The organism is Mesorhizobium waimense (genome assembly GCF_003601975.1).
Classification (GTDB): Bacteria; Pseudomonadota; Alphaproteobacteria; order Rhizobiales; family Rhizobiaceae; genus Mesorhizobium; species Mesorhizobium waimense.
This window is the reverse complement of record NZ_QZWZ01000014.1, coordinates 1-56577: the sequence shown is the minus strand read 5'-3', so window position 1 is coordinate 56577 and position 56577 is coordinate 1. Positions and strand designations below refer to the sequence as shown.

The 56577-nt window shown below is 64.2% G+C and carries 53 protein-coding genes and 4 pseudogenes (1 of these 57 only partly in view); 22 read left to right on the top strand and 35 right to left on the bottom strand.

What is annotated here, in order from left to right; all coding sequences use genetic code 11:
• The 6 genes from D3227_RS18825 to hutI all read right to left on the bottom strand — a co-directional run.
• Nucleotides 1-4801, bottom strand: partial view of a glycoside hydrolase family 94 protein gene (locus D3227_RS18825; RefSeq protein ID WP_120015803.1) — the 5' portion only. The gene continues 3758 nt to the left of window position 1, outside the view; the window shows 4801 of its 8559 coding nt (coding positions 1-4801); it begins with the start codon at nt 4799-4801; the stop codon falls past the left edge of the window.
• Nucleotides 4802-5059: 258 nt separating this feature from the next.
• Nucleotides 5060-5647: a HutD/Ves family protein gene (locus D3227_RS18820; protein ID WP_120015801.1), complete on the bottom strand. Its 588-nt coding sequence runs from the start codon at nt 5645-5647 to the stop codon at nt 5060-5062.
• 86 nt (nt 5648-5733) lie between these two features.
• Nucleotides 5734-7407: a urocanate hydratase gene (gene hutU, locus D3227_RS18815; protein WP_208646392.1), complete on the bottom strand. Its 1674-nt coding sequence runs from the start codon at nt 7405-7407 to the stop codon at nt 5734-5736.
• 25 nt (nt 7408-7432) lie between these two features.
• Nucleotides 7433-8248, bottom strand: a complete 816-nt coding sequence (hutG, locus tag D3227_RS18810) for an N-formylglutamate deformylase (protein ID WP_120015799.1) — start codon at nt 8246-8248, stop codon at nt 7433-7435.
• Complete coding sequence (gene hutH / locus D3227_RS18805) at nt 8245-9786, bottom strand: histidine ammonia-lyase (RefSeq protein WP_120015796.1); 1542 nt, start codon at nt 9784-9786, stop codon at nt 8245-8247. The genes hutG and hutH overlap by 4 nt, the downstream gene beginning before the upstream one ends.
• A complete protein-coding gene (gene hutI, locus D3227_RS18800; protein WP_120015922.1) occupies nt 9783-11018 on the bottom strand; it encodes an imidazolonepropionase in 1236 nt (411 codons plus the stop codon). The genes hutH and hutI overlap by 4 nt, the downstream gene beginning before the upstream one ends.
• Nucleotides 11019-11114: 96 nt before the next feature.
• Here hutI and D3227_RS18795 point away from each other — a divergent pair, with 96 nt between their 5' ends.
• On the top strand, nt 11115-12467 hold the full coding sequence (locus D3227_RS18795; protein WP_120015921.1) for a formimidoylglutamate deiminase: 1353 nt from the start codon (nt 11115-11117) through the stop codon (nt 12465-12467).
• The gene (gene hutC / locus D3227_RS18790; protein ID WP_120015794.1) at nt 12464-13204 is read left to right on the top strand and encodes a histidine utilization transcriptional repressor HutC; all 741 of its coding nucleotides are present in this window, start codon (nt 12464-12466) and stop codon (nt 13202-13204) included. The genes D3227_RS18795 and hutC overlap by 4 nt, the downstream gene beginning before the upstream one ends.
• 86 nt (nt 13205-13290) lie before the next feature.
• Here hutC and D3227_RS18785 read toward each other — a convergent pair whose 3' ends face one another.
• Nucleotides 13291-13635: a RidA family protein gene (locus D3227_RS18785; RefSeq protein ID WP_120015792.1), complete on the bottom strand. Its 345-nt coding sequence runs from the start codon at nt 13633-13635 to the stop codon at nt 13291-13293.
• Nucleotides 13636-13868: 233 nt separating this feature from the next.
• On the opposite strand from D3227_RS18785, the gene aztA reads away from it, so the two are divergent.
• From aztA to D3227_RS18765, 4 genes are all read left to right on the top strand, one after another.
• The gene (gene aztA / locus D3227_RS18780) at nt 13869-14684 is read left to right on the top strand and encodes a zinc ABC transporter ATP-binding protein AztA (protein WP_120015920.1); all 816 of its coding nucleotides are present in this window, start codon (nt 13869-13871) and stop codon (nt 14682-14684) included.
• A complete protein-coding gene (gene aztB, locus D3227_RS18775; RefSeq protein ID WP_120015790.1) occupies nt 14684-15559 on the top strand; it encodes a zinc ABC transporter permease AztB in 876 nt (291 codons plus the stop codon). Before aztA ends, aztB begins: the two co-directional genes overlap by 1 nt.
• 33 nt (nt 15560-15592) lie before the next feature.
• The gene (aztC, locus tag D3227_RS18770) at nt 15593-16534 is read left to right on the top strand and encodes a zinc ABC transporter substrate-binding protein AztC (RefSeq protein WP_120015788.1); all 942 of its coding nucleotides are present in this window, start codon (nt 15593-15595) and stop codon (nt 16532-16534) included.
• 120 nt (nt 16535-16654) lie between these two features.
• Complete coding sequence (locus D3227_RS18765; RefSeq protein ID WP_120015787.1) at nt 16655-16993, top strand: protein tyrosine phosphatase family protein; 339 nt, start codon at nt 16655-16657, stop codon at nt 16991-16993.
• On the opposite strand, the gene D3227_RS18760 is transcribed toward D3227_RS18765, so the two are convergent.
• Nucleotides 16990-17457 (bottom strand): Lrp/AsnC family transcriptional regulator, encoded by a 468-nt coding sequence (locus D3227_RS18760; RefSeq protein WP_120015785.1) that lies wholly within the window; start codon nt 17455-17457, stop codon nt 16990-16992. The two genes, D3227_RS18765 and D3227_RS18760, sit on opposite strands and share 4 nt — an antisense overlap.
• 151 nt (nt 17458-17608) lie before the next feature.
• On the opposite strand from D3227_RS18760, the gene hppD reads away from it, so the two are divergent.
• The 3 genes from hppD to D3227_RS18745 all read left to right on the top strand — a co-directional run bounded on the left by hppD (nt 17609) and on the right by D3227_RS18745 (nt 19386).
• A complete protein-coding gene (hppD, locus tag D3227_RS18755; protein WP_120015783.1) occupies nt 17609-18724 on the top strand; it encodes a 4-hydroxyphenylpyruvate dioxygenase in 1116 nt (371 codons plus the stop codon).
• A 63-nt stretch (nt 18725-18787) separates the two neighbouring features.
• Entirely contained in the window at nt 18788-19015 is a 228-nt protein-coding gene (locus D3227_RS18750; RefSeq protein ID WP_120015919.1) for a type II toxin-antitoxin system Phd/YefM family antitoxin, read from the top strand.
• Nucleotides 19012-19386: a type II toxin-antitoxin system VapC family toxin gene (locus D3227_RS18745; protein ID WP_120015781.1), complete on the top strand. Its 375-nt coding sequence runs from the start codon at nt 19012-19014 to the stop codon at nt 19384-19386. Before D3227_RS18750 ends, D3227_RS18745 begins: the two co-directional genes overlap by 4 nt.
• Here D3227_RS18745 and D3227_RS18740 read toward each other — a convergent pair.
• The 5 genes from D3227_RS18740 to hmgA all read right to left on the bottom strand — a co-directional run bounded on the left by D3227_RS18740 (nt 19365) and on the right by hmgA (nt 24008).
• Entirely contained in the window at nt 19365-19925 is a 561-nt protein-coding gene (locus D3227_RS18740) for a DinB family protein (protein WP_120015779.1), read from the bottom strand. The genes D3227_RS18745 and D3227_RS18740 overlap by 22 nt on opposite strands.
• Nucleotides 19926-19929: 4 nt before the next feature.
• Nucleotides 19930-20241 carry a hypothetical protein gene (locus D3227_RS18735; protein ID WP_245451792.1) on the bottom strand — a complete coding sequence of 104 codons (312 nt, stop codon included), beginning with the start codon at nt 20239-20241 and terminating at the stop codon, nt 19930-19932.
• Nucleotides 20242-20785: 544 nt separating this feature from the next.
• The gene (locus D3227_RS18730; protein WP_120015775.1) at nt 20786-21799 is read right to left on the bottom strand and encodes a fumarylacetoacetate hydrolase family protein; all 1014 of its coding nucleotides are present in this window, start codon (nt 21797-21799) and stop codon (nt 20786-20788) included.
• A complete protein-coding gene (locus D3227_RS18725; protein ID WP_120015773.1) occupies nt 21796-22698 on the bottom strand; it encodes an MBL fold metallo-hydrolase in 903 nt (300 codons plus the stop codon). Before D3227_RS18725 ends, D3227_RS18730 begins: the two co-directional genes overlap by 4 nt.
• Nucleotides 22695-24008, bottom strand: a complete 1314-nt coding sequence (hmgA, locus tag D3227_RS18720) for a homogentisate 1,2-dioxygenase (RefSeq protein WP_120015918.1) — start codon at nt 24006-24008, stop codon at nt 22695-22697. Before hmgA ends, D3227_RS18725 begins: the two co-directional genes overlap by 4 nt.
• A 148-nt stretch (nt 24009-24156) precedes the next feature.
• On the opposite strand from hmgA, the gene D3227_RS18715 reads away from it, so the two are divergent.
• Nucleotides 24157-24594 (top strand): MarR family winged helix-turn-helix transcriptional regulator, encoded by a 438-nt coding sequence (locus D3227_RS18715; RefSeq protein ID WP_120015771.1) that lies wholly within the window; start codon nt 24157-24159, stop codon nt 24592-24594.
• A 31-nt stretch (nt 24595-24625) separates the two neighbouring features.
• On the opposite strand, the gene D3227_RS18710 is transcribed toward D3227_RS18715, so the two are convergent.
• The 3 genes from D3227_RS18710 to D3227_RS18695 form a co-directional block, all read right to left on the bottom strand.
• Nucleotides 24626-24814: a hypothetical protein gene (locus D3227_RS18710; protein WP_147377629.1), complete on the bottom strand. Its 189-nt coding sequence runs from the start codon at nt 24812-24814 to the stop codon at nt 24626-24628.
• 460 nt (nt 24815-25274) lie between these two features.
• Nucleotides 25275-26309, bottom strand: coding sequence for an L-threonine 3-dehydrogenase (gene tdh, locus D3227_RS18700; protein ID WP_096456834.1), 1035 nt, complete (start codon nt 26307-26309; stop codon nt 25275-25277).
• A gap of 45 nt (nt 26310-26354) precedes the next feature.
• Entirely contained in the window at nt 26355-27542 is a 1188-nt protein-coding gene (locus tag D3227_RS18695) for a glycine C-acetyltransferase (protein ID WP_120015917.1), read from the bottom strand.
• A gap of 299 nt (nt 27543-27841) precedes the next feature.
• On the opposite strand from D3227_RS18695, the gene D3227_RS18690 reads away from it, so the two are divergent.
• Nucleotides 27842-29911 carry a putative bifunctional diguanylate cyclase/phosphodiesterase gene (locus D3227_RS18690; protein ID WP_120015766.1) on the top strand — a complete coding sequence of 690 codons (2070 nt, stop codon included), beginning with the start codon at nt 27842-27844 and terminating at the stop codon, nt 29909-29911.
• A 134-nt stretch (nt 29912-30045) separates the two neighbouring features.
• Here the strand turns inward: D3227_RS18690 and D3227_RS18685 are convergent, their stop codons facing one another.
• Nucleotides 30046-30483 carry a MarR family winged helix-turn-helix transcriptional regulator gene (locus D3227_RS18685; RefSeq protein WP_120015764.1) on the bottom strand — a complete coding sequence of 146 codons (438 nt, stop codon included), beginning with the start codon at nt 30481-30483 and terminating at the stop codon, nt 30046-30048.
• A 113-nt stretch (nt 30484-30596) separates the two neighbouring features.
• Here D3227_RS18685 and D3227_RS18680 point away from each other — a divergent pair, with 113 nt between their 5' ends.
• Nucleotides 30597-31004, top strand: a complete 408-nt coding sequence (locus D3227_RS18680; protein WP_120015762.1) for a hypothetical protein — start codon at nt 30597-30599, stop codon at nt 31002-31004.
• A gap of 142 nt (nt 31005-31146) precedes the next feature.
• Here D3227_RS18680 and D3227_RS18675 read toward each other — a convergent pair.
• Nucleotides 31147-31606, bottom strand: a pseudogene (locus D3227_RS18675) (N-methylproline demethylase); the annotation flags it as partial.
• Nucleotides 31607-31778: 172 nt separating this feature from the next.
• Here D3227_RS18675 and queF point away from each other — a divergent pair.
• Nucleotides 31779-32240: a preQ(1) synthase gene (gene queF / locus D3227_RS18670; protein ID WP_120015760.1), complete on the top strand. Its 462-nt coding sequence runs from the start codon at nt 31779-31781 to the stop codon at nt 32238-32240.
• Here the strand turns inward: queF and D3227_RS41650 are convergent.
• The 5 genes and pseudogenes from D3227_RS41650 to D3227_RS43760 form a co-directional block, all read right to left on the bottom strand.
• On the bottom strand, nt 32222-32362 hold the full coding sequence (locus D3227_RS41650) for a hypothetical protein (RefSeq protein ID WP_167480751.1): 141 nt from the start codon (nt 32360-32362) through the stop codon (nt 32222-32224). The two genes, queF and D3227_RS41650, sit on opposite strands and share 19 nt — an antisense overlap.
• Nucleotides 32363-32369: 7 nt before the next feature.
• Nucleotides 32370-32945, bottom strand: a complete 576-nt coding sequence (locus D3227_RS18665; RefSeq protein WP_120015758.1) for a YqhG/Tai3 family protein — start codon at nt 32943-32945, stop codon at nt 32370-32372.
• 390 nt (nt 32946-33335) lie between these two features.
• Complete coding sequence (locus tag D3227_RS18655) at nt 33336-33815, bottom strand: DUF3828 domain-containing protein (RefSeq protein WP_120015754.1); 480 nt, start codon at nt 33813-33815, stop codon at nt 33336-33338.
• 203 nt (nt 33816-34018) lie between these two features.
• Nucleotides 34019-34762 carry a trimethylamine methyltransferase family protein gene (locus D3227_RS18650; protein WP_281034917.1) on the bottom strand — a complete coding sequence of 248 codons (744 nt, stop codon included), beginning with the start codon at nt 34760-34762 and terminating at the stop codon, nt 34019-34021.
• A gap of 55 nt (nt 34763-34817) precedes the next feature.
• Nucleotides 34818-35042: pseudogene (locus D3227_RS43760) on the bottom strand (trimethylamine methyltransferase family protein); the annotation flags it as partial.
• A 94-nt stretch (nt 35043-35136) separates the two neighbouring features.
• On the opposite strand from D3227_RS43760, the gene mutL reads away from it, so the two are divergent.
• Nucleotides 35137-36999 carry a DNA mismatch repair endonuclease MutL gene (gene mutL, locus D3227_RS18645; RefSeq protein ID WP_120015752.1) on the top strand — a complete coding sequence of 621 codons (1863 nt, stop codon included), beginning with the start codon at nt 35137-35139 and terminating at the stop codon, nt 36997-36999.
• Nucleotides 37000-37098: 99 nt separating this feature from the next.
• The gene (locus D3227_RS18640) at nt 37099-37620 is read left to right on the top strand and encodes a P-loop NTPase family protein (RefSeq protein WP_120015750.1); all 522 of its coding nucleotides are present in this window, start codon (nt 37099-37101) and stop codon (nt 37618-37620) included.
• A 27-nt stretch (nt 37621-37647) separates the two neighbouring features.
• Here D3227_RS18640 and D3227_RS18635 read toward each other — a convergent pair whose 3' ends face one another.
• Nucleotides 37648-38541, bottom strand: a complete 894-nt coding sequence (locus D3227_RS18635) for a DMT family transporter (RefSeq protein WP_120015916.1) — start codon at nt 38539-38541, stop codon at nt 37648-37650.
• 90 nt (nt 38542-38631) lie between these two features.
• Here D3227_RS18635 and D3227_RS18630 point away from each other — a divergent pair, with 90 nt between their 5' ends.
• A complete protein-coding gene (locus D3227_RS18630) occupies nt 38632-39558 on the top strand; it encodes a LysR substrate-binding domain-containing protein (protein ID WP_120015748.1) in 927 nt (308 codons plus the stop codon).
• Here D3227_RS18630 and D3227_RS18625 read toward each other — a convergent pair.
• Entirely contained in the window at nt 39555-40151 is a 597-nt protein-coding gene (locus tag D3227_RS18625; protein WP_147377628.1) for a hypothetical protein, read from the bottom strand. The genes D3227_RS18630 and D3227_RS18625 overlap by 4 nt on opposite strands.
• A gap of 9 nt (nt 40152-40160) precedes the next feature.
• Nucleotides 40161-40794, bottom strand: a pseudogene (locus D3227_RS18615) (integrase core domain-containing protein); the annotation flags it as partial.
• Between the two features lie 92 nt (nt 40795-40886).
• On the opposite strand from D3227_RS18615, the gene D3227_RS18610 reads away from it, so the two are divergent.
• Together D3227_RS18610 and D3227_RS18600 are read left to right on the top strand one after the other, a co-directional pair.
• Nucleotides 40887-41927 carry an IS110 family RNA-guided transposase gene (locus D3227_RS18610; RefSeq protein ID WP_120015915.1) on the top strand — a complete coding sequence of 347 codons (1041 nt, stop codon included), beginning with the start codon at nt 40887-40889 and terminating at the stop codon, nt 41925-41927.
• Nucleotides 41928-42504: 577 nt separating this feature from the next.
• Nucleotides 42505-42738: a DUF2093 domain-containing protein gene (locus D3227_RS18600; protein ID WP_120015742.1), complete on the top strand. Its 234-nt coding sequence runs from the start codon at nt 42505-42507 to the stop codon at nt 42736-42738.
• Here the strand turns inward: D3227_RS18600 and lpxK are convergent, their stop codons facing one another.
• The 8 genes and pseudogenes from lpxK to D3227_RS18560 all read right to left on the bottom strand — a co-directional run bounded on the left by lpxK (nt 42739) and on the right by D3227_RS18560 (nt 51195).
• On the bottom strand, nt 42739-43767 hold the full coding sequence (lpxK, locus tag D3227_RS18595) for a tetraacyldisaccharide 4'-kinase (protein ID WP_120015740.1): 1029 nt from the start codon (nt 43765-43767) through the stop codon (nt 42739-42741).
• A gap of 1 nt (nt 43768) precedes the next feature.
• Nucleotides 43769-45085, bottom strand: a complete 1317-nt coding sequence (waaA, locus tag D3227_RS18590) for a lipid IV(A) 3-deoxy-D-manno-octulosonic acid transferase (RefSeq protein WP_120015738.1) — start codon at nt 45083-45085, stop codon at nt 43769-43771.
• Nucleotides 45082-45873 (bottom strand): lysophospholipid acyltransferase family protein, encoded by a 792-nt coding sequence (locus tag D3227_RS18585; RefSeq protein ID WP_120015736.1) that lies wholly within the window; start codon nt 45871-45873, stop codon nt 45082-45084. Before D3227_RS18585 ends, waaA begins: the two co-directional genes overlap by 4 nt.
• A gap of 5 nt (nt 45874-45878) precedes the next feature.
• Nucleotides 45879-46124, bottom strand: coding sequence for a DUF4170 domain-containing protein (locus tag D3227_RS18580; RefSeq protein WP_064992210.1), 246 nt, complete (start codon nt 46122-46124; stop codon nt 45879-45881).
• A gap of 73 nt (nt 46125-46197) precedes the next feature.
• A complete protein-coding gene (locus tag D3227_RS18575; RefSeq protein ID WP_120015734.1) occupies nt 46198-47004 on the bottom strand; it encodes a 3'(2'),5'-bisphosphate nucleotidase CysQ in 807 nt (268 codons plus the stop codon).
• Entirely contained in the window at nt 46991-48322 is a 1332-nt protein-coding gene (locus tag D3227_RS18570) for a TldD/PmbA family protein (protein WP_120015732.1), read from the bottom strand. The genes D3227_RS18575 and D3227_RS18570 overlap by 14 nt, the downstream gene beginning before the upstream one ends.
• Nucleotides 48323-48514: 192 nt before the next feature.
• A pseudogene (locus D3227_RS18565) lies at nt 48515-49751 on the bottom strand (NAD(P)/FAD-dependent oxidoreductase).
• 10 nt (nt 49752-49761) lie between these two features.
• Nucleotides 49762-51195 carry an aminotransferase-like domain-containing protein gene (locus D3227_RS18560; RefSeq protein ID WP_245451791.1) on the bottom strand — a complete coding sequence of 478 codons (1434 nt, stop codon included), beginning with the start codon at nt 51193-51195 and terminating at the stop codon, nt 49762-49764.
• A 263-nt stretch (nt 51196-51458) separates the two neighbouring features.
• Here D3227_RS18560 and D3227_RS18555 point away from each other — a divergent pair, with 263 nt between their 5' ends.
• The 4 genes from D3227_RS18555 to D3227_RS18540 are packed head-to-tail and all read left to right on the top strand — an operon-like array spanning nt 51459 to nt 55802.
• Nucleotides 51459-52625, top strand: coding sequence for an ABC transporter ATP-binding protein (locus tag D3227_RS18555; RefSeq protein WP_120015730.1), 1167 nt, complete (start codon nt 51459-51461; stop codon nt 52623-52625).
• A gap of 6 nt (nt 52626-52631) precedes the next feature.
• On the top strand, nt 52632-53684 hold the full coding sequence (locus D3227_RS18550; protein WP_120015728.1) for an ABC transporter substrate-binding protein: 1053 nt from the start codon (nt 52632-52634) through the stop codon (nt 53682-53684).
• A gap of 6 nt (nt 53685-53690) precedes the next feature.
• Entirely contained in the window at nt 53691-54971 is a 1281-nt protein-coding gene (locus D3227_RS18545; protein ID WP_120015726.1) for an ABC transporter permease, read from the top strand.
• A 12-nt stretch (nt 54972-54983) separates the two neighbouring features.
• Nucleotides 54984-55802 carry an ABC transporter permease gene (locus D3227_RS18540; RefSeq protein WP_120015724.1) on the top strand — a complete coding sequence of 273 codons (819 nt, stop codon included), beginning with the start codon at nt 54984-54986 and terminating at the stop codon, nt 55800-55802.
• Nucleotides 55803-55904: 102 nt separating this feature from the next.
• Here the strand turns inward: D3227_RS18540 and D3227_RS18535 are convergent, their stop codons facing one another.
• Nucleotides 55905-56336 carry a YybH family protein gene (locus tag D3227_RS18535; protein ID WP_120015722.1) on the bottom strand — a complete coding sequence of 144 codons (432 nt, stop codon included), beginning with the start codon at nt 56334-56336 and terminating at the stop codon, nt 55905-55907.
• Between the last annotated feature and the right edge of the window lie 241 nt (nt 56337-56577).

Here is a 56577-nt window from a genome sequence, read left to right as displayed (position 1 = left end):
GGTCCTCGGTCGGGTCCGGCTGCCAGCGGGTGACGGCAAGCTCGCCAAAGCGGCTGTAGCCCGAGCCAGTGGCGGTGACCATTACCGAATAGCGGCCGTTGGACATCACGTTGGTCGAGCGCAGCGCGCGCGCCGGATCGAGGATGATGCGTGTGTCCGGGCTCTCGGTCTCGGTCTCGTCCTTCGAGCGCTCGTCGGCCTCCGTCCTGACGGTGGCGGTCGGGATGTCGCGCGGCGCCCTCTCCTGCAGCAGGAGTTCGGCCGACTCGATCACCGGGTCGCTGTGGAAGCGGTCGCGCAGCCGGCCTTCGAAGATGGCGTCGGCGACGGCGGCGATCGACATGCCCGAATGGTGAGCCATGTAGTTCAGCACGACGGCGTGGTCGGCGCCTTCAGGCACGCGCTGCGGCGTGAAATCGACAGCGTCGTAAAAGCCATGCCGGCCAAGCGCGCCGATGGCCTTCAGCCTGGCCAGGTTCTGCACGGATTCGCGCGGTGTGAACTGCGCCGCCAGGATCGTCGCGTAAGGCGCGATCACCGTGTTCTGGCCGAGGCCGCGCTTCAGGCCGAGCCCGGGCACGCCGAAATTGGTGTACTGGTAGGTCAGCTCGCGGTCGCGCGCGTTGTAGGCCGCTTCCGAAATCCCCCACGGCACATTCTTCGAGCGAGCGTAATGGATCTGGCGCTTGATGATCAGCTTGCTAGTCTGGTTGAGGATCGAGCCTTGCGGTTCCTTCATCACCAGCGGCGGCATCAGATACTCGAACATCGAGCCCGACCAGGACATCAGTGCGCCCTGGAAACCGATCTCGACGATCGGCCGGCCAAGCCGGAACCAGTGCTCGGTCGGCAGGTCGCCCTTGGCGATGGCGAACAGGCTGGTCAGCCGCGCCTCGGAGGCGAGAAGGTCGTAGCAGCTTTCGTCGAGCTGGTGTTCCTCGACCCGGTAGCCGATCGACAGGAGCTTGCGCTCCTGCCGCATCAGGAAGGAGAAATCCATCTCGAAGGCGTAGCGGCGCGTGCGCTCGCGCAGCGCCAGGAGCCTGGCGCGCAAGGTTTCGACGGCATTCTCGTCATTATGCGAGTCATGAACGTGGGCCTCGCAAGTGGCCTCCAGCCTCGCCGCCCAATCGGCGATCACGTCGCTGCGCGGCGACGCGGCCTCCGTGTGGATGGCAACGGCAAGCTTGCGGATCTCGCCGGCGAGCACGGCAAGGTTGATGGTGCGGATCGACGCCATCTCGGGCTGTGCCTTGATGGTCATCACCGCGCGCCGCATGCCGTCGAGGCGGTCGGCCAGCCGCTGGCGCAGCGGCCTGAGTTGGCGGCGGTCGTCGGGCAATTCCTCGAGGCTCTCGTCGAGGATGGTCACCGTGTCCAGAATGCCTTCGAAATCGCCCTGCAGATGCACGGAAGGCGCTTCCGCCCATTCGGCGCAGGCGGCAGCCACCGCCACCAGATGTCCGGCGAGGTTGCCGCTGTCGACGGCCGAGATGTAAAGCGGATAGAGCGGCTTCAGCGTCGTGGTGTCGTACCAGTTGTAGAGATGGCCGCGATCGCGCGGCATGCTCTCGATGGTGGCCATCGTCGCATCGATGCGGGTGATGGCGTCGGACAGGCTGATCCAGCCGAAATCGCGCGCCGAAACCACCGACAGCAGGTAGACGCCGATATTGGTCGGCGAGGTGCGCGGCGCCACCACCGGCGCCGGGCTCTCCTGGAAATTGTCGGGCGGCAGATTGTGGTGCTCGGCGGTGACGAAGGTCTCGAAATAATGCCAAGTGCGCCGCGCCACCGTGCGCAGCGTATGGATGTCGGCAGCCGAGATGCGCAGCCGGTCCTCGGTCTCGGCCGAGCGGCTGATCCAGCAGGCCACCGCCGGCGAGCCGATCCAGAAAATCGCGAAGAAGAAGGCGACGAAGGCGCCGGTGGAATCGGCGAGCACTGGAATGGCGAGGCCGACGACGCCGATGATCACGGCGCCATACATCATGCCGTAATAGGCGCCGAGATCGCTGCCGCCGCTCTTGTGCGCCTGCGATGCGGTGCGCCATTCGAGCAGGTTATGCCGGCTGACGAACAAGCGGTAGACCGTACGCACGATCGCGTCGCCCATCATCCAGGCATTATGCGCCATCAACAGGATCTTGAGCGCCACCAGGGCCGTGCCGAAGACGGTGTCGCGCGCCAGCGCCGAGAAATGGCCGCGCGGCGTCTGGTCGCCGCTCTTCGGCAGGATGCCGTTGACGATGTCGAAGGTCGGCGCCATGAACAGGCTGAGGATCAACAGCGCCTGCCATTGCGCGGCCTGCGTGAAGGGCAGCAGCGTCCAGCCGGCGACCGCCGCCATCACCCAGAAGATCGGCGTCAGCGAGCGGCGCAGATTGTCGACCATCTTCCAGCGCGACAGCGCCGGCACGCCGGAGCGCGGATTGAAGATGAAGCTGAGTAACTGCCAGTCGCCACGCGCCCAGCGGTGATGGCGGGAAGCATCGACCGAATAGCGGGTCGGATAGTCCTCGACCAGTTCGACATCGGTGACAAGAGCCGAGCGCGCCAGCGCGCCTTCGAGCAGGTCATGGCTGAGGATGGTGTTCTCCTCGATGCGGCCCTTCAGCGCCGCCTCGAAGGCATCGACATGGTAGAGGCCCTTGCCGGTGAAGGAGCCGTCGCCGAAGACGTCCTGGTAGACGTCCGAAACGGCAAAGACGTAAGGGTCGAGGCCGCGATTAGCGGAGAAAATCCGCTGGAAGAACGAGGCGTCGTCGCCGCTGGTCAACGAGGCGGTGATGCGCGGCTGCAGGATGGTGTAGCCGGCGATGACACGGCGCTTGGCCGCATCGAAATGCGGCCGGTTGAGCGGATGGCTGAGCTTGCCGGCCAAGGTGGCGACGGCATCGCGCGTGGTGCGCGTATCGGCGTCGAGCGTCATCACATGGACGACGTTTTCCGGCAACGGCACGTCGAGCGGCAGGAAGGTGGTGTCGCTGTCGCCGCGCAGAAGAAGGTTCAATTCGTGCAGCTTGCCGCGCTTGCGCTCCCAGCCCATCCAGCAGCCTTGCGCGGCGTTGTAGAGCCGGCGCCGGTGCAGGACATAGAAACGCGGCGCGCCTTCCGAAGGGTGGCGGGCGTTGAGCCGGGCGATCTCATCGCGGGCGTATTGCAGGATTTCGATGTCGGCGGCGTCGATCTCTGTCTTGGAGTCCGGCCAGTCCGAAAGCAGCGCGAAACGGATTTCGTCCGCCGTGTTGGCGAGGTAGTGCACCTCGATGTTGCGGATGTTCTCCTCGACATCGTCGCGCGAGCCGATCAGCGAGGGCACCACGACCAGGGTGCGCGCCTCGGGCGGCACGCCGCCGTGCTTGTAGTCGTAGCCGACGAGCCGCGTCGGCTTCAGGAACAGCGACACGACGGTGTTGAAGAAGGCGAGCGCGCCCTCGCTGGCCGGCACCGCGAACAGCGCCAGCATCAGCACGATCGACGGCACCGACAGGCCGAGATGGGTGAGCGCATTGCCGGCGAGCGCCAGAAGCAGGACGGTCAGCCCAAACACCGGCACGACGACGCCCAGCCAGCCGGTGCTGGCAAAGGTCCGCTTGACGGTGACGCTGACGGTCGGCCGGTAGCCGATCGCCCTTTCCAGCTCCAACCGGCGCGGGCCGACGAGGAAGAAACCGACATCCGTATGCGCCGCACTCTCGGTGGCGTCGGCGCCGGATACATGGCCGGCAAGCTCGATCGCCTTCTCGGCGACGCGGTATTCGGACAGCTCGGAGCGGCGCGCCAGTTCCTCGATCGCGGTGCGGTACTGGTCGCGCGAGAAGAAGTCGAGCCCGGCGAAATCGGTGCGCTCGCGCAGCAGCGTGTCGATGCGGCTGACGCCTTCGAACCACACCGTCCAGTCGACGTCGTTGATCAGGCGCAGGCCGCGGATGATGTTGCCCGTGGTGACATTGCCGCTGGACAGCGTGTGGTGCTCCGAGATGATGATTTCCTCGGCGTCGGAGCCGGTCTTCTCGAGCTCGCCCTCCAGCCATTCCAGCGCCCGGCCGGCATTCTGCGAACCGTCGCGCAGACGGTAGAGCAGCTGGGTGGCGAAGGTGGTGTCCTGCGCATGGGTAACGTAGTGCGACAGGATCGCCTGGCGGTCGGCATTGTCGTCGGTCGCCAGCACGCGGTCGGCGACCTCGTTGGCGATCTGGCGCATCTGCCTGGTGCGGTTGACGCGCACGGCGATGCGGCGAAGGTTTTCGATCAACACGAAGCGCAGCAGCGATGGCAGCGCCCAGAGCTCGCCGATCTTCAGCGGCTCGACCGACTGGAAACCTTCGACGATCGACTTGAACATGGTCGCCGAGACCGAGCTGTCGGAATGCGCGACATAGGTCCAGGCCACCGCCAAAGCGCGCGGTACACTGGTGCCGTCGGCCAGTTTCAGGGTCGGCAACTGGCGATAGAAGCGGCGCGGCAGATCGCGCTTGACCTGGAAGATCGTCTCCTCGACCAGATAGTTGTTGTCGAGCAGCCATTGCGCGGCCGGCGTGATGGTTTCGCCCTTCGCCTGCGCGGCATTGGTCGAGCGGTAGACTTCGAGAATCCGTTTCGCGCTGTCGCGGATACGGGCCTGGAATTCGAACGGCGTCAGCCCGAATAGGTCCCCAACTTCGCCTTCGGCAAGGCCGCTGCCCAGCGCACGCAGGCGGTCCTCTGGCAGGAAATTGGAGCGGATCGGCTCTTCCGTAATGGCCGGAAAGGCGGCGCTCGTCTTTTCGATCTTGGCGGGGTTCGTCTGTATGTTCATTGAAAATTCCGTATAGCGGGCGCGATGCGGCGTCCACGCCACGGCAATGTCCCTAAAACCGATTCAAATGCAATTGGTTGCATAGCGACATTGGCCGAAATGTTGTTTCCGCGCGAGACGGGGCGCCGTCTCTCGACAACTTCCGGATGAGCGCCCCTCGCACCCATTCGGATTTGATCGGATTCAGGCTTTTTCGTGGTACGGGCAACAGCTTACGCGATATTTCGCCGGCGGCGCGATCATGTTTGGAGACAGGCGTTAACCATTTCCGGGAACACGGCCGATGTGGACGACGAACAGAGCCACCGCACCGGCGGGCTCCAGGCGAAGCCTTGAGGCACCCTGCCTCAGCAGAACCGCATCCAGCGGACCCAGGCACGCCGACGCGGCGCTGTGCACCGCGAGTTCGCCGTCGAGGCACAGGATGAGCGTCGCATCGGCAGCCGACGGAACGTCGGTCACGGTGGAAATCAACAGCCGCTCGATAGTGTGAGTCATGCGGGTGCGGCGCGTCATGACGTTGAGATCGGTGATCGGCCCGGCGATCAGCGATGCTCCCGTCGGCACGTCGGCCGGGAAGGAAAACGGGGCGGTTGTGCCCGTCAGTTCCTTCGGGGCCTGACCGGCGATATTGAGGATGATGCCCTCGCCTTCCAGCACGGCCAAAGTGCGGTCGACGTCGGCAAAGCTGGAGAAAGACCCGCCGGCCTCGACGCGCGCCATCGAGACGCGCCAGTCGAAATCATCGAGCCCGGCGCCCTCAGGCGAGACGGCGATTTCGGTCGTCGTGCCGCCGCCGTTCTTCCACGGCATGACGCGATAGTCGGCGGCACGAAGGATGCGCACCGCTCAGCCCTCCGCTATGGCAACGGGCGTTCGAAACTCGAAAAGCCGATCCTGCGGCTTTTCGCCTGCCTGCGGCCGGACATTTCTCACCCCAAAATGCCCGGCAGGTTGAGCTGGTGCTGCTTGGCGCAGTCAACAGCGATGTCGTAGCCGGCATCGGCGTGGCGCATGACGCCGGTCGCCGGGTCGTTCCACAACACCCGTTCCAGGCGTCTGGCAGCTTCACGCGTGCCGTCGGCAACGATGACCATGCCTGAATGCTGCGAGAAGCCCATGCCGACGCCGCCGCCATGGTGCAGCGACACCCAGGTGGCGCCGGAGGCGGTGTTGAGCAGTGCGTTGAGCAGCGGCCAGTCGGACACGGCGTCGGAGCCGTCCTTCATCGCTTCCGTCTCGCGGTTGGGCGAAGCAACCGAGCCGGAATCGAGATGATCGCGGCCGATGACGACAGGCGCCTTGAGCTCGCCCTTGGCCACCATCTCGTTGAAGGCGAGGCCGAGTCGGTGGCGGTCGCCGAGGCCGACCCAACAGATGCGCGCCGGCAGACCCTGGAAGGCGATGCGCTCGCGCGCCATGTCCAGCCAGTTGTGCAAATGGGTGTTGCCGGGTGTGAGTTCGCGCACCTTGGCGTCGGTCTTGTATATGTCTTCGGGATCGCCAGAAAGCGCCGCCCAGCGGAACGGACCGATGCCGCGGCAGAACAGCGGGCGGATATAGGCGGGCACGAAACCGGGGAAGGCAAAGGCGTTCTCGAAGCCTTCTTCCTTGGCCACCTGGCGGATGTTGTTGCCGTAGTCGAGCGTCGGCACGCCGGCGTTCCAGAACGCCACCATCGCCTCGACATGCTCGCGCATCGACGCGCGAGCCGCCTTCTCAACCGCCTTCGGATCGCTGGTACGCTTCTCACGCCATTCGGCCAGCGTCCAGCCCTTGGGCAAATAGCCGTTCAGCGGGTCATGCGCAGAGGTCTGGTCGGTGACCATGTCGGGGCGCACGCCGCGCCGCACCAGTTCCGGCACGATGTCGGCGGTATTGCCGACCAGGCCGACCGACTTCGCCTCCCCCGCCTTGGTCCAGCGCTCGATCTTTTCCAGAGCCTCGTCGAGCGTATCGGCGCGCTCGTCGACATAGCGGGTGCGCAGACGGAAATCGATGCGGTCGGGATCGCACTCGACGGCGAGGCAGCAGGCGCCGGCCATGACGGCTGCCAGCGGCTGGGCGCCGCCCATGCCGCCAAGGCCGCCGGTCAGGATCCACTTGCCATTGAGATTGCCGCCATAATGCTGGCGGCCGGCCTCGACGAAGGTCTCGTAGGTGCCCTGCACGATGCCTTGCGTGCCGATATATATCCAGGAGCCGGCCGTCATCTGGCCGTACATCATGAGGCCCTTCTTATCGAGCTCATTGAACTTCTCCCAGGTCGCCCAATGCGGAACCAGGTTGGAATTGGCGATCAGTACGCGGGGCGCATCCGGATGCGTGCGGAAGACGCCGACCGGCTTGCCGGACTGGACCAGCAGCGTCTCGTCCTCGCCGAGCGTCTTCAGTGAAGCGACGATGCGGTCGAAATCGTTCCAGGTGCGCGCGGCACGACCGATGCCGCCATAGACGACCAGTTCGTTGGGGTTTTCGGCAACGTCCGGGTCGAGGTTGTTCATCAGCATGCGCAGCGGCGCTTCGGTCAGCCAGGTGCGGGCGTTGAGCTCGGCGCCGCGCGGGCTGCGGACTTCACGGATGTTGTGGCGAGGATCGGTCATCATTGTCCCTTTCGAGTAAGGCGGCGCGTCAGCGCCCGGCCCAGTCAATCGCGGTTTCGAGGATCTTTTTCAGCGTGGCGGCCATGGGTGCGGCGAACGCGACATCGTAGGGCACCGGCCAATTGTCCGGCGCGCCCTTGCCCTCGGGCTCGCGCATATAGCCGCGATTGGAGAGTTCCATCTGCAGCGCATGGACGCCGTTTTGCGGTTGGCCGAAATGGCGCGTGATCCAGCCGCCCTTGAAGCGGCCGTTGACGACAGAGGTCTCGCCGGTTTCGGCCATGATCTGGCCAACCATCGCCTGCAAGCCAGCATCGGCGCTCTTGCCATCATTGGTGCCTAGGTTGAACACCGGCAGCGTGCCCTCGAACAGGCGCGGCAGTACCGAGCGGATCGAATGGCAATCGTAGAGCACGATCTTGCCGTGCAGGCCGCGCAGCCGGTCGATTTCTACCTGCAAGGCCGCATGGTAGGGCACGAAGTACTTTTCGCGACGCTCATCAACCTCCGACGGTCCCGGCTCCTCGCCTTCGCGGTAGAGCGGATCGCCATCGAAGGTCTCGGTCGGGCAGAGCCCGGTCGTCGCCTGGCCGGGATAGAGCGAGGCGCCGGTGGGATCGCGATTGACGTCGATGACGGTGCGCGAGATGGCCGTATGGACGACCGTCGCGCCGAGGCCAGCGGCAAAGTCATATAGATTGTCGATCCACCAGTCGCAGTCGCGACGACCGAGCCAGCGCGACACCAGCCGGTTCTCTAAGCCGGCGAGATCGATGCCAGTGTGTGGGATCGAAACCAGCAGCGGCGCCGTGCCGCGCGTTACCGTGAGCCAGTCGGCCATCATGCCGCTCCCGAGATCGCGGGCAGCGCAACCTCACCAGCCGCCTTCACCGCTGCACCACTGCGTACCATCGCGATGGCCTTTTCCATGTCGGGATGGAAGTGGCGATCGTTGTCGAGATGCGGCACCTCAGCCCTAACCAGCTTGCGCACCGCCTCCAGCGCCGCGCTCGATGGCAGCGGGGCATGGAAGTCGCAACCTTGGGCCGCGGCCAGCAATTCTATTCCGATGACAGCCGTCGCGTTCTCGATCATGCCGATCAGCCGGCGCGCGCCATGGGCGGCCATCGAGACGTGGTCTTCCTGGTTGGCCGAGGTCGGGATGGAATCGACGCTGGCCGGGTAAGCCTTCTGCTTGTTCTCGGAAACGAGGGCCGCCGCAGTCACCTGCGGGATCATGAAGCCGGAGTTCAGTCCCGGCTTCGGCGTGAGAAAAGCCGGCATGCCCGACAGCGCCGGATCGACCAGCATGGCGATGCGGCGCTCCGACAGCGAACCGATCTCGCAGACGGCGAGCGCGATCATGTCGGCGGCGAAGGCCACCGGCTCGGCGTGGAAATTGCCGCCGGAGAGCGCGGTGTCGTCCTCGGCGAAGATCAGCGGATTGTCGGTGACGCCGTTGGCTTCGGTTCCCAGCGTATCGGCGGCCTGACGCAGCACGGCCAGAGCGGCGCCCATCACTTGCGGCTGGCAGCGCAGGCAATACGGGTCCTGCACGCGCTCGTCGCCGACGCGATGCGATTCCCGGATGGCGCTGCCGGCCATCAGATTGCGCAGCGCGTCTGCCGTCTCGATCTGGCCGCGATGCTTTCTTAAGAGATGGATGCGCGGATCGAAGGGCGCGTCGGAGCCCTTGGCGGCGTCGGTCGACAGGGCGCCGGCGACCAGAGCCGACTGGTAGAGGACCTCGGCCTCGAACAGAGCGGCCAGCGCATAGGCGGTCGAGAACTGCGTGCCGTTGAGCAGCGCCAAGCCTTCCTTGGCGCCGAGCATGACCGGCTCCAGCCCGTGCGAGACGAAGGCGACCTTGGCCGGGAAGCGGCCATGCGGCGTAAAACATTCGCCGACGCCGATCATCACCGCCGTCATGTGCGACAGCGGCGCGAGGTCGCCGGAAGCGCCGACCGAACCTTGCGCCGGCACCACCGGGATGACGTCATTGGCGAGCATGGCTTCCAGCAATTCGATGGTCTGCGGCCGCACGCCGGAAGCGCCCTGGGCCAGGCTGGCGAGCTTCAGCGCCATCATCAGCCTGGTGACAGCGACCGGCATCGGCTCGCCGACACCTGCGGCATGCGACAGCACGATGTTGCGCTGGAGCGTCTCGAGGTCGGCGGCGGGAATGCGGACGCTGGCCAATTTGCCGAAGCCGGTGTTGATGCCATAGACCGGCTCGCCCTTGGCGACGATCCTTGCGACGGCCTCGGCGCTGGCCTTGATTTTTGGCCGGCAGGTATTGTCGAGTTTCGGCACCGCGCCGCGATAGATGGCGCGCCAGTCGGCAAGCGTCGCATTGCCGGGCTTCAAAACGAGTTCAGTCATTGTCCTCTCCAGATGCGGGCATGCAGCGGGTTGAAGCCCATGCGGTAGACGAGTTCGGCCGGACGTTCGATGTCCCAGATCGCGAGATCGGCGGACTTGCCGGCCTCCAAGGTGCCGGTCTTTTGCTGCAGCCCGAGCGCGCGAGCCGCTTCGCGGGTGACTCCCGCAAGGCATTCCTCGACCGTCAGGCCGAACAAGGTCGCGGCCATGTTCATGGTCAGCAGCAGCGAGGTCAGCGGCGAGGTGCCAGGATTGCAGTCGGTGGCGACGGCCATCTTCACGCCATGCTGCCGAAACAGGGCAATCGGCGGCTTCTTGGTTTCGCGGATGAAATAATAGGCGCCGGGCAGGATCGTCGCCACGGTACCGGCCCTGGCCATTGCCGCCGCGCCGGCCTCATCGGTGTATTCGAGATGGTCGGCCGACAGCGCGCCATAGCGGGCAGCAAGCTCGGCGCCATGCAGGTTGGAAAGCTGGTCGGCGTGGAGTTTTACGGGCAAGCCGAGCGCCCCGGCCGCGTCGAAGACACGTGCCATCTGCTCGGGCGAAAAGGCGATGCCTTCGCAAAAACCGTCGACCGCATCGGCCAGGCCTTCGGCCGAGACGGCAGGCAGGATTTCCTTGGCGACCAGATCGATGAAAGCGTCCTTGTCGCCCTTTGCCTCTGGCGGCAGCGCGTGGGCGGCGAGGCAGGTGGTGCGGACTGTCACCGGGTGCTTGTTGTCCAGTTGCCGAGCCGCCCGCAGCGACTTCTTCTCGTTGTCGAGATCGAGGCCATAGCCCGACTTTATTTCTACGGTTGTGACGCCTTCCGCCATCAGCGCATCGAGGCGCGGCAGCGTCTGGGCTACCAGTTCGTCCTCGCTGGCGGCACGCAGGGATTTGACCGAGGAGACAATGCCGCCACCGGCTTTGGCGACTTCTTCGTAGGTGGCGCCGGCCAGACGCATCTCGAATTCGTTGGCGCGGTTGCCGGCATAAACAAGATGCGTGTGGCAGTCGATCAGGCCGGGCGTGATCCAACGGCCCTCGCAGTCGACGCTCTCGGCGCCTTGAGCGAGGCCCGACGGCATCTCAGCTTCCGGGCCGGCATAGACGATCTGACCATCGCGCGCGGCGATCGCGCCCTTTTCGACGATGCCAAGTCCGGACGTGTTTTCGGACAAGGTCGCCAGGCGCGCATTGCGCCAAAGGTGAAGGCCCCCTGCCCGGCTTTTCATTTGTGCCGCCATCATCTTTTCCGTTTCAATGGATAGCGATTATGTATATACATATTGAAACGCACTGCAAGTGCTATCGTGAATGGAAAGCGGGATTCGGAGAAAAACGTGACGGCGATCTTTGCGGAACAGGCGCTGCTGCCCGACAGCTGGCACGGCAATGTCAGGATATCGCTGGCTGACGGCCGCATCGTGACAGTCGACCCAGGTACATCGCCGCAAACCGGTGACGAGCGCCATGCCATCGTGGTTCCCGGCATACCGAATCTGCACAGCCATGCTTTCCAGCGCGGCATGGCCGGCCTTGCCGAATTGCGCGGCCCTTCCCCTGACAGTTTCTGGAGTTGGCGCGAGGTGATGTATCGCTTCGCGCTGTCGATGACGCCCGACCAGGTCGAGGCGGTCGCGGCGCAGCTCTATGTCGAGATGCTGGAGGCCGGTTTTTCGCGCGTCGGCGAATTCCACTATCTGCACCACGATCGCGACGGAAAACCCTACGCCAACATCGCCGAGATGGCCGAGCGCATCGCGGCGGCGGCCGGCGAGACAGGCATCGGGTTGACGCTGCTGCCGGTGTTTTACGCGCATTCCTCCTTCGGTGGCGCTGCTCCCAATGAAGGCCAGCGGCGATTCATCAATGATGTGGATCGGTTCGCGCGCCTGCTTGAGAAAAGCCGGAAGTGTGTTCGCACTTTGAATCAAGCCGTCGTCGGCGTCGCCCCACACAGTCTGCGCGCCGCGCCCCCCGATGAACTCGCCGCGGTCGCGGCGATGGCGCCGGACGGGCCGATCCACATCCACGTCGCCGAGCAGGTGAAAGAGGTCGAGGACTGCCTCGCCTGGTCCGGCGCACACCCGGTCGAATGGCTGCTCTCCAATGCCGGGGTGGACAGGCGCTGGTGCCTGATACACGCCACCCATATGACCGAAACCGAGACAATCGGCATGGCCAAAAGCGGCGCCATCGCCGGTCTGTGTCCGATCACCGAGGCTAATCTCGGCGACGGCACCTTTGCCGCGCCGCTGTTCCGAGAACATGGCGGACGCTTCGGTGTCGGCTCCGATTCCAATGTGCTGATCGGCTTGCCCGACGAGCTCAGGCAGCTCGAATATTCGCAACGCCTTGCGCATCGCGCCCGCAATGTGCTGGCGGTCGCCGGCGGCTCGACCGGGCGCGCCTTGTTCGATGCGGCGCTCGACGGCGGCAGCGCCGCGCTCGGTGCCGGTCCGTCGCAGATTGTTGCCGCCGGTCCGGCCGATTTCGTCTCGCTCGATGCAGATCATCCATCGCTGGCCGGAAAGGCGGGCGACGCGATCCTGGACGCCTGGATCTTCGCCAATGGCACCAAGGTCGACTGCGTCTGGGTGCATGGCGTAAAACTGGTCAGCGGCGGCAGGCATGCCAAGCGCGAGGCGATTGCCGAGCGCTTCCGCAAAGTGATGACGGCGCTTTCGGCATGAGCCTGATCGAAACAGCGGCGGTGGAAGGCGGCGGCTCGCTGCATCAGCGCATCCTGTCCGACATCAGCGAAAAAATCCTGTCAGGCGCGTGGGCGCCCGGTCACCGCATCCCCTTCGAACACGAGCTGACGGCGGAATACAATTGCTCGCGCATGACGGTGAACAAGGCGCTGTCGCAACTGGCCAAGGCCGGCCTGATCGAGCGCCGCCGCCGTTCGGGCAGCTTTGTGCGCAGGCCGCAATCGCAGGCGGCGGTGCTGGAGATCCACGACATCCGGATCGAGGTCGAGGCGCTCGGACTTCCCTATCGCTATGAAAGGCTGGCGCGGCTGAAGCGGCGCAGCAGCGCCGAGGACCGCGCGCTGCTTGAGCTGACCGGCGCAGGACCGGTGTTGGCGCTGGAGTGCCTGCATTTCGCCGGACAGCGGCCGTTCGCGCACGAACAGCGGCTGATCAATCTGACCGCCGTCGTGGAGGCTGGCGAGGAGGAATTTCTTGATATCGCGCCCGGCCCCTGGCTGATCGGCCGCGTGCCTTGGAGCGAAGCCGAACATCGTATCCGCGCCATTGCCGCCGACCAGCACATTGCCGATGCCCTCGACATCGAGCCCGGCGCGCCGTGCCTGGTGGTCGAGCGGCGGACCTGGAGCGCCGAGCATCCGGTCACCCAAGTCCGCTTTACCTACGCGGCAGACAGCCACACGTTGGTGGCGCGGTTCAGGCCGTCGCAGGGGTAGTGCCTTTTATCCCCCCTTGCAGCGCCACACCCCCACCCGGACCTTCGGTCCGACCTCCCCACAGGGGGAGGTAGAAGCCCGCGTTCTCAAATCGCAGCGGTAATGATCATCTCGACCAGATATTCCGGGCCGGCGAGCTTCGCCTCGCCGGTGGCACGGGCCGGCGTGTGGCCCTGCGGCACCCACTTGTCCCATTCCGCATTCATCTCGGCGAAGGTGCCCATGTCGTCCAGCCAGATGATCGCCTGCAGGATCTTGGTCTTATCGGTGCCGGCCTTGGCAAGCAATTCGTCGACGGTCGCCAGAATGTCGCGGGTCTGCGAGGCAACATTGCCGCCGGGCTCGCCGACCTGGCCGGCCAGATACACGGTGTTGCCGTGGATGACGATCTGGGTCATGCGCGGGCCTACATCGATGCGACGAATGCTCATGGGAGGTTTCCTTCCTTTTGTGGGTCGCGCCTCTTTAGAGTTGCGGCTTGCTTCGGGCAAGGCCGCCGGGGCGAATCCTCTTGAGCCAAGCGATGGGCGCAAAGCCAACCGAACACGACGAGTTGACCTGGGCGCCGCAATTCCGCCGGATTGGCTTGTTGACTAATGTAATAACATCACATATCGACTTGGCCGCCTGCAGCAGCGCGGATTTCCGTGCCACGGACCGTTTGATGACAAATGCCTGCCTGACCTTCCGCGACCTGACGCTCGGCTATGGCAGCCACCCGGCGATCCATCATCTCGACGGCACGATCCGCCGGGGATCGCTGACGGCGGTCGTCGGCGCCAACGGTTCGGGCAAGTCGACGCTGATGAAGGGCATTGTCGGGGTTCTCAAGCCGATGGCCGGCAGCGTGATCCGCGCGCCCGGCGTGCACGCCGCCTATCTGCCGCAGCAGTCGGAGCTCGACCGCTCCTTTCCGGCGCGGGTCGTCGATCTGGTTTCGCTGGGCCTCTGGCCCAAGCGCGGCATGCTTGGCCGCTACACAAAAGAAGATCGCGAGTCCGTCAGCCAAGCGCTGATGGCCGTCGGCCTTGGCGGCTTCGAGAAGCGCCCGATCGACACGCTGTCGGGCGGACAATTGCAGCGGACACTGTTTGCCCGGGTGCTGCTGCAGGACGCCGATCTCATCCTGCTCGACGAGCCGTTCAACGCAGTCGATGCCAAGACGGTCGGCGACCTGATCGCGCTGATCAAGCGCTGGCATGGCGAGGAACGCACCATCATGGTCGTCGTGCACGACCTCGATCTGGTGCGGCAGAATTTCCCCGAAACGCTGCTGCTCGCCCGCCAGCCCGTCGCCTGGGGCGAGACCAAGGAAACGCTGCGGCCGGAGAACCTGTTGCGCGCGCGCCGCTTCCATGAAGCCTGGGAAGAGAATGCGCCGTGGTGTGAGCCGGAAGGACATGACCATGGGCAAGGACATGACCATGCTCATGGGCACGATCACGGTCACCATCATGGCTCCGGGCCGAGGGCCGCCTGATGGACTTGCTCTACTCCCTGTTCATCGCCCCTTTTGCCGATTTCGGCTTCATGCAGCGGGCTCTGATCGGCTCGCTGATGCTGTCGCTCGGTGCCTGCCCGGTCGGCGTCTTCCTGATGCTGCGGCGCATGAGCCTGTCCGGCGACGCCATGGCGCACGCCATCCTGCCGGGTGCCGCCGCCGGTTTCCTGTTCTATGGGCTGGAAATCCTGCCGATGACCATTGGCGGCCTGATCGCCGGCATCATCGTAGCGCTCGGCGCCGGTGCCGTCTCGCGCTTCACGATCCAGCGCGAGGATGCCTCGATGGCGGCCTTCTATCTGATTTCGCTGGCGATCGGCGTGCTGATGGTGTCGATCCGCGGCTCAAGCGTCGACCTCATGCATGTGTTGTTCGGTACCGTGCTGGCGCTCAACAACGAGGCGCTGGCGCTGATCGGCGGCATTGTCGCGGTGACGCTGGTCAGCCTCGCCATCTTCTGGCGGGCGCTGGTCGCGGAATGCCTCGATCCCTTGTTCCTGCGCTCGGTCAGCCGTCTGGGCAGCCCGGTGCATTTTATCTTCCTCGGCCTCGTCGTGCTCAACCTCGTCGGCGGCTTCCAGGCGCTGGGCACGCTGCTGTCGGTCGGGCTGATGATGTTGCCAGCGGCGGCGGCTCGCTTCTGGACGGCGCGCGTCGAGCCGATGTGCGTGCTGGCAGTGCTGATCGGCTTTGCCTCGTGCATCGCCGGGCTGCTGCTTTCCTATCATGCGTCGCTGCCGTCTGGCCCCGCCATCATCCTGTCGGCCGGCGTCGTCTATTTCGCCTCGATCCTGTTCGGTACCCGCGGCGTGCTGCGCGCCCGCATCGTGCATCACCGCCACCGAACTGCCTGATTCCTACCCGCCCCCCCAAAGGAGACCTTCCCAATGCTGAAATCGATCCGCGCCGCCCTGACGATGAGCGTTATAACATTAAGCGCCTTCGGCGCGTCCTCGGCCTTCGCGGCGCCGCTGAAGGTGGTAGCCAGCTTCACCGTGATTGCCGATTTCGCCAAGAATGTCGGCGGCGACCGGGTCAACATCACCACCATCGTCGGCCCGGATGGCGATGCCCATGTCTATGAGCCGAGCCCTGCCGATGCGGTGGCGATGGCCGGCGCCAACGTGGTGCTGGTCAACGGCCTGCATTTCGAAGGGTTTTTGCAGCGCCTGGTTGAAGCCAGCGCCACCAAGGCCTCGATCGTCACCTTGACCAAAGGCGTGACGCCGATTGATTTCAAGCCTGAGTTCGCCGACGCCGACGCTGCCGAAGGCGCGGGCACCGGTGGGGGCAAGACGGTTACCGACCCGCATGCCTTCCAGTCGATCGCCAACGCAAAGATCTATGTGAAGAACATCGCCGATGCCTTCTGCGCGGCCGATTCGGCGGGCTGCGTCAGCTACCAGACCAATGCCGCCGCCTACACCAAGAAGCTCGAAGCGGTCGAAGGCGAAGTGAAGACGGCGATCCAGTCGATCCCCGAGGAAAAACGCGTCGTCATCACCTCGCATGATGCCTTCGGCTATTTCGAGCACGAATACGGCCTGACTTTCCTGGCGCCGCAGGGCGTGTCGACTGATTCCGAGCCTTCGGCAGCCGACGTCGCCAAGCTGGTCAACCAGGTCAAGCAGGACAAGGCGGCGGCGATCTTCGTCGAGAACATCACCAACCCGCGCCTGATCGAGCAGATCGCCAGCGAGACCGGCATCAAGGTGGGCGGCACGCTCTACTCCGACGCGCTGTCGCAGCCCGACGGTCCGGCCTCGACCTATATCGACATGATGCACAACAACATCGCCCAGATCAAAGGCGCGATCCTCGGCAGCTGAGCAAGGCCAGTTGGATTCCTCGGCGGAAATGTCTATCTGCGCAGGGAGATTTCCCTGCGCAGATTGTCGGTCCAACCGGGGAGTGGCAAGACTGCCGCCAAATCGGATTGCGAGGACACCATGGAATACCGCCAGATCAGCGAAGACTATTCGGTCGCGGGGCAGATCCAGCCCGACGATGTCGTCGCCATCAAGGAAGCCGGCTTCAAGAGCGTGATCTGCAACCGGCCCGACAATGAGCAGCCCGGCCAACCTTCGGCCGACAGCGTCAAGGCGGCGGCCGAAGCGGCGGGGCTCACCTTCCGCTTCATCCCGGTCATCAGCGGCCAGATCACCATGGAGAATGTCGAGGATCAGGCCGAAGCGCTCGACGAACTCGAAGGGCCTGTGCTCGCCTATTGCCGCTCCGGCGCGCGCTGCACCAATCTTTATGGGCTGGTGCAGCAGCAGAAGGCTTAAATCGGCAGCGCGCCGGTTTCCTTCAGCGTTTCGAGCACGATCGCCGTCTTCACATGCTGCACGGATTCGTGCGGCAGCAGCACGTCGTTGACGAATTCCGACAGCGATTTCAGGTCCGGCGTCACGACTTTCAAGATGTAGTCCATCTCGCCGGTCAGCGCGTGCGCCTCCTGCACTTCCGGCAGCCGCGCCAGCAGTTCGCCGAAGCGCCTGGCATTGTCGCGGTTGTGGGTGGCCAAGGTCACCGAGATGACGTTGACCAGCGAAAAGCCGAGCCTGTCGCGATCGAGCACAGCGCGGTAGCCCCTGATGAACCCGTCCTCCTCCAGCCGCTGGCGGCGACGCGAGCATTGCGACGGCGACAGGTTCACCCGGTCCGACAAATCAGCGTTGGTGAGCCGCGCGTCGGCTTGCAACAGCGCCAGTATCTTGCGGTCAAATTGATCAATGCGCACATTATCCACGGACGTTCTCCTCCTTGTGCACGTTTTACGCATCAGATCAGCATTTCAAGCGTTTGAATGCAAGCTCTGTGCGGTTGGTTGGCGCTATAATGGGCAAGGATGGCCAAGAGCGGCCAGATCAAATTTCCAGATCAAATTTCGGAGAACTGCCATGGGCCCCTTCCCGCACGACGCACCGCCGGCCAAGATCAGCAAGACCAATCCCGCCGGCACCGACGGCTTCGAGTTCGTTGAATTCGCGCATCCGGAGCCGGAAAAGCTCGCCGAGCTTTTCACCCGCATGGGCTATGTCGCGGTTGCAAAACACAGCTCGAAAAACATCACAGTCTGGCGCCAGGGCGACATCAACTACATCGTCAACGCCGAGCCCGGTTCGCATGCGATGAAATTCGTCGACAAGCACGGCCCCTGCGCGGCCTCGATGGCGTGGCGGGTGGTCGATGCCAAGCACGCTTTCGACCATGCCGTGGCCAAGGGCGCCACGCCCTACGAAGGCAATGACAAGGCGCTGGACGTGCCGGCCATCGTCGGCATCGGCGGCTCGCTGCTCTATTTCATCGACAGCTATGGCGAGAAGGGCTCGGCCTATGACGCCGAGTTCGAATGGTTGGGCGCCCGCGACCCGCGGCCGCAAGGCGTCGGCTTCTATTATCTCGACCACCTTACCCACAATGTCTATCGCGGCCAGATGGACAAATGGTGGGATTTCTACCGCGAGCTGTTCGGTTTCAAGCAGATCCATTTCTTCGATATTGACGGCAAGATCACCGGGCTGGTCAGCCGGGCGATTACCTCGCCCTGTGGCAAGATCCGCATCCCGCTCAACGAGTCCAAGGACGAGACCAGCCAGATCGCCGAGTATCTGAAGAAGTACAATGGCGAAGGCATCCAGCACATTGCGGTCGGCACCGACGAGATCTACGGCGCCACCGACAAGTTGGCGGCCAACGGGCTGAAATTCATGCCTGGCCCGCCGGAAACCTATTACGACATGTCCTATGACAGGGTGAACGGCCATGACGAGCCGATCGAGCGGATGAAGAAGCACGGCATCCTGATCGACGGCGAAGGCGTGGTCGACGGAGGCATGACCAAGATCCTACTGCAGATCTTTTCGAAAACCGTGATCGGCCCGATCTTCTTTGAGTTCATCCAGAGGAAGGGCGACGAAGGTTTTGGCGAAGGCAATTTCCGCGCTTTGTTCGAATCGATCGAGCAGGACCAGATCAAGCGCGGCGTGATCAAGGTGGATGGCAAGGCGGCGTAACCATCGAACTCATTTGCGGCTCGGCCAATTATGACCTAAATTCTGGTCATAAGAGGTATGACGATGAATATTCCGATGGCGAAAGTGAAGGCCCAGCTCTCCGCGTTGGTGAAGCGTGCCCAGGCCGGCGAAGAGATCCATCTGACCCGGCATGGGGAAATTGTCGCAACCTTGAGCGCTCCCGCGCGGCCCGGCGGCAGCAAAGGCCTGTTTGGGGCCCTGAAAGGTCAAATTCGGATATCGGATGATTTTGATGAACTCGGTCCCGAATGGGACGAGTATATTAAATGAGCCGCAAATATCTGGTCGATACGCATATTCTGCTTTGGGTACTCAACGCCGATTCACGTCTTTCAGATCACCATCGCGACATCTTTCTCGCAGGCAAGGATGTGATCGTCAGCGCCATCTCGGTAGCGGAGATCGCCATCAAGAAATCGCTCGGCAAAGTCACGCTCACAGGCGACATCGTGGGCATTCTGCGATCGAACGGGATTCCGATCCTCGGCGTAAACGAACTACACGCGGCGAGACTTGAGCATCTGCCGCTTCACCACCGCGATCCCTTCGGCCGCCTGCTCATTGCACAGGCTCAAATTGAAGGCCTCACGTTGGTCACCGCGGATCGGCATTTTTCAGCCTATGACGTAGCGTTGGTCTGATCATCCAGCCCCAGCCGCTCGACCTCCGCTTTCCTGAGCTTCAGATCATAATCGAGCAGGAACTCGTCGAGCTGCGGCGGCGCGATCGAGGTGCCGGACAGCATGGCATGCACCTGGCCGCGATGGTGGATGTCGTGAAGGAAGACATGGGCGAGGATATCGCCGATGCGCTCCGGGATCATGCCGTCCTCGCGCCGGTCGGTGATGACGTGGCGGTCGAGATCGCTCTCCGACAGCCTGCCACAGAAGGCGATGAGACGCCGGTCGAATACGGTCTGGGCGGCGAACAACACCTGTGGTTCGTCAAACGGCACGTAGTCGTCGTGGGCAGCAGCCCCGACGCCGCCCTCCTCCAGGAAATCGAGATAGAGATGATCGACCGCGAGGATGTGGTTGAGCGTCGCCTTGATCGACGGGAAGAAGCTGGTGCGTTCGGCTTCGAACTCGCCAGGCTTGAGCTGCAGCACGGCACGGTATAGCCGGTCGTTCGACCAGAGATTGTTGCCGGCCATGCGGCGGAGGTGATCGAGCAGGGTCACGAATTCATCCGCCTGACCAGACCAAGAGCGCCCACATCAGCACGAAACCGGCGAGAACGGTCAGCAGCAGCCGGTTCATGCGGCGCCGCATGGCCTGCGTTTCCTGGTCCCGTGCCACGTTCGTGTTGGTGACGGTGTGGAACATCATCGCGTTGCGTGGAAAGCCGCTGCGGTTGGCAAGGTCAGGCGAGCGCGCCTCGATGCGATAACTCAGCCGGATCGCCTGGATGAAGATCGCCAGCATCACAAGCGCCCAGAAACCGCACAGAAGATAGAATGCCTCGCCCGTCATTCCCTCACCTTTGGTATTTTTCAACCTTCTGCTCGATGGCGCCAAAGTTCGAATGGCCAGTCTCAGATACAAGCTATTTCAGCGTTTCGCTTCGTAGCAAATAACGCTCTGCAACCCCTGCGATGATGACCGGCAGAAAAAGCAACAAATACCAAAAAGCCGCGCAAGCCAGGAGCAAGTAGAGCATGACCTTACCAGGTATACGGCTAGGGGGCAGTTGCGTGGAATTTACCTCCGAATCCGGCGAACCAGGAATGGAGGTTCTCACCGCCGCAAAATCTGGCCAAATGCAAAGCCAACTTATGATGGCCATGGCGACAAAGCTGGCGACGACAAAGAATGCATGCGCCAGCTTCCTTCTCCGTGAAAGTTACGCGCAAGAACGACAAAACAGACAACCGAAAGGCCGGTGAAGGCAGCAAAAGCGAGCTGTCTGGTCTGCTCCCCTGCATGTGCGAAAGATAAACCTAATGGAATCAGCACCACACAAAAAACGATCAGGAAAGCGGCGGTAGCCACGTAGGTTTTGGCTGTTTCTTTCGGGGACCCATTCATTCGCCGTGCCCCGTCACCCCTCGTATTTCTCGACCTTCTGCTCGATGGCGCCGAAGATCGAACTTCCCGCCTTGTTCTTCATCTCGATGCGCACCGTGTCGCCGTAGCGCAGGAATGGCGTTTTGGGTTCGCCGGTCTCGATGGTTTCGATCATGCGCAGTTCGGCGATGCAGGAATAGCCGGCGCCACCTGCCGAAACGGGCTTGCCCGGACCACCCCCGAGTTTGTTGGACACGGTGCCGGAACCGATGATGGTGCCGGCGGCCAGCGGCCTTGTCCTGGCGGCATGGACGATCAGCGCCGGAAAATCGAAGGTCATGTCGATGCCGGCGCTCGCCCGGCCGAACGGCTTGCCGTTGAGATCGACGAGCAGCGGCAGGCTGACCTTGCCGCCATCCCAGGCATCGCCCAATTCGTCAGGCGTCACCGCGACCGGCGAAAAGGCCGAGGACGGTTTCGACTGGAAGAAACCAAAACCCTTGGCAAGCTCCGGCCCTGTGAGGACACGCAGCGTCACGTCGTTGACCAGCATCACCAGCCGGATAGCGGCTTTTGCCTCTTCGAGGCCTGCGCCCATCGGCACATCATCGACGATGACGGCGACCTCCGCCTCCATGTCGATGCCGAATTCCTCATCCGCCATGCGGATCGGATCGCGCGGCGGAACGAAGCTGTCGGAGCCACCCTGATAGATCAGCGGGTTGGTCCAAAAACTTGCCGGCATCTCGGCGCCACGCGCCTTCCGCACCAGCTCAACATGGTTCACATAGGCCGAACCGTCGGCCCATTGATAGGCGCGCGGCAGCGGCGAATGGGCGTCATGTTCGTGGAAGCGCGCCGACGGCACCGCATTGTTCTCGAGCGATTCCGCCATGGCGGCGAGATGCGGCGAAATCCTGCTCCAGTCGTCGAGCGCGGCCTGCAGCGTCCGCACCAGGAACGAGGCATCGGTAGAGCGCGTCAGGTCACGCGAGACGACGACAAGTTTCCCGTCGCGCGTCCCGTCCTTCAATGTGGCAAGCTTCATGCGGTTTCCTCTCCTACTGCGGCTTCGGCGCAGCTTAAGCCCACAACAAGGCCGTCGCGGGCAATCGTCAAGGCGCCAGTCCAAGTTTTCCTGACGGCGGCGATCCAATCGGCTTCGCCGATCCCGGGATCGTCGGCCGGAATGAGGTGGTTGAGCACCAGTCTTTTGACACCGGCGTCGGTGGCGATGCGCCCTGCTTCGGCGGCAAACGAATGACTGGCGAGCAAATGTTTCCTCAGCCGCGCGCCGTTTCCGGTTTTTGCGACCAGTCGCTCAATGCCTTGCTCCAGCATCGCCTCGTGGACAAGAATGTCGGCGCCCCGGGCGAAACCGGCCAGCGGCGGAAAGAACGCCGTGTCGGCAGAGAAGACGACGCTTCCGCCGCCATGCTCGAAGCGCAACGCAAAACAGTCGGTCACCGGCGGATGGTCGACGCGCAACGCCGTCACACTCAAACCGCCTTTCTCCAAGACCAGGCCTTCGCCGAACTCCTCGACCGAAACCAACTCGCGGATATCCGGCCGGCCTTCGTCAGCGATGCGGATCTCGATGTCGAACTCCATCGCCTGGCAGAAGCGCCGCCAGTAATGGCCGGTGCCGGGTGGTCCGAAGACGCTGACCGGGCTCGCCAGACCGGCTGTCCAGGCGGTGTGGATGAGCGGCCCGAGTTCCAGAACATGGTCGGAATGGAGATGCGTGATGAAGATCAGGTCGAGCGCCCTCAGGCTAATGCCGGCATCGACCAGTCCGCGCGTCACGCCGAGCGCGCAGTCGACCACGATGGTTCGACCGCCGAGTTCCAACAATGACGAACTCGGCCAAGGCCCGCCCGGCCGCAGCGCCGGGCCGCCCTTGGAGCCGAGAAGCACCAGCCGATCGCGCACCCGGTCGACGCTCAAGACCAGTCGCCCTCGGGCGTGCCGTTGAAACGCTTCTTCAGGTCGGCCCAGCAGTCGATGTAATTGTCCTGCCGGGTTTCCAGTTCGGCGCCATAGCGGGTCAGCATCTGCGGGAATCGGGTCTCGAACATGAAGGCCATGGTATCGTCGAGCTTGACCGGTTTCAGCTCGGTACGCGAGGCCTTTTCGAAGCCAGGGGCGTCGGGCCCGTGGGCCAGCATCAGATTGTGCAGGCTGATGCCGCCGGGGACAAAGCCTTCCTCCTTGGCGTCGTACTGGCCGTGGATCAGGCCCATGAACTCGCTCATGATGTTGCGGTGGTACCAGGGCGGACGGAACGTGTCTTCCGCCACCACCCAGCGCGGCGGGAAGATGACGAAGTCGATGTTGGCGGTGCCCTCCTCACCGCTCGGCGCCGTCAGCACCGTGAAGATCGACGGGTCGGGGTGATCGAACAGGATCGCGCCGACCGGCGAAAACGTTGCCAGATCATATTTGTAAGGCGCGTAATTGCCGTGCCACGCCACCACATCCAGCGGCGAATGGCCGATTTCGGTGATGTGGAAATTTCCGCACCATTTGACGATCAGCCGGCACGGCGTCTCCTTCTCCTCGAACCAGGCGCAAGGCGTCTTGAAATCGCGCGGATTGGCCAGGCAATTGGCGCCGATCGGGCCGCGGTCGGGCATAGTCAGCTTGGCGCCGTAGTTCTCGCAGACATAGCCGCGCACTTCCGTGTCGACCAGTTCGACCTTGAACACCAGACCGCGCGGCAGAACGGCGATCTCGCCCGGCCGGAGCTCGATGACGCCCATTTCCGTGACGAAGCGCAGCGCCCCCACCTGCGGCACGACCAGCAACTCGCCGTCGGCGTTGAAGAAATGGTCATCGACCATCGATGTGTTGGCGACATATACATGCGCCGCGATGCCGGTCTGTCCCAGCACGTCGCCGGCCGTGGTCATGCTGCGTATGCCTTGAATGAAATCGGTCGGCTCCTTCGGCATTGGCACCGGATTCCAGCGATACTGGCCAAGCGCCAGTTCGTGGTCGCCGACATTGGGCGCGGTCTTCCACAGCGGATAGCTTGCCGGTTTGAAGCGCCCGGTGTGCCTGACGCTTGGCCGGATGCGGTAGAGCCAGGAGCGCTCGTTGGTGCCGCGCGGCGCCGTGAAGGGCGAGCCCGACAGCTGCTCCGCATAGAGGCCGTAAGCCGGCCGCTGCGGGGAATTGCGCCCCTGCGGCAGCGAGCCCGGCAAGGTTTCGGTTTCAAAATCATTGCCGAAGCCCGGCATATAGGAAAAGGCCATCGCTTCCTCCTCAAGCATGATCCCCGGATTGCCATTTCCGCCCAGCGATGGCGTCTGGCGGTCCGCGGGTTGACCAAATTGGTTTCATTTGTAACCATTGAAAATGTAACTATCAATGCCGCGATGGCGTTGCGAGGACTAAGCAACCATGGACATCCTCGAATTGGAAAGCTTCCTGCCCTACCGGCTCTACCGGCTTGCCGATGCCGTCAGCCACGAATTCTCGAAGATCTACAAGCACCGTCACGGTCTGACCCGACCTGAATGGCGCACGCTGGCCGGGCTCGGGCAGCGCGGCACGATGACCGCGACGGCGCTTGGCGAACAGTCGGCGATGCACAAGACCAAGGTTTCGCGCGCCGTCGCCGAACTCGAGCGGCGGCGCTGGCTGACGCGCACGCCTGATGAGAACGACCGCCGTATCGAACATCTGACGCTGACCAAAGCGGGGCTGGCCGCCTATCGCGAGATGGTGCCGCTGGCGAAGGCGTTTGAGAGGGAGTTGCTGGCGAGGCTAGGTGCGGAGGAACAGGCGGCGATCGTCAGCGGGGTGGCAGCGCTGGAGGCAAAACTCACCTTGGGTTAAAATCCTCCCATAGGGTCGACGGTCGCAGAAATCAGATGGCTACGGCGGCAGGCAACGCTCCTAAGCCGTAATGGGCGCGTTCGGCTTCAATGATGCCTCTGACGTGGCTTCGAAATGCTACCGGATCATCGATGTAGGCCAGGAGCATCTGCGCCTGCAAAGCCGCGTGTCTTCGAACGCTTTCAAACAGCCGCCTTGCCGTTTCAAAGTCACCAGCCAAGCCGGCCGCCACCCCGGCATGGAAAGCTCCCCATTCGGCCTTTGGACCAAGCACTGGGCTGAAATTCGACTACACTTAGCCAGAAGCCACGATCAGCGATCCAGACACGAGATTGCCCTTTCGCCGAAATCCGGCGGGCTGCAATGCGATCTTTGCCTGCGAAGCAATGATACGCCGTACGCCCCCGGCTGTTTCATTCACGAGGATCGTCGCTGTCGCCTGCACGGAAGGGAACATCGATCGATGAATCTGGTCAATTTCGACTGCCTTCCTGGCCATTTGACCGACCAGGGGCACAAACTGTTCGGGGCCCTGGAACGCCGCCGACGCGTTCAGAGCGATCGAAGGTCAGTGTCTCCAGAAGCGAGCCCCAAAGCCAGTGGACTGCTACGTTCAGGCAAACGTCCGTGCTCGTTTTCCGCCATCTCGGGTCCCCACGTGAAGCCAATAGGCTCGACCCTCACCAATCCATCACCACCTTGCCCGAACTGCCGCTGCGCATCGCATCGAAGCCGGTCTGGAAATCGTCGATGCCGATGCGGTGCGTGATCAGGCCGGAGACGTCGAGCGGGCCCTGCACCAGGGCGATCATCTTGTACCAGGTCTCGAACATCTCGCGCCCATAAATGCCTTTGAGATGCAGCATCTTGAAGATGACCTTGTTCCAGTCGATCTCGAAGCCGGTCGGCGCGATGCCCAAAATGGCGATCTTGCCGCCATTGTTCATGGTGTCGATCATGTCGCGGAAGGCGGGTGCGGCGCCCGACATTTCGAGGCCGACGTCAAAACCCTCGGTCATGCCGAGCGCCGGCATGACGTCACGCAGCTTTTCCTTCGAGGCGTCGACGACATGCTGGACGCCGAGTTTTTTCGCCAGCGCCAGCCGCACCGGGTTGATGTCGGTGATGACAACCTTGCGCGCACCGACGCATTGCGCCACCAGCGCGCCCATGATGCCAATCGGCCCGGCGCCGGTGACCAGCACGTCCTCGCCGACCAGGTCGAACGACAATGCGGTGTGGACGGCATTGCCCAAGGGATCGAAGATCGCGGCGATCTCGTCCGGCACGTCGTCCGGGATCGGCACGACATTGTGCTGCGGGATCGCCAGATATTCGCCGAAGGCTCCGGGGCGGTTGACGCCGACGCCGAGCGTGTTGCGGCAGAGATGCCCTCGTCCTGCCCGGCAGTTGCGGCAGTGGCCGCAGACGATGTGGCCTTCGCCCGACACGCGCTGGCCGACCTTGTATTCGGTGACCGCCGCACCAAAATCGGCAACGGTGCCGACGAATTCATGGCCGGTCACCATCGGCACCGGCACTGTCTTTTGCGCCCACTGGTCCCAATTGTAGATGTGGACGTCGGTGCCGCAGATCGCGGTCTTCCTGACCTTGATCAGCACGTCGTTGGGGCCGATCTCCGGCACCGGCACCTCTTCCATCCAGATGCCCGGCTCGGCCTTGGCCTTCACCAGCGCCTTCATCATGTTCGACATTCTTTTGTCCCTCGAATCCCTTGATGCGGAATCGCTTTTGGCGGCTCAGGAGATGACGCCCAACTCCTTGCCCACCGCGCCGAAGGCTTCGACCGCGCGGTCGATGTCGGCAGTGGAATGCGCCGCCGACATCTGCGTGCGGATGCGCGCCTGGCCCTTCGGCACCACCGGGAAAGAAAAACCGATGACATAGATGCCGCGCTTCAGCATGCGCGCCGCCATCTCCTGCGCCAGCGCTGCATCGCCCAGCATCACCGGGATGATGGGATGATCGGCGCCAGCGAGCGTGAAGCCAAGCTTGCCCATCTCGGACCGGAAGCGCGCGGCGTTGTCGTAGAGCCGCCGGCGCAGCGCATCGCCGTGGCGGATCATGTCGAACACCTTGATCGAGGCGCCGGCGATCGCCGGCATCAGCGTGTTGGAGAAGAGGTATGGTCTCGAGCGCTGGCGCAGCCAGTCGACCACCTGCCTCTTGCCCGAGGTGTAGCCGCCGGACGCGCCGCCCAGCGCCTTGCCGAGCGTGCCGGTGATGATGTCCACCCTGCCCTCGACGCCGCAATGTTCGGCCGAGCCGCGGCCATTGGCGCCGACGAAGCCGACCGCATGGCTGTCGTCGACCATGACCATGGCGTCGTACTTGTCGGCGAGGTCGCAAACGCCCTTCAGGTTGGCGATGATACCGTCCATGGAAAACACGCCGTCGGTCGCGATCAGCCGGAAGCGGCAATCCTTCGCCTCCTTCAATCGCGCGTCGAGCTCGGCCATGTCGTTGTTGGCGTAGCGGAAGCGCTTTGCCTTCGACAACCTGACCCCGTCGATGATCGATGCGTGGTTCAGCGCATCGGAGATGATCGCATCCTCCTCGCCGAGCAGCGTCTCGAACAGGCCGCCATTGGCGTCGAAGCAGGAACCGTAGAGGATGGTATCATCCATGCCGAGGAAGGCGGAAATCGTGGCTTCGAGCTCCTTGTGCTCTTCCTGCGTGCCGCAGATGAAGCGCACCGAGGCCATGCCGTAGCCATAGCGGTCGAGCGCCTGCTTGGCCGCTTCGCGCAGTTCTGGACTGTCGGCGAGCCCGAGATAGTTGTTGGCGCAGAAATTCAGCACCTTGTCGCCGCCCACCTCGATCTCGGCAGACTGCGTCGAGGCAATCACCCGCTCGGATTTGTAGAGGCCGGCCGACTTCAGGTTTTCAAGCTCGCTGTCGATATGGGAGAGGAATGCGGCGCTCATGGTCAGGCCCTGTTCGGTTTGAGGCGGACTGTCGCCCCGCGCGGGGGAAAAATCCATCGCAAAAGCGACGGCTTCGGTGGCGCCGCGAAAGCGCGGCCGCGATCCTTCGTGACAATCAAGCGACGATGAACTCAAATACAGGGATGCCGAGAAAGAACATGATAACCATCTCGGCAGCTTTCCATCCCTGCCCTTGCGGTCAGCGTCATCGTTTCCGGACCTGTTAACCCTTTCAAGCCAATGGTCTTCTCGCCAGGAATTCACGGCAGGAATCCGTCGACCGGAGGGGTCACCTAGAGATGTCGCAGCAGCCAGTGCATAGCGTGTCGCGCAAGCTGATACTGCTGATCAAGAGCGGCTATTGGCTGGCGCTGCTGATCATCGCCACCATGGTGATGGCCTCCTTCATCCTGCTGCAGCAGATGATGGCGGCCCAGCAGCACAATGACGCGCTGCTCAACATCGTCAGCACGCAGAAGGCCCTGTCGCAGCGCATTGTCTTCCTTGCCGGCGCGACGGGCGCTGCTACGCGCGACAAGCAACCGGCCCTGGTTGCCGCGTTCAAGCAGGCGACCGCCGAGTTCGAGACGAATTACGACCTCCTGCTCGACCAGACGGGCGCCGATCCGACGTCGCCGGCACGGCTCGATCCGAAATCGATCGAGAATGTGCTGTTCGCCAAGCCCTTCCACCTCGACTATTTCTCGGTCGGGCTGATCGCCAATGGCGAACGCCTGATCTCATCCTTCGAATCGAAGCTCGCAATCGGCAGCGAGGGCTACAAGGGCGGCGCCGAGCGCGTCAATCTCGATGCCTCCGTCGCCAATGCCACGCTGTCGGGCTATGCGGCACTTGGCCAGCGCATCAGCGCCTATGCCGACGAGCGCTCGGGGCAACTGCTCGATCTCCACCGTACACTGTTCTTCGCCACCATCGGCGTCATCGTGCTGGTGGCGCTGTTCATCTTCCGGCCGATGTCGAACGCCATCCTGCGCAAGACGCGCGAGCTGGTCGACGCGCGCAACTCCATGGCCTTCATCGCCGTCCATGACGGGCTGACCGGCCTGCACAACCGCACCTTCCTCACCGACCATTTCGACACGCTGATCAAGGGCGCGCACCGCCGGCGCGAGCGGCTGGCCGTGATCCAGCTCGACCTCGACCGGTTCAAGCAGATCAACGACACGCTCGGCCATGCCGCCGGCGACTATGTGCTGGTGGTGACCGCACAGCGCATGCGCGATTCCTGCCGGGCATCGGATCTGTGCGCGCGCCTCGGCGGCGACGAGTTCGTGATGATCCTCAACGGCGCCGGCAGCACCGAGGACATCCATATGCTGGGCAGGCGCATCCTGGAGCAGATCAACGAGCCGATCGTCTTCCAGGGCACGACCATCCTGCCGGGGGCCAGCGGCGGCATTGCCGTCTACCCTGTCGACGCCGACAATGCCGAGGACCTGCTCGTTCATGCGGATCTCGCGCTCTACTCCGCCAAGAAGCTCGGCGGCGGCAACTTCTCGTTCTTCTCCGAGGAGCTCAGGCGCGAACTCGACTACCGCAAGCAGCTCGAGCACGACATCCGCACGGCAATCGCCGACAAGGCGTTCGAGGTCTATTTCCAGCCACAGGTGTCGCTGACCAACGGCACGATCAGCGGCATCGAAGCGCTGGTGCGCTGGAAACACGCCGATCGCGGTATGATCTCGCCCGGCGAATTCATTCCGGTGGCCGAGAAATGCGGCTTCATGCCCGAGATCGGCCGCATCGTCATCAGCAAGGCAATCAACGAAGCGGCGGAATGGGACCGCGCCGGCATCGCTTTCGGGCGGCTTGCCGTCAACGTCTCCGGCACCGAGCTGCGCGAGCCGGACTTCGACAAGTTCCTGTTCGATACCCTGGAGAAGGCGGCGCTGGCGCCGCAGAAACTGTCGCTCGAGATCGTCGAATCCGTGATCCTCGACGACGAGAAGACGGGCATCGCGGCCAAGCTCAGGCACATCCGCGCCTCCGGCGTCCATCTCGAACTCGACGATTTCGGCACCGGCTATGCCTCGCTCAGCCACGTCAATCCGAACGAGATCGACCGGCTGAAGATCGACCGCCGCTTCGTCCAGAACATCAACGAGAACGGCGACAACTCCAAGATCGTGCGTGCCATCACCGAGCTGGCGCGTGGCCTCGGCATCTCGATCGTCGCAGAGGGCGCGGAGACCGAAGCCGAGCTCGACTCGCTGATGGCGATCGGCTGCGACCAGGTTCAGGGCTATTCCATCGCCTTCCCGATGCCGCAGGACAAGGCGCGCGAATGGCTGATGGCGCGGCGCCCGAAGAAGGCCAGGCTCAAGGTGCTGCAGGGAAGCCTCGCTTAGGCACGCCTCCGCGCCTAGCTTGACAAGCCGGCACCGACATGGCGGCCGGCCGTGATCGCAACCGCGCTGAAGCTGCGCCACTACGCCTTTGGCTCGATCCCGGGATATGACGGCTGAGCGGGGACGGCCACGCGCTAGCCGGCAGCGTCAGCGACATTTGCCCTGAGCGCCGCCAACACCTCTGCAAACTCCGCCAACTTGTCGTCCGGCAATCCCACCCGCAACCGCTTGTCGAAGGCAAGTGCTGCGGTACGCAATGTCTCGAACAGTGCTTCGCCGTCCGTGGTCAGCGCCACCTGGTGAACCCGGCGGTTCTCCGGATCGCGCCGGCGCGTCAGTAACCCTTGCGCTTCCATGGCGTTGAGATGGTGGGTCAGCGTCGCGCCTTGGATGCCGATCATGCCGGCAAGCTCGCGCTGGTTGGCAAGTTCGCGCGACTTGACCGACAGCAGAGTGACCCATACCGGCAGCGTGCCGCCGGCCTCGACAAGCGCCGCGTCAAAGGCCTGCGCCACCAGCTTGGCGGTGCGGGCCAGGTTCATGCCGACAGGCGGACGGTCAAAAGGCGTCATGTTTCGACACTAGTGCATCAAACGGATCGGCGAAACTCGACTCATTCATTGACATCGAATCATTCGATATCTAACTTTTTGTCAACGGCGGGGCAAAAAGAGGAAATGCGGTCATGCAATATATCTACATCGTCGTCCTCGGCCTTCACGTCATGGCAGGCGTGTTCTGGGCGGGCACCACCATCGCTGTCGGCCGTGATCCGGACATTCGGGCGGAGCGGTTCTTCCGGCCACAAATGGGCGCGGCCGGCCTGGCTTTTCTCACCGGCATACTGCTTTGGTATTTCTTCCATGAGGGCGTTTTCGGCTCGATGGAAAAGGTGCTGGCGCTGGGCATCGTGACGGCGCTGATCGCCGCCGGCGTACAGGGCGCGCTGGTGGGCTCTGCCAGCAGGCAACTTGCCGGCGCCGACCAGGCAACGGAAAGCCAGTTGCGTGCGAAGATGACAAGAGGCGAGCGCATTGCCGGAGGGCTGCTTGTCATCACAGTGCTCTGCATGGCCACCGCCAGGATGTTTTGAGCAATGGCGCAAGCACTGTCTACAACATCGTACAGTGCCCGGCGCCAAGCCGGCACCGTGCGCGGCGCGCACCGGGCCAACGCGGCAGGTGGCTCTCCCTGCGAAGGCCCGGCTGCGCGCCACCAATCGTCCGTACTGCCCGTCAGATTCGCAAGCCGAACCGGATGCCGTCATAGATGGCGGCGCGGATGTTGCGCGAGGCGACGGTGTCGCCGATGCGGAACAGCACGAACCCGCCCTCGGGATTGCGCCTGGGGGAAATTGTCGCCGCCGCTGACCAGCCGCTCGTAGTCGACCGCGCCGCCATTCTGTAACAGTGGGTTCAGCGTGAGGTAGAGGTCGTCGAGGGTGCGTGCCATGCTCGACCACCACGCGCCGCACCGACCGCAACCTGGTATTGATGGTGATGGTGACCCCCTTTTCCTGGAAGGCGCGCATATAGGGAACGTGGTTCATGCCGCCCATTTCCGGGCGAAGAAGCGCTCCGGTGAGACCAGCTCGAGCTTCGACCCGCCCGTCGCGATCAGTTCGGCCGCGCCCATGCCCTGATGGCCGCCGATGTCGTCGTAGAGCAGCACGTTCTCGGCTGGCTTGACGGCGCAACGCCGGATCTCGTACTCGCGGCCCTCCATCACCTTCTTGATGATAGCGCGGGTCATGCCGACCATGTCGAGCTTGCCGGTGGCGATGGCCGGGCGGATCGTTGCTGGTCATCTCTTCCTACTGATTCAATTTGTGCTAATGAGCGCCGAAAATTGAAAAGAGACCCCGCCCATGATCGACACCAGAACCCTCACCCAGCTCGGCGCCCATGTCGAGCCGCCACAGAGCCCTGAAGCAGCGGTGCTGGAGACCGTGCCGTTTGCGCGCGGCAACGGCCCGCCGGCCATCGTGCGCTTCGTCTGCCCGGAATTCACCTCGCTCTGCCCGGTCACCGGACAGCCGGATTTCGCCCATATCGTCATCGACTACGCACCCGATACGCTCTTGGTGGAATCGAAGTCACTCAAGCTGTTCATGACCTCTTTCCGCAACCATGGCGCCTTCCATGAAGAATGCACCGTCATGATCGGGCGCCGCATTGTGGCCGCGACCAAGCCCCTGTGGTTGCGTATTGGCGGCTATTGGTATCCGCGCGGCGGCATTCCGATCGACGTGTTCTGGCAAACCGCCGCGCCGCCGGAAGGCGCCTGGCTGCCCGATACGGGTGTCGCGCCCTATCGCGGGCGGGGATGAGCCTGGATCAATGCGGAACCACGCAGCTTCAGCGGCCGGGTTGTTGGGGCACCGCCATAGAGACCGGCCGTCCAGCAGAACGGCACGAGCGGGACGTTGACGCGGATGTCGGTGATCTTCATCGGTTCCCTATTCGCACTGATACTGACTGAGCGCCCATTCGCCGGTCACCGACAGAAGGTCTGATATCTTCCAGCCGCCGTTGATCTTTTTCAGTTTCCATTCCAGCCGATGCGCATTGCCTTCGACGACGAAGGCGACAACCACCTTGGCCTCGTCGCCATTGACCGCTTCGATGGTCTTCAGGCTCTTGTCGATCGCGAGCTTGTCGTAATTGGCATTGTCGAGCGCCATGTTGGGGTCGAGGCATTCGCCCTGCCCGGATTTGCGCAGCGCATCGCTCTTGTCGAGCACGGTCTTGGCCGGGTCGATGAAGTTCTTGCGCTCAGCCGGATCAAGTTCCAGCCCGACACGCTCGTAGAAAGGCTTGATCACCGCCGTTGGCGAGCCCGGCAGCACGGGCGCCGATGGCGCGCTCTCGGCTGGAGCACTTTGGGCCGGCGGCGATGCCGCCGGCGGGCTTGCAGGGGATGTCTCGTCGGCCGGCGCATTTGCAGGTGGCGCACCGAACAAGCCCTGAGCGCTGGCACCGCCGGTCAGTCCCGCCAGCAGACACACAGCCACCAAGGGCGGAAGACGGACCATCGCATCACTCCGGGGCCGACCGTTCACGCACTCAGCTGGCTCAGCGTCCAGCCATCGGTCTTTGGAGCCCGCTCACAAACATGCAGAATTCGCCGGCGCGAACAACCCCAAACCGCCTGAACCGCCAAAGCGCGTCGCCGACGCGCCTCAGGTTTTGTTTGTGCATGACGTTCATGCATCAGCTTCGCGCGGCGGTGCCGCGCGAAGCATTGTCGATAACCGCTATTTCAGCGGGATGGTTGGCGGATTCGGGCCGTCGGCGGTGTTGCCGTTGATCTGATTGCTGGCATAGGACGAGATCACACCACCATTGAGGATGGCCGTGCCGGTCCCGTTGCCGGAGATCGTCGACCTGCCGACGCGGCCTGGACGCAGCCGCGTCCCGTTGCATCACTGCGGCGTCTGGCCGGCCAGACATTCCAGCGCGCTGAGCGTCCAGCCGCTGGTCTTCGACGTGATGTCGGCGACCTTCCACTTGCCGTCGATTTTCTTGAGAGACCAGACCATTTCACGCTTGGACTCATCGCCTTCCGGGAAAAGGCTGAACGTCGCCGTCACCACGGCGCTGTCGCCGTCCACCGCTTCAGACAGCTTCAGCGTCTTGGCGACGGTCTTTTCGTCATAGTCCTGCGCGTCGAGACCGGGAGCGAAGTCGATGCAAGGCACCTCGTCCGGCTTGTTCTTCTGCGCCTGGTCGTTGAGGTCGAACAGCTTGGTCACCGGCTCGGTGAAACGGTCGCGGTATTTGGCGTCGGCCTCGAATTTGACCTCGGGCACATAGAAGAACTTCACCGCATTGGATGCCGGGCCGGCCAGGGCCGCCGCGGGCGCGGCGATCGAAAGGACGGCAACGAGCACTGTCGGTCTCATGCAGAATCTCCGGATATCGATAGCCCTAAACTATCAATATCACGCATCCTGCATACTGGCTTTCTTGCGGCCCATAAATCTTGCAGCGCCCCGTCCGACGGCACAGGCTACCGATCCAGGCAAATCACTCTCTATGGTCCGGTCAAGTCTTCGCCTGTTCCATCAACCAACGCTGTCGGGCAGTTTTTCCTCACGCCGCGCGATCAAATCCTTGAGACCCTCGGCGATGCCCTCGTCGAGCTTTGGCTCCTCATAGTCGGCCAGCACGCTTTCTCGCGACCGCGCGTGTCGTGGTCCTTCGCGCCTTCAGCCTTCCACTGTTCAAACGAATTGAAGTCCATGATGCTGGGCATGAAGAAGGCGGACTCGAAATGTTCGAGCGTGTGCTGGGTGCCCAGGAAATGACCCTGAGGCCCGACCTCGCGGATCGCCGCCATGGCTTCCTTGAAATCGTCGAACGGCAGCCCGCCGGCATATTTGTACCAGCCGACAAGCTGCTCGCAGTCCGTCGCGAATTTCGAATAGCCGCAGGTGAGCCCCGCCTCCAGCCAGCCGGCCGAGTGCCAGATGTAGTTGGCGCCGGCCAGGATGGCGGCATGCATCAGCATGTTCGCCTCGTAGCCGGCCTGGGCGTCGTTCAGCTTCGACCCGACATGGAAGCCTGACGTGCGCCACGGCAGCCGGTATTTCCTGGCAAGCGCACCCATCAGATACATCATCTGCGCGGCCTCCGGCGTGCCGCCCATCGGGGCGCCGGTCTTCATGTCGACGGTGACCATGAACTGGCCGTAGATCTGCGGCGAGCCGGGACGCAAGAGTTGCGTGAACGCGACGCCGGCCAGTGCTTCCGCATTGACCTGCGCGACCGCGCCGACGGCGGAGGCCGAGGTCGAGGCGCCGCAGAGTGCGAAAGGCGCCAGGATCAGCGGGTTGGTTGCTGCGCGCATAGACCTTCATGGCGTCGAGCATGGTGGCGTCCCACACCAGCGGCGAGTTGCAGTTGGTGATCGACACCAGGACCGGGTTGTCGCGCACATAATCCTCGCCGAACACGATGCCGGCCATCGCCATCGTGTCTTCGGCGCGTTCCTTCGAGGTGACGATGCCCATGAACGGCTTGTCGGAATGCTTCAGTGCCGAATGGATGATGTGCAGGTGGCGCTTCGGCACCGCAATTTCCATCGGCTCGCAGATGATCGAGCTCGAGGAGTGCAGCGCCGGCGCCATGTAGGCGAGCTTGTGGCGTGAGGTAAATGCTGGTCCACCCAATCGCGTGAATCTCCCCTCCCGCAAACCCCACGAATCCGCCTATAGTGCTCCCATGCCCATCCGCCAGCTTTCCGAAACGATGATCAATCAGATCGCCGCCGGCGAAGTCATCGAGCGTCCGGCGAGCGTGGTCAAGGAATTGGTCGAGAACGCGCTCGATGCCGGGGCTTCGCGCGTCGAGATCGTCACCGCTGGTGGCGGGCTGAACCTGATCCGCGTCACCGACGACGGCTTCGGCATTCCCGAGCAGGAGCTGGCGCTGGCGATCGCCCGCCACTGCACGTCCAAGCTTGCCGACAACATCCACGACATCCGCTCGCTCGGCTTCCGCGGCGAGGCGCTGCCCTCGATCGGCTCGGTGGCACGGCTATCGATCCGCTCGCGCACGGCCGCTGGCGATAGCGCCGCCGAGATCGGCATCGAGGGCGGCCGTATGTCCGCCGTCAAGCCGGCGGCGGCCAATCGCGGCACCACGGTTGAGGTGCGCGACCTGTTCTTCGCAACGCCAGCGCGGCTCAAATTCATGAAGGGCGAGCGCGCCGAAAGTTCGGCCACCAGCAATGTGGTCAAGCGCATTGCGATTGCCTTCCCCGCCGTGCGCTTCACGCTGGCCGGCTCCGACCGTTCGACGCTGGAATTGCCGGCAACTACCGACAGCCCCGAGGGCCGGCTTGCCCGTGTCGCACAAGTGATGGGCGCCGACTTCCCCGCCAACGCGATCGCCATCGATGCCGGGCGCGAAGGCGTGCGCCTTGCCGGCCATATCTCGATCCCGTCCTTCAGCCGCGCCAACGCGCTGCAGCAATATGCCTATGTCAATGGCAGGCCGGTTCGCGACAAGCTGATCGCCGGCGCCATTCGCGGCGCTTTCGCAGACGTGCTGCCGCGCGACCGCCATGCGGTGACCGTGCTGTTCCTGACGCTCGATCCGGGAACCGTCGACGTCAATGTCCACCCGGCCAAGGCCGATGTCCGTTTCCGCGATCCCGGACTGGTGCGCGGGCTGATTGTCGGCGCCATCCGCGAGGCGCTGGCCAATGCCAGCATCCGCGCCGCCACCACAGGAGCGGCAGGCATGATGGCGGCGTTCCGACCCGGTGCTGCCAGCTACGCGCATCCCGGACCGGCCAATGGACACCGCAGCTACGATGCGGCCTATCGCGCCTCGGGCTTCACCGGGTTCGACCGCTCTGCGCAGCGACCGCTCGACATGGAAGGCGGTGGCTCCGGTAGTGGCGGGTTCCGCGAGAACGATCAGGCCGCCTTCGATGCCGGGCCGCTGGTCAGCGCCGATGCGCGCGCCGGCCAGGACAAGGCGGCCGAGACCCTGCTCGGCACAGTGCTGGGCGCGGCGCGGGCGCAGGTGCATGAGAACTACATCGTCGCCCAAACCAGGGATTCGCTCGTCATCGTCGACCAGCACGCCGCGCATGAGCGGCTGGTCTACGAAGCCTTGAAGAATGCGCTCCATTCGCGCGCGGTGCCCTCGCAGATGCTGCTTCTGCCGGAGATCGTCGACCTGCCGGAAGAGGATGCCGAGCGGCTCGCCATGCATTCCGAAACGCTTGCCCGCTTTGGCCTCGGCATCGAGCGCTTCGGGCCGGGTGCCGTCGCGGTGCGCGAGACGCCGTCGATGCTCGGCGAAACCAATGTGCAGCAACTGGTGCGCGACCTCGCTGACGAGATCGCCGACAACGACACGGTCGAGACGCTGAAGGGCCGGCTGGACAGGATCGCCGCGACCATGGCCTGCCACGGCTCGGTGCGCTCCGGCCGCCTACTGAAGGCCGAGGAGATGAACGCGCTGCTCAGGCAGATGGAGGCGACGCCGGGCTCCGGCACCTGCAACCACGGCCGCCCGACCTATATCGAGCTCAAGCTGGCGGACATCGAGCGGTTGTTCGGGCGGCGGTGACGACACAGTTCCGTCGGCGTAGCTCCCTCTCCGGCCGCTTTGCGACCACCTCTCCCTCACATCGTGGGGGTGAGAACCCAAGCTTTCCGAGGTCGCCTCGTGCAACGGATCGTAATTCTCGGAAATGCTGGAAGCGGCAAATCAACCCTGGCAAGGGAAGTGGGCGAACGGCTGAAATTGCCGGTCGTGCATTTGGACAGACTGTTCTGGGGCCCGGGTTGGAGCAAACCTCAAAATGAGGTCTTTCGTGCACACGTCAGCGAGGCCATCTCTGGTGACGGCTGGGCGTGCGAGGGAAACTACTATCGGCAAACTTTCGACCTCAGGCTGCCCCGCGCCGATCTCGTTGTCTGGCTCGACACCCCTCGCGTAACCTGCCTGAGCCGGGTCATATTGCGTAGCGCATTGAACCGGCCTCGGCCTGATCTTGCGGCCGGATGCCGTGAGAGGCTGGACAAAGAGTTTTTGTCGTTTCTGCGCTACATCTGGAATTTCGACCGTGACAGTCGACCGCTCATCGAGCAGGAGCGTCTGGCGAGGGGGGCGCTGGTGCCGGTGATGAACTTGCGTGGCAGCCGTCAGATATCCGACTTCGTTAACTCGCTTGCTCGCCAGCCCTAGTACAGCCAACTCCTCCAACTCTCTGATTCACCTCTTCAAATTCACCACGATGACGCCGCCGAGCGCCAATGCGCCGCCGATGATGCCGAGCAGGGTCGGCACTTCGCCGAGCCAGAAGAAGCCGATCAGCGTCGCCACCGGCGACACCAGATAGAGGAAGTTCGAGGCGCGCGCGGCGGGCAGACGCGACAGCGCGGTGGCCCAAGCGGCGTAGGCGATCAGGCTCGGCACGATGCCGAGAAAGATGACGGCACTGAGCCCGGCAGTGTCGGCGACCGCGGCCTGCGAGAGCGCGTTGGGCAGGAATGGCGCTAGGCAGAGCGCGCCGAGCACCATGTTGGAAGCGGCGATGGTCAGCGGGTGGTGACGGGCAAAGAGCGGCTTCTGGACGATGGTGTTGACGGCCGAGCACAGGGCGGAGCCTAGAACCAGCAGCGCGCCGGTGTTGAAATGCAGGCCCTGCCCCTCGCCCATGGCGATGATGCCGATGCCGGCGAAGGAAATGCCGGTGCCGAGCCAGGCCAGGCCGGAAAAGCGTTCGCCGAGCAGCGCCATGGCCATGATGGCGGTGAAGATCGGGCTGACATTGATGATGAAGCCGGCGGCACCGGCCGAGACCGTCAGCTCGCCGAAATTGAGCATCGCCGTGTAGAGCGCGACGAAGATGGCGCCGCCGAAGCCGAAGCGCCACAATTCGTCGATGCGGGGCAGCGCAGGGCGCTTGACGGCCAGGAAGATCGCGGCCGGAACGGCGGCGATGGCGAAGCGCAGCGCGCCGAGTTCGAGCGGATCGAAGGCAGCGAGGCCGGCCCGGATGGCCGGAAAGGCGGAGGCCCAACCGACCACGGTCAGCGCCACGGCAATGACCGCCGTGGTATCCATGCGCTGTGTCGAATTCAACGTGCCGGTATAAGCGCTCATCTGACCGTCCTTGCGATTCAATTGCATGACGTACAGAAACGCTATTGCCGACCGGTTGACAAACGAGCAAATCGAGGGTCACCTGTGAGCATGGATCACAGCTCAGAACCAATGCTGCCGCTTGAGACCTTGCGCGCCTTCGACGCGGCGGCGCGCACCGGGAGTTTTTCGGCCGCCGCCGAAAAGCTCAACCTCACCCATGGCGCCGTCAGCCGGCAGATCGCCAAGCTGGAGGACTGGCTGGGGCTGAAAGTGTTCGATCGTGGCGCGCGCGGCGTGTCGCTGACGATCGAGGGCAATCGGCTGCATCTCAGGACCACCGAGGCTTTCGCGCTGATCGCGAGCAATTCCGACCGCTGGGTCGAGCCGCGCGGCACAGCCGTGGTGCGACTGACCTCGATCCCCTCGGTCAGCGGCCTGTGGCTGATGCCGCGCATGGCAGCGCTTGAGAGCCACCCGACCAAACTGCGCATCGTACTCGATGTCGACAACCGGCAGGCCGATCTCGCCGATGAAGGCATCGATCTGTCGGTGCGCTGCGGGCGCGGCCGCATTCCAGGACGCGTTTCGGTGCAGCTGTTCGAGGAACATGTGTTCCCGATCGCCTCGCCGGATCTCGCGAGCGAAATCGGCCGCGGCGACCCTGCCCGGCTGCTCAAATTCCCGCTGATCAACGATTCCGATGCGTCCACATGGCGCGCCTGGTTCGCGGCGCAAGGTATCGACTATCGCCCGCGCCCGCACGACCGCCGCTTCGAGGACTATAATCTGGTACTCGACGCAGCCGCGCATGGGCTGGGCATCGCACTGGCGCGGCCGCCGCTAACGCAGGACCAGCTGAAGTCGGGCCGTATCGTCGCGGTTGACGACCGCGTCGCGCTCAATCCGATTTCTTACTGGCTCGACCGGCCGGCTGGCCGCCCGCGCGCCGCCGCCGCCGACCTTGCCCGGCGCATCGCGGCGCAGGCCGGACTGGCGCCGGAAAAGATCGAGGCGTTCATCGAGGCCGAGAGTTAGCGAAGCACCATCAGTACAAAGCCGACGATCGCGACGGCAAGCAACCCGGCGCCAAGCGACATCAGTCCGATGCTCATCTTCCTGGGTTGGGGCTCCCCCGTGTCGCCCGGCCGGGAGCCGCCCTGCCCCTGTCTTGTCGCCGAACCGGTGGCGGGAGCACGGCGAAGCGGCGCGATCTCCGCCGCAAGAAGCGCCAGCCAGGGCATGGCAATTGGCTTGCCGCCCTCATCTGCGACCACCGGGGACAACACCAGGCTACGTTGCGCGGTATCGGCTTCCGGCGCCTGTCTCCTCGCGACGGCTGCGACCGGCGCAGCATCGCTTGCCGAATCCGTGCCCGGGTCGATCAGAAGCCGATAGGCATTCTCAATCTCGGCCGAGGACAATTGTTGATGCGTGCCGGGCGCGATGGCCGGCAACAGGGTCGGCAGCGCGACTGCCACCGGCTGCGATGGCCCGGCCGCCGGTTCCGGCGGCGCGACCAATGCCTTGACCAGCGCCGTCCTCACCGGATCGGCCTTAGCCGACGGCAAAGCCTCCGGCGTCAATGCTTCCCGCAACAACGATGTCAGGCGGGCAGAGGAAATGTCCATGCCGGTCAGCTAGATGTTTGGTCCCGGCATTTGCTGGAGCGGATTGAGTTTGAAGCGTTCCGGTTGTGACGCCCACGCCTTGCAGATGAACTCGTAGGGTGTGAGACCCTTGAGGGTCTTGAGCCTGCGGGCGAAGTTGTAGGCGGCGACGAAGTCGGCGAGATGGGTGCGGAGTTGGTCGTGGCTCTCGTAGTAGAAGCGCTTGACGGTGGCGTCCTTGATAGTCCGGTTCATTCTCTCGACCTGGCCGTTGGTCCACGGATGCCTGGCCTTGGTCGTGCGGTGCTCGATGTCGTTCCTGGCGCAGGCGTATTCGAAGGCGTGAGCGCGGAATATCTCGCCATTGGCGATTGCCTCCTTGATCAGCGGCACCGCCGAGCCACCGGCACCGGGGGTGGTGAACTGGATGCCATTGTCGGTAAGCACGGTGTGGATCTTGTAGGGCACGGCCGCGATCAACCGCGAGCGGCAGCAGCGTGTAGCGGCGGAAAGCGACAATGACCTCCTCCTCAATCGAGAGCACCGTCGATCTCGGTTCCTTCGGACCAGTCGGTAGATCGGAGACCGAAGCTCGCCTCTTCCACTTCGCAACCGTCTTCTGGTTGATCCCGTAGCGCTTGGCCAGCGTCCTCAGGCTCTCTTGATGGGGTGGACGGCGCCCGCAACGGCATCATCCTCGTGAGAGGCATGCCAAGATGGCTGCTGTCGAGCACTCATCTGAAGGAGCACCGTCCCATGGAAAAGACTAACATCGAACTCAATGCTGTAGCCACCGTCGGCCTCGATCTGGCCAAGCATGTCTTCCAGGTCCACGCTGTCGACGCTGCCGGCCGTGTCGTCATGTCTCGTGCGCTACGGCGCAAAGATGTGCTGGCATTCTTCGAGCGTCTGCCGTCGTGCCTGATCGGCATAGAAGCATGCGGCTCGGCCCATCATTGGGCTCGCGAACTGGCAAAGTGTGGCCATGATGTGCGGCTGATGCCGCCAGCGTACGTGAAGGCCTATGTCCGTCGCCAGAAGAACGACGCCGCTGATGCAGCGGCCATCTGCGAGGCGGTGACGCGGCCCTCCATGCGTTTTGTACCGGTGCGATCGGTCGAGAACCAGGCTGCGCTCATGCACCATAAGGTGCGCGAACTTTTGGTGGCGCAACGCACGCAAATGCTCAATGCCCTGCGCAGCCATCTGGCCGAAATCGGGATCATCGCCGCGCAGGGACCGAACAATGCCCGTGCTCTGGCGGTTCTCATCATGGAAAGCAACGACATGATCCCGGCGGTCGTGCGCTCGGCCTTGTTGCCTGTGGTGCGTAGGTTGAACGAACTCGATGAAGAGATCGGGGAAAGCGATCGAGCCATTCTGGCTCTCGCCAGAGCCGATGACACCGCGCGCCGTCTGATGACCGTTCCCGGCATCGGTCCCGTCACCGCCTCTGCGCTTGCCGCAAGTATCCAGGATATCTCCGCTTTCTCGGGCCCGCGTGAGTTCGCGGCCTTCCTCGGGCTAACGCCCCGGCAAAGTTCATCAGGCGGCAAGGAGCGGCTGGGGCGCGTTTCCAAGATGGGAAACCGATATCTGCGCAAGCTGCTCGTTGTCGGCGCTCACGCGGTCCTCTTCCATCGCAAACGTTGCAGCGATGCGTTGAGAAGCTGGGCTGACCGCCTGATGGAGACCAAGCCATTCAAGCTTGTCGCCGTGGCGACCGCCAACAAGCTCGCCCGCATCGCCTTCGCACTCATGCGTGATGACGCACGCTATGCCGGTACGCCGGCGTAACGGAAAAACGGCTGAGGCAGCGGTCCAGAATCGAGGGTGACAATGACGTGATGGGAACAGACGAGGACATATCCCGAAAGCCTGCAACGTAGTCGGAGCTTCGAGCTCGTTCTCTTGATCAGGCCAAAGGATCAGCGGACACCATCAGGGCCAGCGGTCACAGTACCGCAACAACAGGCCGGAGACATGACCGCACCCGAGACCATCCCATCGCCGAAAACAAACCCTTGATCTGCGGGCGCCGTCCAGACATGACTATGTTGTATCGCTCGACGGACCGCCTCTGTCGTTGTGGCGCTCCCATGCAGAACTTGGCCCATAGCGCATCCTTTGATTCGGAAGATAAGGATGCTCCATCAAAGCCCGGGATCAAACATCTAGTGCGGTTCATCGTTTCACGGAAACGCCGAACCGCTCTATCTGTTTGTTGACGCAATTCCGGACGGAAAACCGTTTCACACTTTTCCTGGAATTGCTTGCAGTATCCGATCGGACAATAGGGCATCAGCATTGCGTCAAGCTTGACCTTGCCGGCAATTTATGGCGATGACATCCTCATGAACCTTGGCGCCACCCCATGATGAACCGTTTCGAAGGCCCTGGCGGCAAGGAAGCCCGGATTCGTTATCTCGATGGCGATTTCCAGGTCACCAGTCCTGGCGCCTTCGTGCGCTGCGCGGTGACCGGCGAGAGCATCCCGCTCGACGAGCTCAAATATTGGAGCGTGGCCAGGCAGGAGCCTTACGCGAACGCCACCGCCTCGCTACGGCGTGAGATCGAGGCGAATCCGGAACTGCGCAGCCGGCGGTAGTCAGCCCCGCAACTTCCGCTGCCGCCATGCATCCAGCGTTTCGTCGATGATGCGTTCGGGCACGTGGTCGAGTTCGAACACGGTGTCGATCTCCAGCACGTCGAGCTGCTCCAGGAACCCGGCAGGTGCCGCGCCGTGGCGCAACCTCGCAGCATCCTTGGCCGTGGTGACGAGGCGAAGCCCTTCGCGACGCGCGGTGCCGGCGAGTTCGGCAAGCTCGTCCTCGCCATAGAAATGATGATCCGGAAAGGCCCTCGAGAGCACCACCTCGCCGTCGGCTGCGCGAAGCGTGTCGAAGAATTTTTCGGGATGGCCGATACCGGCGAAGGCCAGAAAGCGCCCGCCGGCAAAGCGGACCTTACCCCGAGGTTCGGTGCGCGCCTCGAAGATCGGCCGGCCGGCGCGCGCCGCCTGGCGTACCACCGCATCGGCCGCGGTGCCCTCGCCCAACTTTAGCAGCGCGCTGGTGAAGACCAGTTGGTCGACGATGTTTGCCCTCAGCGGCCCGCCGGGGATGACGCGGCCATTACCGATGCCGTAGCGCGTGTCGACGACGACCAGCGCAAAGTCGATATGAATGCGCGCGCTCTGGAAGCCGTCGTCCATGATGAGGAAGTCGCAGCCATGCTCCTCGATGAGCAGCCTGGCGCCCGCCGCACGGTTCGGCGTCACCGCGACCGGCGCATGTTCGGCCAGCAGCAGCGGCTCGTCGCCGACATGCTTGGCGGCGTCGTGATGCGGATCGACGAGATGCGGCTGCGCGAACGAGCCGCCATGGCCGCGCGACAGGAAGCCAGGATTGAGCTGCATGCGTTTGGCCTGCCTGGCCAGCGTGATCGCCACCGGCGTCTTGCCGGTGCCGCCGACGGTGAAATTGCCGACGCACAGCACCGGTGCCTCGACCTTTTCGCGCGGCGCACGGCGCATGCGGCGGCCGGCGACAACGGCATAGGCGGCCGACAGCGGCGACAGCGCCAGCACGCGCCAGTCCGGCTTTTCCCACCAGAAGGGCGGCGCCTCGGAGGTCACGCTACCTCCCGTTGGCGCCCTTCAGGCGCGACTTGACGACCAGCGGCTGGATGTAGGGCTCCAGCGACTTCAGCGTGCGCGCAAGCGCGCCGCGCATCTCGTCGACGGTCGCCACACCGGCCGCCATCATCTCATAGCGGGCCGCCTCGTTGGTCAAAAGGAAATTGACGGCGCCGGCCAGCATGTCGCGGTCGCGCACGAGTCTCGCGCCGCCGCTGTCGAGCAACCGCTGATAGGCCTCGCGGAAATTCTGCACGTTGCGGCCGGCGAGCACCGCCGTCTCGAGCATCGCTGGTTCCAGCGGGTTCTGGCCGCCCTCGGAGGTCAGCGAACGGCCGACGAAGGCGATCTCCGTCAGCCTGAGGTAAAGGCCCATCTCGCCGATCGTGTCACCGAGCAGGATATCGGTATCGGCGGTGATCCTGTCGCCCTTGCTGCGCCGGGCAAGCTTCAGGCCCATGCCGGAAATCTGCACGGCCAGCGCCTCGGCGCGGTCGGGATGGCGCGGCACGATGATCGTCAGCAGGCCGTGATGGCGCCTGTGCAGCATGGCATGGACTTCCGCCGCCACCACTTCCTCTCCGTCATGGGTCGAGATCGCCGCCCAGGTCGGCCGCTCGCCGAGCTGGCGCTTCAGCGAGGACAACGCCCGTTCGTCGACCGGCGGCGGCGAGGTGTCGACCTTGAGATTGCCCGACACGGTGACCGGCCGGGCGCCCAGCGAGCGGAATCGCTCGCCGTCGACATCCGACTGGGCGACGACATGGGCAAGGTTCTCGAACAGGGCCTCGGCGATGTTGGCGCGCTTTTTCCAGGAGGTGAAGGAGCGGTCGGACAGCCTGCCGTTGACCAGCACCTGCGGCACGCGCCGCGCGCCGAGTTCCAGCATGGTCATCGGCCAGATTTCCGATTCGGCGATGATCGCCAGGTCCGGCCGCCAATGGTCGAGGAAACGGCTGACCGCCGGCTTGAGATCAAGCGGCACATATTGGTGGATGATGCGGGCGCCAAGGCGCTCGTCGGCGACCTGCGCGGAGGTGACGGTGCCGGTGGTCAGCACGATGTTGACGCCGTAATCGAGGATGCTCTCGACCAGGGGAATGACAGCGAGCGTCTCGCCAACGCTCGCCGCATGGATCCAGATCATCGGCCCTTCCGGGCGCGGACGACCGGCGACGCCGTAGCGCTCGCGCCGGCGCACTCGATCTTCCTTGCCACGGGAGGTGCGCCAGGCGACGTAGGGCCCGATCAGCGGATAGGCGGCGGCGCCAGCATAGCGGTAGGCCGACAGCATGGCGCGCGCCCAGCGCTCACTCATTTGCGACCGCCCACGAGGCGGTAGGCCTCGGCGGTGGCGGCATTGAGCGAGGCGGTCAGTTCCTGGCGCTTGCGCTCCATTTCGGCGTCGTCGGCATTGGCCGGAACCAGCACCGGCGTTCCGAGAACGATCGATGCGCGGCCGAAAGGCAGGTTGATCGTGGTCTTGTCCCAGCTCTTCTCCAGCACTTTGCGGCGGCTGGTGGCGATGGCCGCGGGCATGATCGGGCGACCCGAGAGCCGCGCCAGAAGGACGATGCCGAGCCCCGCGTCGCGCGGCGTACCGTGGGGTATGTCTGCGATCATGGCGACGTTCTTGCCGGCCGTGAGCGACTTTTTCAGGGCAATCAGCGCCTTGGCGCCACCCTTGTCGAGATGCCTGGTGCTGTCGCGTCCGCCGGAGCCGCGCACGGCCTCGATGCCGAATCTCTCGAGCATCAGCGCGTTGAGCTCGGCATCGGCGCTGCGCGAGACCATGGCGACCAGCGGCCGGCCCTTGGGATAGTAGGCCGGGGTGAGGAGATGCTGGCCGTGCCAGAGCGCGATGATGCCGGGTTCCAGATGCGCGTAGGCGCCGCCGGCGACCTCAGCCGATCCGTCGACCATGCGATTGGTCAGGCGCACCAGGCGCACGAACTGGGCGAGCAGGCCGACAATGAGGTTCTTGACGAATCGCGACTGCGCCAGCGGTTCGCGGACCCTGCGCCAGAAGGCCTTGGTGGCACGGCTGCCGCCGCGGCCCGCGGGCGCGGCCTCGCCGGCCGGCGCTTTCGCCACATCATGGTCCATGGAAATCAACCGACGGCCTTGCTGTCTGGGTCGAGCAGCCGATGCAGGTGAACGACGAAATAGCGCATATGGGCGTTATCGACACTGGCTTGCGCCTTGGCCTTCCAGGCCGTGTGCGCGGATTGATAGTCGGGGTAGATGCCGACGATGTCGAGCCCATCGAGGTCGCGGAATTCGGTTCCGCCCAGCTTTTTCAGCTCGCCGCCGAAAACCAGGTGCAAAAGCTGTTTCTTTCCGTCTTCCGCGGTCATGTCGGTCCTTCACATATCGTGAGTTTGCAGAGGTCTAGACCAAAGCCGCCGACTTTGGAACCTTTGATGATGGTTAACTGTCCAGCCCGGCAATGACACCGGCAAGCACGGCAAGCAGCGCGCCGCTGCCGGCGGCGAGCGCGCCGTGGCGAATCACCTTGCCGGCATAGCGCGGCCGCTCGCCGTGTCGGTCGAGCAAGGAGCCCCCCGCCTCGTGCAGGATGAGATCGGCGGCGGCGATGTCCCAGTCATGCGCGCTCGGCTTGACGAAGGTTGCATCGAGGCGGCCATTGGCGACCATCGCCAGCCGGTAGGCGAGCGAAGGAATGTAGGTCACGCGGTTCAGCCGGTCCTGCCACTCAGCCGGCATCAGGTCGACCAGCGGCTTCGGCCCGCCAATGTCGATCTTTGCCGAGGGTTGGCGCGCGGCAATGCGACGGCCGTTCAGGAACGCGCCCTCGCCGGGCAGCGCCCAATAGGTTTCTTCCATGGCCGGGCATTCAAGCACGCCTGCCACCGTGCGGCCGACCTCGACCACCGCAACGCTGACGCACCAGGAGCGCAGGCCTTCGAGGAAGCCGCGCGTACCGTCGATCGGATCGACGACGAAGGTCCGGCGCGCGAGAAGCCGTGCCGGATCGTCGGCGGTTTCCTCCGACAGCCAACCATAGTCGGGCCGTGCCGCAAGCAAGGTCTCGCGCAGATAGGCATCGGCGGCGTGGTCGGCTTCGCTGACCGGCGACGTGCCACCCTTCATCCAGACCTGCGGGTTGTTGCCGAAGTAGCGCATGGCGATGATGCCGGCCTCGCGGGCGGCGTCGCGCAGCAGGGTCAGGTCCTCGCAGGCCCCGGCCGATATGACCGTATCAGGCGCCGGCAAGGGTCATCCCTTCGATCATCAGCGTCGGAGCCGCGGTGCCGAAATCGCGATCGAGATCGCTGGCCGGGACCATGTTGAGGAACATCGTCTTCAAATTGGAGGCGATGGTCACTTCCGCCACCGGATAGGCAAGTTCGCCATTCTCGATCCAGAAGCCGGACGCGCCGCGGCTGTATTCGCCGGTGATCATATCGACGCCCTGGCCGAACACTTCGGTGACGTAAAAGCCACTCTTCAGCGACTTGATCAAATCTTCTGGCGTGCGTTCGCCCGGCTCGATGGCGAGGTTGGTCGAGGATGGCGAGACGGAGGAGCCGCTGCGCGACCCGCGTCCATTGGTGGTCAGGCCGAGCTCACGCGCGGCCGAGGTCGACAGGAGCCAGTGGTTGAGAACGCCTTTTTCGACCATTAGCAGCATCTTTCCCTCGACGCCTTCGCCGTCGAAGGGTCGCGAGGCCTGGCCTCGGCGCCGCAGCGGCTCGTCGGTGACGGTGATAGCTGCCGAGGCCACCTGCTTGCCCATCATGTCGCGCAGGAAACTGGTCTTGCGAGCCACGGCGGCGCCATTGATGGCGCCGGCAAGATGGCCGGCAATGCCGCGCGCAACGCGCGGATCAAACACGACATCGACCGGCCCGGTGGCCGCCTTGCGGGCGCCGAGGCGGCGCACGGCGCGTTCGCCGGCCTTGCGGCCGATATCTTCGGGTGCGTCGAGATCGGAATAATGCTGGTGCGAGGAGTACTCGTAATCGCGCTCCATGCCGGTGCCCTCGCCGGCGATGACGCTGGCCGAGCGCGAGAAACGCGAGGCGACATACTGGCCGACGAAGCCGTGCGAGGTGGCGAGCACCAGCCCGCCGAGCCCGGCGCCGGCGCTGCTGCCGGACGAGTTGGTGACGCCCTTGACGGCAAGTGCCGCCGCTTCCGCCGCAAGGGCCGCCTCCTTCAGTTCGTCGGCCGAAACCTCGGTCGGGTCGAACAGATCGAGGTCGCGCGGCTTGCCGGCCAGCAGCGCCGAATCGGCGAGCCCCTGATAGGGATCCTCCGGCGACACCTTGGCCATGGCGACGGCACGCTCGGCCAGCGCCTTCGGGTCGGAGGCGGCGGTCGCCGAAACGCTCGCCACCCGCTGCCCGACGAAGACGCGCAGCGCGACATCCTCGCTCTCGGACGATTCAGTGGCCTCTACCTTGCCCAGCCGCACCGACACGCCGGCCGAGCGGCCGCGCACCGCGACTGCATCCGCGGCATCGGCGCCGGCGCGTTTGGCAGCCTCGACCAGGGCCGCAACGCGGTCGGTCAATTTCGTGTCGGTCATGCGTATCAATCCTGCTTTTTCTGCCGGCCTTGGGAGGAAGCCACTGGCACCCATCTATTGGTCCGCCGTGGCTTGTACAATGGGAAACGCGGCAATCAAAAGGCAAGCCAGCCGGTTCAGAGCGCCGGCTCAGGTCCATCTCGCCTTTCCGGTCTCGCCGAACAGGTTTCGCGTCCTAGGAGGAAATGACCGTCAGAAGCGATCCGCGGCAAAGGGCGCGACGCGCGCCGCATCGCCGCGTCCGGCGATCAGATCGGCGACCAGCCGCGCCGTGATCGGCGCCAATGTCAGCCCGAGATGGCCATGGCCGAACGCGTAGACGACGCCGGGGCTGCGGCGTGAGAGCCCGATGACCGGACGCGAATCGGGTAGCGATGGCCGGAAGCCGAGCCATTCCGATGACGGCTTGCCGAGCTGGGGAAAGATCTGCCTCACGCCGCGGTCGAGCAGCGCCAGTCGGCGCGGATTGGGCGGCGCGGCAAGGCCGCCAAGCTCGACGGTGCCGGCAACGCGCAGCCGGCCAGCCATCGGCGTCATGTAGAAGCCGAGATCGACGGGGCAGACCGGACGGTTGAGCAGAGCTGCTTCCGTCGAAAATTCCAAATGATAGCCGCGCTCGGTCTCGAGCGGAACGCTGTCGCCGGCTTGTGCGGCCAAGGCGCGCGAGCGGGCGCCGGCGGCGATGACCACCGTTTTTGCCCTGACGCGAAAACCGGGACCGCTGAGTTCAACGCCACCGTCGCCAGCCTGCAAGCGGCTGATTTCGGCCTTGGCTAGCGATGCGCCGCGAGCGACGACTGCATCGAACAGCCGGCGCATCACCATGCCCGGATCGGTGACGTTCAGCGAGTCCGGAAAGTACAGGCCGCGGGCCCCGATCGCCGGCAGGCGGGGCTCCAGCACGGCCACCTGCTGCGGCGTCAGCACCTCCTGGTGGACGCCAAACTCGGCACGCAGCGCCCGGCCGCCGGCTGAAGCGGCAAAGTCGCTCTCGCGGCGGTAGAGATAGAGGCAGCCATTGCGGCGCATAAGGTCCTGCAGGCCGGCCTCCTGCTCCATCTCTCCCCAGGCCGGCAAGGCCTCGGCCAGCAAACCGGCCAGCGCCACGGCGTTGGCGCGGGTGGCTCCGGGCAGCGACTGCCTGACAAAACGGACCAGCCATGGCGCCAGCTGGAAAAGTGCTGTCCAGCGCAGTGCAAACGGGCTGTCGGGATCGAGCAGCAGAAGCGCGCAGCACGGCCGGGTTGCCGACCGGCATGCAGGCATATTCGGCGATCGTCCCGGCATTGCCGAAGGAGGCGCCGGAGCCGGGCTCGTTGGGATCGATGAGCAGGACCTCGCGCCCCTCGCCGGCCAGCCCCAGCGCCGTCGCCAGCCCGACAATTCCGGCGCCGACAATGGCGATCTCGACTGTTTCGGATGCCGCCACCACAAAGCCCTCAGACGAAGCCGGGAAGCTGCAAATGACCGGCCGCAAGCAATTCAGCCATTGTGCTCAGCGCCATCCGCAAATCGTCGAGCGAGCGTGCCGCGCCGACATTGATGCGCACGCCATGCTGCACCGGTTCGCGGCCGACGGCGAAGGCGTCGCCTGGCAGCACGGCAACGCCGCGCTGCAGGCAGGTGCGGGCAAAGCCCGCGCCGCGCCACGGTTCGGGAAGCCGCAGCCAGGCATGGGTCGAGGTCGGATGGGTCTGGACATCGAAGCCGCCGAGGATGTCGGTCAGCACCGCCTGGCGCAGGCGCAGTTCCTGCTTCTGCGTCTCGATGATGCGCGCCGCGGTCCCCTCCTCCAGCAATTGTGTGCCGATCAGCGCCGCCATCGGGCTGATGCTCCAGCAATTGATGCGCAGTGCTGCCGCCACCTGGCCGGCGATGGCGCGCGGCGCAATGACGAAACCGAGCCTCAGCCCCGGCGCGATGCATTTCGACAGGCCGCCAATGTGCACGGTCAGTTCGGGTTCGAGGCTGGCCAGCGACGGCGGCGGGTTGTCGGCCAGCGGGCGATAGACATCATCCTCGACGATCAGCACGTTGTGGCGCCGGGCGACGGCCACCAGCTCGTTGCGGCGTTCGGCGCTTAGCGTGATCGTCGTGGGATTGTGCAGCGTCGGCACCAGAAAGACGGCGCGCGGGCGCAGTTGCGCGCAGGCGGCGTCGAAGGCATCCGGCCGCATGCCGCCGCGATCCATGGCGACGCCCCTCAGATCCAACCCATGCACCCGGCAGAGCGCGTTGATGCCCTGATAGGTGACCTCGTCGGCGAGAATGACCTCGCCCTGCTTGGTCACCGCGCCGAGCACGCAATCCAGCCCATGCTGGGCACCGGCCGCCAACACGACCCGGCCGGGATCGCCGTCGCCGGCCACCGGCCGCATCCATTCGGCGATCGCCGCCCTCGCCCAGAGCGGCCCTTCCGGCGGATGGTAGTCCTGCAGCGTGGCGTAGTGCCGGTGCTTGGCCATGCGCGGCAGAAGCTGCGCCAGCGCGTCGAGATAGGCTGATGTCGCCGGCCGATTGACGGACAGGTCGACGACACCGCTGTCGTCGCTCGGCGCCGAGACGAAGCCCGGCCTTTCGCTGGCATCGCGCGCGGCGACGGTCGTGCCGCGCCCCGGCCGTGCTTCGAGCAGACCGCGCTCCTGCAGCGTCGACAGCGCGCGCGTCACCGTGGTGACGTTGATACCCAGCGCCCGCGCGATCTCGCGCTGCGGCGGCAGCCGGTCGCCCACGGCAAGCGTGCCGGCAGCGATCCGTTCGGCAATTGCGTCGGCAAGGCGGCGATAGACCGGACCTTCATCCGAGGCGAGTTGCAGGTCTTGAAGCATGCGGATTGGCGGATTCGGACTGTTGAGACGATTGGCATCTAGCATAAGACAATGTTCCGGACAATAGCACTTGTCTGGTTCATAAATCCAATATCCGATCGCAAAAATCCCACACAACTGTCAAAAAAGTCGCTTGACGGGGAAACTTGTCTGCATCTATGGTTCTTTAGCCATCGATTGTGTGAGCATACAAGTTTGGTTTGCCGCTCCTATTATGCGGCCAGCGCCCCGCGAGACCGAGACATGCAGCGCAAGCCCCTTTTCGTTTCGATCAACGGCCTTGGCGGCCGCACGACGGATTTCCACCGGTGACCGCTGCGGCGACAGCCCGGCCAGCCGGCAATTCCGCCTCGGCACCAGCAGCTGACCTCAACGGGTTTGTCGAATTCACCGATGTCGAGAAATCCTATGACGGTCGCACCTTTGCGGTGACGCGGCTGAACCTCAGCGTGGCGCGCGGCGAATTCCTCACCCTTCTCGGCCCCTCCGGCTCGGGCAAGACGACGACGCTCAACATGCTTGCCGGTTTCGAGCGCCCGACCAGGGGCGTCATCACGCTGGAGGGCCGTTCGGTCGACCGGCTGCCGCCCTATGAGCGCAACATCGGCATGGTGTTCCAGAACTACGCGCTGTTCCCGCACATGACGGTGGAGGAGAACGTCGCCTTCCCGCTCTCGGTGCGCAAGATCGACAAGGCCGACATCACCACCCGTGTCGGCCGCGCGCTGGACATGGTGCGGCTCAAGCAGTTCGGCGACCGGCGGCCGACACAGCTTTCCGGCGGCCAGCAGCAGCGCGTGGCGCTGGCGCGCGCGCTGGTGTTCGAACCGAGCCTGGTGCTGATGGACGAGCCGCTCGGCGCGCTCGACAAGAAGCTGCGCGAGCATATGCAGCTCGAGATCAAGCAGTTGCACACGATGCTTGGCGTCACCATCGTCTATGTCACGCACGACCAGAGCGAGGCGCTGACGATGTCGGACCGCGTCGCCGTCTTCAACAATGGCGGCATCGCCCAGCTCGGCTCGCCCGACGACCTCTACAACACGCCGCAGAGCTCGTTCGTGGCGAGCTTCATCGGCGAGAACAACACGCTTGCCGGCAAAGTCGAGCGCGTGGTGGGCAAGGAATGCCGCATCGTGCTGGATGGCGGCGGCGCGATCACCGCTTTGGCCATCGGCGTCGCCGAGGGTGCCGCCTGTCATGTCGCCATCCGCCCCGAGCGGCTCGGCCTGGCAGCCGCAGCGCAGGCCGGCAACAGGCTGGCGGCAACGGTCGACGGCCGCATCTATCTCGGCGACCACCAGCGCCTGCTGGCCAGGCTCGAAAACGGACAGGTGCTGACCATCAAGGTCGGCCCCGAAGCGACCATGGCGAATGGAGAGCCGGTGATGGTTTCCTGCGCGCCCGGTGATTGCCGCGCCTTTCCGGCCGATGCCGGAACGGGCGGATCGATATCAAAAACAACAGGGGAGTAAGATCACATGAAAATCACCAAGTCCCGGCTGCTCGCGCTCGCGGCGGCCACCGCCTGGATGGCGATCGGCCACGCCGCCGTCGCCGACGAGCTGTCGATCATGGCCAGCGGCGGCGCCTGGCAGGACGCGCAGCGCAAGGCCTGGTTCGAGCCGTTCACCAAGGAGACCGGAACCAAGATCGTCGAGCAGGAATATCTCGGCGATCTCGGCAAGGTCAAAGCCATGGTCGACACCGGCAACGTGCCGATCGACCTGGTGACGGTCGAAACCGCAACCGTGCTGCAGGGCTGCGACGCAGGCATCCTCGAGCGGCTCGACTATTCCAAGATCGCGCCGCGCGACAAATTCCTCGAAGGTTCGGCCCTCGACTGCGGCGTCGGCCTCGATGCTTATGGCGACGTGCTGGCCTATGACCCGACCGTGCTGAAGGAAGCGCCGACCTCGGTGCTCGATCTCTTCGACACCACCAAATTCCCGGGCAAGCGCGCCATGCGCAAGTTCCCGGCGCAGAACCTCGAATGGGCACTGATGGCCGATGGGGTCGCGCCAGCCGACGTCTACAAGGTGCTGGGCACGCCGGAAGGCGTCGACCGCGCCTTCAAGAAGCTCGACACGATCAAGAAGGACATCGTTTGGTGGGATGCCGGCGCACAGCCGCCGCAGCTTCTGGCTTCCAAGGAAGTGGTGATGACCACCGCCTGGAACGGCCGCATCCAGAACGCCATCGACAAGGACGGCGCGCCGTTCAAGATCGTCTGGAACAACCAGATCTTGGAATACGACATGATCGCCATTCCGAAGGGCGCCAAGAACCCGGAGCTCGCCTACAAATACCTCGCCTATATCAGCCAGCCGGAGAACAACGCCAAGCTCGCCAGCTACATCACCTACGGGCCGGTGCGCATCGATGCGGCGTCCTTCGTCGCCGCCGACGCCTTGCCGAAGCTGCCGAACGCGCCCGAGCATCTGAAGGGTGCTTACCTCGTCGCCGACACCGAGTTCTGGGGCGACTATGGCGAGGACCTGGTCAAGCGCTTCAACGCCTGGCTCGCGCAGTAGAAGGCGATGACGGCGATCCCGCCCAGCGAACTTGACCGGCCGGCGCTGGCCCGCGGCCGGTCGGCCGCCGACGCCGACCTGAGGTCGGTGTCGGCGGCGATCCGGCGGGCCGAGTTCGGCGACCGGCTGCGCTCGCTGGCGCTGGCCGGACCGCTGCTGGTGCTGCTGGCGCTGAGCTTCGGCATCCCGATCGTGCTGTTGCTGTCGCGCGCCGTCTACGACCCGACCATCGCCAGTGCCTTGCCGCAGACCTCCCAGGCGCTCAGCGGCTGGAGCGGCAGCGGCCTGCCCGACGACGCTGCCTTCCTGGCTCTGGCCGCCGACCTCAGGGACAACCAGGCCAAGGGCACCGCCTATGAGCTTGCCAAGAGCCTGAACGCCCGCCTGCCCGGCGCGCGCAGCCAGGTGCTGAAGACGGTGCGCCAGCTCGAAAGCGCCGGCGACAAGCCGCCGCTGGAGGTGGTGAAATCGGTGCCATTCTGGTCGCAGCCGGGCACCTGGCCGGCGATCGCCAACGGCACCCACGCCGTGACCTCGTTCTATCTGCTCAGCGCCCTCGACCTGCGCTGGAACGCCGATGGCTCGATCGAACGCGTGCCGCCCGAACAGGCGATCTTCCTGCAGGTGTTCATGCGCACCTTCTTCGTCGCGGCGGCGGTGACGCTGGCGACGCTCATGCTGGCCTTTCCGCTCGCCTATCTCATCGCCAGCGCACCGAAGGGGCTGGCCGCCATCCTGATCGTTGCGGTGCTGCTGCCGTTCTGGACGTCAATCCTGGTGCGCACGGCGGCCTGGACGGTGCTGCTGCAGAAATTCGGGCTGGTCAACGACCTGCTCCTGTGGCTCGGTGTCGTCGACGACCGGCTCGACCTGATGTACAGCCGCATCGGCCTGATCATCGCCATGACCCATATCCAGCTGCCGTTCACGCTGCTGCCGATCTACAGCGTCATGCGCACCATCCCGCCCTCGCAAATGAAGGCCGCCTATTCGCTGGGCGGGCGGCCCTTCACCGCATTCCGCCGCATCTATCTTCCGCAGGTCTTTCCGGGCGTCATGGCAGGATGCCTGCTCACCTTCATCCTGTGCCTCGGCTACTACATCACGCCGGCGCTGATCGGCGGCGCCAGCGACCAGCTGATCAGCAATTTCATCGCCAACTACGTCAATGTCGAATTGAACTGGGAGATGGCGGCGGCGCTCAGCTTCATCCTGCTGGTGTTCACGCTGGCGCTGTTCGGCATCTTTGCCCGCATCCTCGGCCTCGACCGGCTGAAACTCGTATAGGAGCTTCTCGCCATGATGCTGTCTCCCTATCCGACCACCGGCGAGCGCATCCGCATCGGGCTGTTATGGCTGTGGTGCGGACTGGTGATCCTGTTCCTGCTGGTGCCGATCCTGATCCCGGTGCCGCTGTCGTTCAACAGCGGCTCCTTCTTCATCTTTCCGCTCGAAGGCATTTCGACACGCTGGTACGAGGTCGTGCTCGGCACCCAGCGTTGGCAGTCGGCGATCGGCAACAGCCTGCTGGTCGCCTTCGGCACGACGCTGATCGCCACCATACTGGGCACGATGACGGCGATCGCGCTGGCCGACGAAAAGTTCCCGGGACGCCGCATCGTCATGCCGCTGCTCTTGTCGCCGCTGATCGTGCCGGTGGTGATCACCGCGGTCGGCTCGTATCTGTTCTACGCCCGCGTCGGCCTTGCCAGCACCTATGCCGGCATCATCCTGGCGCATACCGCGCTTGCCAGCCCGTTCGTCGTCGTCACCGTGGCGGCGAGCCTGACCGGCTTCGACCGCAATCTGATGCGCGCCGCCGCCATCTCCGGAGCCAAACCGGTGCGGTCGTTCTTCAAGGTGATGCTGCCGCTGATCCTGCCTGGCGTGCTCTCGGGCGCAGCGTTCGCCTTCGTCACCTCGTTCGACGAGGTGGTCGTGGTGCAGTTCCTGGCCAGCGCCAACCAGCGCACCATGCCGCTCGAAATGTTCATTGGCTTGCGCGAAAAACTCTCCCCGGCGATCACCGCTGCTGCGACGCTGATGATGGGGCTGTCGATCGTCCTGCTGGTCGTCGCCAATATTCTGGCGCGGCGTGGCCAGAAGCGGCCAGGCTGAGGGGCGCCTAAGCTGCTAGTGGCGTGGACTCATAAACCGCAGCCCGCCGAGGCACAAACTGCGGCTCGCATCGAGTAGGACCCAGACGGGCCGGCAACCCTTCTACTCTCCGACTATGGACGCCGGTGGGCGAGCTGAGGTTATCGGATCGGCATGACGAAGGACGATCCTCCACGCGCCTTGCTCCCGCCGGAATATGGTGGTGACCCGAAGCGTAATCGGCACCAGTTTGTCGTCACTACCGACCTTGGATCGGAACCGCTCGATCTCGATGATGTACCCCAACTCCGCCGTCGCGTACTCGGAGATGCGCTCAAAGCCGGTGGCCTCGCCGCCCCGAAAATTGGTGGCAGCCCATTCCATGGTCGTGGCGACCTTTTCCCAACCCTTCGCCGGCGGGCCGAACGGATTAGCGATAATGACGTCATCCCGTCGCGAGTAGAGATCCTTCAGAGGTTCAGGATCGCCCTTCACGAAGGCATCCAAAGCCAGATGATCCTGCTCGATAAATTTCGTTAGGTCAGAGGCTAACATCTAAGCGCCCTCAGGTGATCGGAAGGAGAAAACTTTATCCGAAAAGTCGGGTCCCTGCTCGCGCTATCTCGCTTCTTGGCGCTTCTACCAGCCGTTAATGAGATCACGCCCTAGTCATCTGGAACTGAAGTTCGTTACATTGTATGCTACGTCGCTTCTGGAGAGGAGCGCATTATGGCGAACGCGAATGGCCGCCCAACCGCGCCGTTGGTTCTGAGCGCAGACGAGCAGGATTATCTCG

Excerpts from the sequence above, each read along its gene's own strand:
- D3227_RS18785 (WP_120015792.1), bottom strand. The coding sequence starts at position 13,635 with ATGAGCATTCGTCGCATCGATGTAGGCCCGCGCATGACCCAGATCGTC.
- D3227_RS18730 (WP_120015775.1), bottom strand. The coding sequence starts at position 21,799 with ATGAAGCTTGCCACATTGAAGGACGGGACGCGCGACGGGAAACTTGTC.
- queF (WP_120015760.1), top strand. The coding sequence starts at position 31,779 with ATGATCGACACCAGAACCCTCACCCAGCTCGGCGCCCATGTCGAGCCG.
- D3227_RS18695 (WP_120015917.1), bottom strand. The coding sequence starts at position 27,542 with ATGAGCGCCGCATTCCTCTCCCATATCGACAGCGAGCTTGAAAACCTG.
- D3227_RS18745 (WP_120015781.1), top strand. The coding sequence starts at position 19,012 with ATGAGCCGCAAATATCTGGTCGATACGCATATTCTGCTTTGGGTACTC.
- D3227_RS18560 (WP_245451791.1), bottom strand. The coding sequence starts at position 51,195 with ATGCTAGATGCCAATCGTCTCAACAGTCCGAATCCGCCAATCCGCATG.
- D3227_RS18600 (WP_120015742.1), top strand. The coding sequence starts at position 42,505 with ATGATGAACCGTTTCGAAGGCCCTGGCGGCAAGGAAGCCCGGATTCGT.
- D3227_RS18630 (WP_120015748.1), top strand. The coding sequence starts at position 38,632 with ATGGATCACAGCTCAGAACCAATGCTGCCGCTTGAGACCTTGCGCGCC.
- hppD (WP_120015783.1), top strand. The coding sequence starts at position 17,609 with ATGGGCCCCTTCCCGCACGACGCACCGCCGGCCAAGATCAGCAAGACC.
- D3227_RS18610 (WP_120015915.1), top strand. The coding sequence starts at position 40,887 with ATGGAAAAGACTAACATCGAACTCAATGCTGTAGCCACCGTCGGCCTC.
- D3227_RS18750 (WP_120015919.1), top strand. The coding sequence starts at position 18,788 with ATGAATATTCCGATGGCGAAAGTGAAGGCCCAGCTCTCCGCGTTGGTG.
- hmgA (WP_120015918.1), bottom strand. The coding sequence starts at position 24,008 with ATGGCCTTTTCCTATATGCCGGGCTTCGGCAATGATTTTGAAACCGAA.
- hutG (WP_120015799.1), bottom strand. The coding sequence starts at position 8,248 with ATGATGGCCGACTGGCTCACGGTAACGCGCGGCACGGCGCCGCTGCTG.
- aztA (WP_120015920.1), top strand. The coding sequence starts at position 13,869 with ATGACAAATGCCTGCCTGACCTTCCGCGACCTGACGCTCGGCTATGGC.
- D3227_RS18680 (WP_120015762.1), top strand. The coding sequence starts at position 30,597 with ATGCAATATATCTACATCGTCGTCCTCGGCCTTCACGTCATGGCAGGC.
- D3227_RS18765 (WP_120015787.1), top strand. The coding sequence starts at position 16,655 with ATGGAATACCGCCAGATCAGCGAAGACTATTCGGTCGCGGGGCAGATC.
- D3227_RS18715 (WP_120015771.1), top strand. The coding sequence starts at position 24,157 with ATGGACATCCTCGAATTGGAAAGCTTCCTGCCCTACCGGCTCTACCGG.
- D3227_RS18665 (WP_120015758.1), bottom strand. The coding sequence starts at position 32,945 with ATGGTCCGTCTTCCGCCCTTGGTGGCTGTGTGTCTGCTGGCGGGACTG.
- D3227_RS18545 (WP_120015726.1), top strand. The coding sequence starts at position 53,691 with ATGACGGCGATCCCGCCCAGCGAACTTGACCGGCCGGCGCTGGCCCGC.
- hutH (WP_120015796.1), bottom strand. The coding sequence starts at position 9,786 with ATGACTGAACTCGTTTTGAAGCCCGGCAATGCGACGCTTGCCGACTGG.
- D3227_RS18570 (WP_120015732.1), bottom strand. The coding sequence starts at position 48,322 with ATGACCGACACGAAATTGACCGACCGCGTTGCGGCCCTGGTCGAGGCT.
- D3227_RS18585 (WP_120015736.1), bottom strand. The coding sequence starts at position 45,873 with ATGGACCATGATGTGGCGAAAGCGCCGGCCGGCGAGGCCGCGCCCGCG.
- D3227_RS18535 (WP_120015722.1), bottom strand. The coding sequence starts at position 56,336 with ATGTTAGCCTCTGACCTAACGAAATTTATCGAGCAGGATCATCTGGCT.
- D3227_RS18650 (WP_281034917.1), bottom strand. The coding sequence starts at position 34,762 with ATGCGCGCAGCAACCAACCCGCTGATCCTGGCGCCTTTCGCACTCTGC.
- hutI (WP_120015922.1), bottom strand. The coding sequence starts at position 11,018 with ATGGCGGCACAAATGAAAAGCCGGGCAGGGGGCCTTCACCTTTGGCGC.
- D3227_RS18655 (WP_120015754.1), bottom strand. The coding sequence starts at position 33,815 with ATGAGACCGACAGTGCTCGTTGCCGTCCTTTCGATCGCCGCGCCCGCG.
- mutL (WP_120015752.1), top strand. The coding sequence starts at position 35,137 with ATGCCCATCCGCCAGCTTTCCGAAACGATGATCAATCAGATCGCCGCC.
- D3227_RS18540 (WP_120015724.1), top strand. The coding sequence starts at position 54,984 with ATGATGCTGTCTCCCTATCCGACCACCGGCGAGCGCATCCGCATCGGG.
- D3227_RS18635 (WP_120015916.1), bottom strand. The coding sequence starts at position 38,541 with ATGAGCGCTTATACCGGCACGTTGAATTCGACACAGCGCATGGATACC.
- D3227_RS18580 (WP_064992210.1), bottom strand. The coding sequence starts at position 46,124 with ATGACCGCGGAAGACGGAAAGAAACAGCTTTTGCACCTGGTTTTCGGC.
- tdh (WP_096456834.1), bottom strand. The coding sequence starts at position 26,309 with ATGTCGAACATGATGAAGGCGCTGGTGAAGGCCAAGGCCGAGCCGGGC.
- waaA (WP_120015738.1), bottom strand. The coding sequence starts at position 45,085 with ATGAGTGAGCGCTGGGCGCGCGCCATGCTGTCGGCCTACCGCTATGCT.
- aztB (WP_120015790.1), top strand. The coding sequence starts at position 14,684 with ATGGACTTGCTCTACTCCCTGTTCATCGCCCCTTTTGCCGATTTCGGC.
- hutU (WP_208646392.1), bottom strand. The coding sequence starts at position 7,407 with ATGATGACCGATCCTCGCCACAACATCCGTGAAGTCCGCAGCCCGCGC.
- D3227_RS41650 (WP_167480751.1), bottom strand. The coding sequence starts at position 32,362 with ATGAAGATCACCGACATCCGCGTCAACGTCCCGCTCGTGCCGTTCTGC.
- D3227_RS18685 (WP_120015764.1), bottom strand. The coding sequence starts at position 30,483 with ATGACGCCTTTTGACCGTCCGCCTGTCGGCATGAACCTGGCCCGCACC.
- D3227_RS18550 (WP_120015728.1), top strand. The coding sequence starts at position 52,632 with ATGAAAATCACCAAGTCCCGGCTGCTCGCGCTCGCGGCGGCCACCGCC.
- D3227_RS18690 (WP_120015766.1), top strand. The coding sequence starts at position 27,842 with ATGTCGCAGCAGCCAGTGCATAGCGTGTCGCGCAAGCTGATACTGCTG.
- aztC (WP_120015788.1), top strand. The coding sequence starts at position 15,593 with ATGCTGAAATCGATCCGCGCCGCCCTGACGATGAGCGTTATAACATTA.
- hutC (WP_120015794.1), top strand. The coding sequence starts at position 12,464 with ATGAGCCTGATCGAAACAGCGGCGGTGGAAGGCGGCGGCTCGCTGCAT.
- D3227_RS18625 (WP_147377628.1), bottom strand. The coding sequence starts at position 40,151 with ATGGACATTTCCTCTGCCCGCCTGACATCGTTGTTGCGGGAAGCATTG.